Raw genomic sequence first — 56375 nt, 5'->3', positions numbered from 1 at the left:
GCGGACTTGACCCGCATATTTCACCGGCGGCGGCAGAGTATCAGGTATCCCGGCTTGCCAGAACAACGGGCAAGAGTGAAGAAGAAATCCGGGCCGTTATAAAAAAATATACGGAAAGCCGGTTTCTGGGATTGTTTGGAGAACCGCGCGTTAATGTCTTGAAGGTGAATCTGGCGCTGGATGGAATTCTGGATTAAATATTAAGCCCTGTTGTATTAGGCAGGGTTTTTGGTTTGTCTACGCTTTCGACAGTCAGCCCGGACTGTCTATTTGCAAACCGGCAGAAAGCGCTATGATACAAGTAGGATCCGATGAAAGCGATCCGAGAAGGAGTGGGATTGTATGAAAAATTCAATGACGCGTGTGTTATGGTTTATTGCCGGAATCCTGCTGATCATCTCCGGCTGTACCTTATTGTTTAGGCCGGACGCCTCGCTGATCTCCATGGCGGGAATGATCGGGTTTGTGATTTTGATCAACGGTATTTTCAGTCTGACGATCTACTTTGTGTTTCACAATGTAATGCTGGGAGCTTTGTGGCAGCTGCTGGACGGTATTCTGGGAATCCTGGTCGGCTTTATGTTTCTGGCCAACAGTGTTCTGGTCGCCTCTGTTCTGCCTTATGTTTTCGGCATGTGGATCATGTTTTCCGGATTGTCCAAGCTGGTCGGCGGATTTGATTTGCGGAAGCTTAATTTTGACGGGTGGGGCTGGCTGGTGCTGCTGGGAGCGGCGATGACGGTGCTGGGCCTGCTGACCTTCTTTAAACCGGTAATCGGTACGGTGGCGCTGTCAACTTTGTTTGCTATGGCTTTGATTGTAGAAGGCGCCCACGCACTGATCCGCGGAATCTATTATCAACGCTTTTGGCTGTAATGAAGGGTTGATTCTTGGTTTGTAAATTACGGGGATTGCCAGCTGAAATTTGAATTCAAAGGATTTCTTGGCTGCGATCCCTTTTTTTGTTTCCGGAATATTTTTCATGTTCGCGAATCAGTTTGACAGTCCTGTCACCGTCCCTTACAATCCCGTCTTTAACACTTGGTAAAATAAAAAATGGCTATAAACCGCTTAACGAAGGGGTAAAATGCCATTTTTTGCTTTGTAAAAGTTTATAGTAATTTTTTCTTGGTTTTGCTTTTATTGATCATTTCTCTCATTTTTGATTTGCGTATGATCTCTGTGTCTGTACGAAATCCGAATCTCTCATGTAAATCATCTGTTAGGTCTGTCCGCTTATATGTAGGGATATAGCCGTATCCTTGGATTTCACATACATTCATATTTCTGATGGTATCCAGTGTTTCTTCCACTGTATATCTGTTTCCCAGCTTTGTTTCCAGTATCCGGTATACCAGCAGGGACAGGAAACAGATCAGAAAATGCGCTTTGATTCTGTCGTCCAGTTGTAAATAGACAGGTCTGGCTTCAAATTCCGTTTTCATGATGCGAAAACATTCTTCAATCTGCCATCTTCTCTTGTTGATGGCTATAATTTCTGATACATCACTTTCCATATCAGTAGTTACCGCATAGAATCCGTCGTACATCTCTTCTCTGTCTATAACATCCTGATCCATTTCCCAGAATGCACTGTCTGCGATTTCTCCGTTTTCTGTGACGGATGTTTTTCTGATGAATCTTGCAGGATCATTCGGGTTTTTGCGGTTTTTCTTAGGCTTTCCGCCTTCACCGATCATCTTCATCGCCCGGTCGATCTGTGCCTGTCTGATTTTTTTCTGGTATTCTTTGTACTTCGGTGAATAGGTGACAATCAGGGTTTCGGAGATTGATTTTCCTTCCACGGGAACTTCCTTGTAGTATATCGAATTAAATACCTCCTGATCCTCTTCATCCAGATCCTCCAGATTGATCAATTGATCACTGCCCAGCCTGCGGTATTGTCTTGGATCCAGCGCTATATCACGGTCTTCTTTCTTTAACTTTTTCAGTGACTGGGTGATGACATAGGATCGGGTGCCTATATCATTGAAGAGTTTGTTTTTCTGTGAACCCAGTCCGCTGTCGGAACAGAACACAAATTCTGAACAGCCAAAATCACGGATCACTTTTTGTTCCAGCGGTTTCAGTGACAGCTGCTCATTCTGATTTCCGGGATAAAGATCGAAAGCTAACGGATAACCGTCCGCATCCATAAACAGTCCCATCCCAATGATAGGGTTTGGTCTGTGCTCTTTGCTTTTACCATACTTCTTGCTATTCTCTTCCTGTTCAATCTCAAAATAGTAATTGGTGCAGTCATAGTAAAGGATCTTCGTGTTCCGTTTATGGATGAAATTGCTGTTGCGGTATGTTTCGGCCTGGATGTAGTCGGATTCTTGTGCCAGAATGGAAAGGGCACGGTAAATATGATGTAGATTGTATGTAGGCTGCTCCAGCAGTGTCTGTGCGAAATCATAAGAACTTCTTTTACTGGAAGGATGAAGAACTCTGGAACAGATGAGATCGGAAAAAATGGCTTTCAGATCATAATTGTTTTTGTGACGGTTCTTTATATTTCTGAATACATTATCAAAACGGAGCTCACTCAGAATGGACTGGATGAAGAGATAACCGCAGTTGAATGAGCGTTGTGCATCTTTTTCAATGATACGTCCGGGTGCAAAAGGAATAGAAACACTTTCCTTTTCTTTATTGTATTCAAGGGTAGCGATTCTTGCCTGCTCTTTGGCCCAGGCCATGACACCGTCACGGTCAGTGCCGAGTTTTTCGGAAAGCTCTTTGAGAGTGCCAAGTTTCCTGTAAATCCTTGAAGTGCTTTTACCATTTTTATCAACATAAGCGAAGTTGATATAAAAAGATTCAGAGTTTTTAGATTTGGTGGTAGTAACACGCATAAGATCACCGCCCTAGTCATATTATACCATAGAACGCAACAGAATACAATAAAATACGATATAAAATAACGATTAATTTGACAAGGCTTAACATAAAAAAAGACTTTGGTTAAAGCCTTAATGAATGGTCGTGATTTTTGACAAGTGTTAAAGACCCGGGATTGCCAGCTGAAATTTGAATTCAAAGGATTTCTTGGCTGCGATCCCTTTTTTTGTTTCCGGAATATTTTTCATGTTCGCGAATCAGTTTGACAGTCCTGTCACCGTCCCTTACAATGAGATTGAAACAAATAAGATATTGATGATTGTAATTAAAGAAAAATCAGGATGAGAATATGAAATCGCTGCGGATCAGTCTGGAAAATGGTTGTAATTCAGAAGCGTAAAGGTTTGATAGCTCATAAATAAACAACCAATAGAGGGAGCGGCGGCATGGATCTTAATGAACAGTTAAACATGAATTTAAACGGGGTGCCGCAGTTCGTTTCCATTCGCGCGGAAAAAGCTGAAGCGCCACTTTTGGTTTATCTGCATGGCGGTCCCGGGGATGCGGCTCTGCCTCTGGTCAAGAAATATAATAAACAATTGGAGCAGCATTTTACGGTTGTGATCTGGGAACAGCGCGGGGCTGGAAAATCGTATTCTCCATTTGACGGCGCAGTGACAATCGAGATGTTTCTTCAGGATCTCGATGTGCTGGTAACGGATTTGCTGAGGCGGTTTAAGCAGCGTTCACTGTATTTGGTAGGTCATTCGTGGGGGAGTATTTTGGGACTTCGCTTTACACAGTCCCATCCGGAACGCGTGCGGACTTATATTGGCTGCGGACAAGTCGTGAATATGAAAAAATCGAGTAGGATTGCCTATGATTATGCGTTAGCCCATGCCGACCGAAAGAGTCTGGAAAAACTGAAAACAATCGACTGCAGTTACCAGTCGGAGAACTGGCTGAACGATCTGCTTTTTGTCACACAGCAAGTTGTTAAACATAAGGGCTCACTCTATGGAGCGAAAAATTACAATCGTTTGATTCTGCCGTTTCTGTTTTCGAAAGATTACACCATCGGGGATTTGATCCGACGTCAGAAGGGCAGCCTGCAGGCCATACAATCCTTGTAGCAGGAAGTCATGCAGACAAACTTTGAAGCGCAGACACGTTTTGAAGCGCCGGTCATTCTGATAGAAGGGCGCTTTGACAGCCATGTTTCCGCAACTCTGGCGAAGGACTACTTTGATCGGATAGAAACGGAAAAACGGTTTTACTGGTTTGAAAATTCCTGCCACTTTCCTCAATGGAGCGAAAATGAGAAATTTAATCAGCTGATGTGTGATTTGCTTGGATAATCCCGAATCAGAGCAGACGATATGGAAATCATCGGGATCATTCAGCAACAAGACCGATGTGATAATAACGATCAATGGCGTAGGTATAAAATCTAAATAAAAAGCATTTCGAGCATAAATGCTTTTTAGGTGCGGATAGATCGTCATCCGGCGATATCTGCTTTTCAGAATGATCGCTATGGAACATTTTTTTCTTAACTGATAGAGATAAAGTCAAATACAATTTGTGAGAGAACGCTTGGCATAGATTTCGGCATTGATCTGCCACTCACCGTTTTCTTTGATAGTTACATTCTGCCATTGAAATTCATCATCATCAATTTTGACAAAAACCCACTTTCTGTTTTCGTCGTTAGTATCAGTAAGAACAATCATTTCCCCTTGCTTTCTGGCTTCAAGACGAATTATCTTGCCGGTGTAGCCGTAAGCAACGTCCCAGGCGTGAGTGTTGGGATTGAAGATACGAAGGGATGTGCCGTATTCATAATCCGGCAGGATAATCACGTCTTGGATGGCCATTCCTTCAAGAACCCATGCGAAATGCCATTCCCCCTGGATGGCCGCAGAATGGCTGCTTTCAACGTAATCAATTTTCCAACTGCCGATCAGTTTTCCAAAATAATTAAACGTTTCCGGTAATTCTGTATTTTTTTCTTCGCTTACCAGAGCCTTAATAAAATCTTGCATAGATGAATCCTCCTTAGGATAAAAGATGCTGGGACAGACAGCCGTTAAATTTTCATGCTGCGGGGACGTTATTCCGCTGACAGAAGGACCGGCTTTGCGATGCGGTGCAAGGAATGGTTTTATTCTATACATACAGCAAGTTTGATCTTATCCTTCACCGCATTGTATCGGTTCTCAGCTAAGGAGTCAACCGAAAGGAAGTCAGTGCGGTTGCAAAATCAGCACAATAGTAAACAGGCAAAGATCGTATTCCATAATATTTTTTCTCATAAAAAGCCGCCTCATCGGAATTCCCAGATAAGGCGGCTCGAGATTTTTCACAGACGTCAAAATCTGCGCTGTTAATTCTGAAGCAGATCATGCAGAAGCTGATAAAGGTAGTTGACATCCAGCGGTTTAGGCACAAAACCATTCATCCCGGCTGCTATCGCAGCCTCTACATCTTCTTTAAAGGTATTTGCTGTCATGGCTACAATCGGGATAACAGAGGCATCCGGACGGGTCAAGGAACGAATAGCCCGTGCGGCTTCCAGACCATTCATGTTCGGCATTTGAATGTCCATCAAAATCATCTGAAAAGTTCCTGGTTTGTTGGCTATAAATTGTTCCACAGCCTGTTTGCCATCCAGACAGCGTTGGACAACAGCTCCTTGAATTTCCAGAAGCTGAATGGCAATTTCGGCATTCAAATCGTTATCCTCTGCCAGCAGAATTGAAATGTCTTTTAACAATGTATGGTCCTGAGGTTTAATAAATCGGTTTGGGATTTCTTTCGGATCGGGATTCAGCTGCAATGTAACGGTGAAAAAGAATTCACTGCCTTCGTCCGGCTGACTTTGAACCTGAAGGACACCGCCCATACTGTGAACGATACTGCTGCTGATGGGAAGGCCTAAACCGGTTCCTTGGCTTTTTGCCTGACTGGTTCCGACCTGCTCAAAGCTTTCAAAAATTCGCTGCTGATCTTCTTTGGGAATCCCAAAGCCATTGTCGATCACTTGAAAAAAGAAGGAAGCCTCTTTCTCCGTGTTTGATTGTTCTGTAACCCGAAGCTGAATCCTGCCGTCTTTAGGGGTGAATTTAAACGCATTGGAAAGCAGATTGGTCAAAACCTGACGAAGCCGAATACTGTCGCCTAAGAGCTGGCCGTGCGTCACTGCTTTTTCAACTGTGCAGGTCAGTCCGCGCTGAGTCGCTTCGATTTCCATCATTGCCTGAATTTCGTCCAGCATGCAATTTAAGGAAAACGGTTCATGAGCCAGAGTCAGTTTTCCGTTATCAATCCGGCTCATATCGAGGATATCGTTGATGAGATCCAGCATGTAATGCGATGAATTCCGCAGCTTGGATAAGTTTTCCTGAACTTCGGCAGGTACGCCGTCCAGCATGCTGGTAAGGTCGGTCAGACCGATGACCGCATTCATCGGCGTGCGCAGTTCATGGCTCATACGGGAAAGAAATTCGCCTTTTGCCCGGCTCTCAGCCTTGGCTTTTTCCAGATTGCTCTGCATCAGGACCGCCTGCATCCGCGCCCGGTATATGCCTAAGACTGCAATGACCACGACGATCAAAAACGCCGTAAGAACCAGAATAAAGGTCACGGGATTGGCATAAATAAGTTCGGTTAGGGTCATGCTGGAAGTGCCGATGGAAATCATATTGCGGTCTAATATTTCTGAACGTTCCTTCTCGGAAAGACTGTTGATCGATTTGTTGAGAATGGTCAGCAAATCCGGATCAGAGGGCCGTTTTAATGCAAAACTGAGATCGCTGCGGTTGTTTATCGGCGTGACCGGTACAAGATTGGAAAAATGATAACGTTGAATATCCATTTCCAGCCGGCTGCCCAAACCGTAGATAAAGTCTGCTTTGCCGCTGTTTACGGCTTTGAGCGCATCGGTGACGGTAGGATAGGTTTGGATTTCAGCTGCGCTGATTTCGGGAGGCAGGGACTGACCTTCGACAATCGCACAGATCAATCCGGCTGCCGGATAAGAAGACATTTTATTGCGGACAACAATGTTATTAAGATTGACATACGGAGAAGTCAAGGTTAAGCCCTGATCGATGGATTGTTCCTCCGTTCCTGTGTAGAATCCAAGTAGATCTGCTTCTCCCTGCTGAACTAACTGCATCGCTTCCAGATACGTGTCGGTAAAATGATAAGTGAAACTCAGTCCGGTATATTCGGCAATCACATCCAGCACATCGCAGATAACACCGCGGTGCAGTGTGCTTGAAGTATTCAGACAGAACAGCGGATGATAACTTCTTGGAACTGCGACGCTTATCGGATCACGCTGCTGAATATATTCTTTTTCCGCAGAAGAAAGCGGGATATCCACATCCGTTCCATTCTGAAAATTGGCGGCGTAGCGGTCAACACTGAAACTGGGATTGGAATCTGTAATTTTCTTCAGAGCCATATTCAACCCGTCGAGTACCTTTTGATTGCCAACCGTAGTGACAATGTAATAAGGTTGAGAATCGAAGGAGGCGACGATGCGGAATCCAGGAGGATTTTCAAAGTTATTTCCCAGCAATAAATCGACTTCTCCATTCTCTAAATAGAGATAGAGGTTCCCTTCAGCAGAGAGCTCTTCATAACTGTAAGTTCGGATTTCGCAGTCAAGGTTGTGAATGGTCAGATATTCCTGCAGTCTGCTGATATTTTCCAGGGCCCTTTCATAGACTCCGATAGTTTTTCCATTTAAACTGTATAAATTAAAGTTACTGATGCTGCTGTCATCTTTGCGTGCCATTAATACAGCTTTGCTGTAGCCGATATTGTATTTAGGGTAAGCAAAATATTGTTCAAAAGAAGGCGAGTAATAAGTCCCGCCCATCAAATCAAAGCGCCCTTCTATAAATTCATCAATCAAATGATCGCCGTCGGTATCAATATACTCATATTCCCACCCCGTATATTTAGCGATTTCGTTAAGATAATCTACGACGATTCCTTTTCGTCTTCCATCCTCTGTCAGCTCCATAATGCCGGGAATCTGTGAAAACGCGACTTTAAGTACGGTTGGCTGCTCTTCCTCGGCATGGGTGATGACGGGAGCAATCATAGATAAGAGGGTTAAGAGCATGATCGCGCTCCATTTTATTTGCTTCAGGATTCGTTTTCTCATGGATTATCCCGCTCCTTTATCGTAATTAAAACAGACGCAAGCTTTTAATTCTTTGTTCATCCGATAATTTCTTGACTTTTGTTTGCTGAACAATATAAGGCTTGTTTGTTTTATTATAAACCTAATTGAAAAGTAAATATAGAACAAATTTAAAGCTCATGCTGGCAAAGTCATGTAAAATGGTTGTTAAACGAAAGCCTCCGGTTTCAAAGTTGAAAGCGACGCAGGGGAAAACGGGAACAGAAAACTTTTCGTCCGGTTCTTTTATCTGTAAGCGTTGCCGATAAACTTGCGGCGGCAGAAGAAAATATCCGGCTTGGTTTTCAGCGGAATTCCCGCAGACTATCCTGATCCGATGAGATGTAAGAAAAGCGCTTAACTAAGGCGAAAAATAAGAAATTTAGGATTGCTTTTAACAGGGGGCTATGCTAAGATATATAAGCACTTACTTTGGACACGCAAAGAGGTCCAAGGCGGAAGGAGAGTAATTATGAAAAAAGGAATTCATCCAAACTACCATAAGGTCACAGTCACCTGCACAACTTGCGGCAACACATTTGAAACCGGATCAGTAAAAGACGATATCCGCGTCGATACCTGCTCTAACTGCCATCCGTTCTACACTGGAAGACAGCGCTTCGCAGCGGCTCAGGGTCGGATCGAAAAGTTCAATCAGAAGTACGGATTGAAGAAATAACAACGCGAAAAAGGATAAGGGAGCGCAAGCCCCTTATTTTTTTGTTGACTGGGAAAGTTCTATGAGAAAATGAAAATGACGAGGTGAACTCAATTGCGCTACTTTCGCTTTGGCGTATGTTGTAAACAGACCACCAGGAAGAAACCTTCGAGAATGACTTGAACAATGCAAGCTGAGCAAGCGTAGGAAGGAATCTAAAATAAGGATAAAAAATATTGTTTCTTTCAGCTTTTAGTCCGTGTCCAAGGGTGGAAAGTCAGCGGCAATTCCTGTACAATAGGTACGGATAAATGAAACATAAACGATAAGAGAAGAAGAGGAGCGGAATTATGATGTATCATCAATACCGCCCGGGATATGTCGAAGTGATTTCCGGGTGTATGTTTGCGGGAAAAACAGAAGAATTGATCCGGCGGATTAAGGTGTTGGAATTTGCAAAGAAAAAAGTGCTTGTGTTTAAGCCTGCGATTGATAACCGTTACAGCGAAACCAAGGTGGTTTCCCATGCCGGCAGTGAAGTCGACAGCATTGTGATTCGGGAAGCGAAGGAAATTTTGAACTATGTCGATGATACAATTGATGTCGTTGCGATTGACGAGGTTCAGTTCTTTGATGAAGATATTATAGAAATCTGCGATTATTACGCGAAGAAAGGCAAACGGGTCATGGCTGCGGGACTGGATATGGACTTTAAAGGCGAGCCGTTCGGCGTGATGCCGATTTTGATCACCAAGGCCGAATTTGTCACGAAGCTGACTGCGGTTTGTACGATTTGCGGGGCTCCGGCGACCCGCACCCAGCGCTTAGTCAACGGCAAACCGGCCAGTTTTGATGATCCGATCATCTTAGTCGGGGCTTCTGAAAGTTATGAAGCCCGCTGCCGGCATTGCCACCAGATAAAAAATAAGCCGTCCCATTTGGGGCTGGATTATGACTGAAACCTTCAAAAGGTGGATCGCGCCGAAAGATTTCTATAAGAAAGTATTTCTGATTTCTGTTCCCTTAGCCTTGCAGCAGCTGCTCAACAGCGCTATGGGGATTGCCGACAGCATGATGGTGTCGTGGATCGGACAGGTCACGGCGGTCGGTACGGCCGCGCAGGTGGAAAACCTGATGATGACCGTCGGCTTCGGCGTTGCCAGCGGAGCGGGAATCTTTATGTCGCAGTTCTTCGGCAAGCAGGACTTAAAGAGTGAGAAGAAAGCCTTTGGTCTGGGCATGATCTTAAGCCTGATCAATGCTCTGGTTTGGATGGGCGCTTCGGTTTTCTTCGGCCGGCAGCTGATGGGCTTTTACATTCAGGATCCAACCGTGATCGAATCAGCGCTGCAGTATTTGATGATCGCGATGATATCTTATCTGCCGGGGGCTTTGATTACTATGTTTTCCTTCGCCTACCGCTGTATTCAAAAAACGCATGTTCCGATGCTGATCGGGCTTGTCAGCATGTCTGTCAATATCGTGCTGAATTATTGTCTGATCTTCGGCCATTTTGGATTTCCGACGCTGGGCGTGCAGGGGGCGGCACTGGGAACGCTGATTGCGCAGACAACAGGCCTGGTGATACATATCATCTACGCATATAAGTCCAACCAGTCGTTCATCGGTACACCGCGGGAAATGTTTGCGCTCAACGCTGATTTTGTCCAGCCGATTCTTCGGCGGGCTTATCCGTTAGTGCTGAATGAATTATTTTTCGGATTCGGCAATACTTTATATATCCGGGCGTTCGGCCGCTTGGGAACGGAAGCGATGGACGCCTACTATGTCGGCAATCAGATTTCCAATATGTTCTTCTTTATCGTCCAGGGCTTAAACAGCGCTAACGGCGCGATTCTGGGCGCCTCTTTGGGACAAGGGGATCTGGCGCTGGCGAAGCGGCAGGGAAATTGGTTTGTCGCCTTGGCCGTCGTGCTGTCGGCGGTTTCATCGCTTTTAATCTTAACCTTTGCCCATCCGATGGTCGATCTGTTTGGCCTGCAGAATGCCAATGTCATTCGTGAAGCCGTACTGATCGTTCGGATTTTCTCAATCCGCATTTCACTGCGGATGTTCAACGTGCTGGTATTCTCGGCATTAAGAGCGGGCGGCGATTCCAAATTCCTGGCGTTTCTGGATGCCGGAATCATGTGGATTGTCGGTCTGCCGCTGGCCTTCCTGTTAGTGGAAGGTCTGCATTTCACCAGCATCGCCTTAGTCTTTTTGATCATTCAGATGGAACAGCTCGTCCGCATGGTCATCGGTCTGAAACGTTATTTTAAAGGGGCTTGGCTGATTGATCTCACACAGGAAGTAAAAACTGCATAAGGAGGAATAAGCATGGATGCAATGATGAAACGGCTTCAGTCGATTGAAGCTCGATACGATGAAATCAACGAAGAAATGATGTCGCCGGCGATCGTTTCCGATCCCAAACGGCTGGCTCAGCTGGGCAAGGAACAGGCTTCGCTGAAACAGTCGGTCGAAGCGTATGAGGAATTAAAGAGTCTGAACTCACATATTGAACAGGCGGAGGAAATGCTGAAGGAGCATGATCCGGAACTCAAGGAAATGGCGCAGATGGAGTTGGATGAACTGCTGCCGAAGAAAGAAGCGCTGATTGAAAAGATCGAAGTGCTGCTGATCCCGAAGGATCCGAATGATGATCACGACTGCATTGTGGAAATCCGCGGGGCTGCCGGCGGTGATGAAGGCAATATTTTCGCCGGCGATCTATATCGGATGTATGTTCGGTATGCTGAAACACAAGGATGGAAGATTCAGGTGCTGGAAATGAGCGAATCGGAAGCCGGCGGCTTTTCCGAAATATCATTTTTAGTCAAAGGCAATGAGGTTTATCGTCAGCTGAAATTTGAATCCGGGGCGCATCGTGTGCAGCGCGTGCCGAAGACGGAAACTCAAGGCCGTATTCATACGTCAACCGCAACGGTGCTGGTGCTGCCGGATGCCGAGGAAGCCGATATCGAAATCGATCCGGCCGATTTGACGATTGAAACACACCGCGCTTCCGGCGCCGGCGGACAGCACATCAACAAAACAGATTCCGCGGTGCGGATTGTGCATGTGCCGACCGGGATTACCGTCAACTGCCAGGAGGGCCGTTCTCAGCACGAAAACCGGGAAACCGCAATGCGTTTAATCCGCGCCCGCGTCTATGAAGAGCTGAGCCGGCAGAAGGAAGAAGCGGAAGGGGCAATCCGCCGGGCAAAGATCGGGACCGGCGACCGTTCTGAAAAAATCCGAACCTACAATTATCCGCAGAACCGTGTTACTGACCATCGAATTGGCTTCACGGTCAATCAGCTGGATCGGATTATGGAAGGGAAGCTGGACGATGTCATCGCCGCTCTGTTAGCGGAGGAACAGCGTCAGAAACTGGCTGGAGAACAGAATCATGCCTAGTTTCCGCGAACTGATTCATGCGTCGCTGCCGCTTTTGCAGCAGGCGCAGATTCCGCAGGAAACCGCTCAGGTATTTCTTTTGGAGCTGAGCCAGAAGGAAAGCTACGATCTGTATCTGCATTATGAGGAGGAAGTCCCGGCCGAGCTGGCCAAACAGTATCAGGAAGGGATGACACGGATCCTGAAACAGGAGCCGATGCAGTATGTATTGGGATATTCCTGGTTTTACGGCTATCGTTTTCAGGTCAATGAAAACGTGCTGATACCGCGTCCGGAAACAGAAGAGCTGGTGGCGAACATTCTGGCGGATGTGGACGCTTATTTCGCTGACGCGGAAACGGTGGAAGCGGTGGATATCGGGACCGGCAGCGGGGCGATCGCCCTCGCATTAGCCAAAGAAGAACCGAAAATCCGCATGAGCGCGACGGATATCAGCGCCCAAGCCGTAGAAGTTGCCAAAGCCAATGCTGCCAATTTAGGCGTCGATGTGAAATTTATGGTCGGTGACATGGCGCAGCCGGTCATTGAGGCTGGGATGAAGGTGGATCTGTTGATCTGCAATCCGCCTTATATTCCTCAAGAAGAAGAACTGGAAGCTTCGGTCAAGGATTACGAACCGCATGTCGCGCTGTTCGGCGGGGAGGATGGTTTGAAATTCTATCGTCAGGTTTTTGCGGCAGCCCCGCGGGTGTTAAAGGAAAAAGCAATGATGGCCTTTGAAATCGGCTGGAATCAGAAAGAAGCGTTGTTGGCGGAGGTCAGAAAAACCTTTGGCGAGGTGCGGGCGGAAGTCGTGCAGGATATCAACGGCAAAGACCGGATGTTGTTTGTGTACTTTAATCTGTAAGGGTCTTTTGAAGTCATTTTGTATAAACAGCGAAAACCCGTCCATCCTGAAGCTAACAGGAAGGACGGATTTTTTATGAAGAAGCTGATTGTGATGATAAGCCTTGGTTTGTTTTGTTCCCTCTGCACACTGGTTGGAGAAACGGAAGAAGTGCGCTTCCAGATTCAGGCCGATTCTCAAATTCATCAGGAAGCTGAACTGAAAAATCAAATCTATACCGTCTATTCAGAGCTGACCGCCGGCGTGGATGCGGACAGCCGTCCGGTGATCGTCGCGCAGAATATCAGCGCCTTTGAAATTGCGGATGATATTGAAGCCGAATACCGCAGCAATACCGTCATCATCATTCAGGGAGACGGCAAAGGAAGCCTGATCCACGGCAGTTTTGATGCTTTCAGCTGCGGACGTCCAGTAAATCCGAAATCCTGGCTTGCGGAGATTTTAGGATAGAGATAAGAATTAAAACAAAAATTTCGCAAGGGATTCAGATTAGCGGTATTTGATTCACAATGGACAAACGAATAAAATCATATCTATGAGCATACAGAGAAAACTGCGGAGAGTGAAGTTCGGATGCGCTAAGTCAGCTGAGCAGGCGAAGCAAATGATAAAATCACCTGCATTGCGGGTGATTTTGATTTCCGTGGATTAAGAAACAATTCATAAAATAAATTTCTAAGATCGGATAAATATGTCCTTTAATATAATTATATTATTTTTAATATTATTCCTAAAAGTAGAATCATATCATGGCAGAAAAAAATTAAATTAGATTATTCAGGGATTAGAAAAGAGTTAAAGTTATTAGAAGATAATCTAAGTCCATTAACCTTTGAAGAACAAAAACAGATTGTAAGAGACTTAGTCAATGAAATGCTTGAACAAAAAAACAATGATTTGATAGAAAAAACATTTGTATTGTATTTATGTTATGAATTTACAGAATTAATCGCTGAGTACGAGCACATACTATCTCAAAGCTATGATACTCGGGATATTGATCCACTTTATCAGCCGCCTAGTTTTATGACGGGCTATTATTTTTATACAACGAATGTTAAAAATACGTATAATCTAGAGGAAATAAAAATCCTGTCGGATACGTTAATCAAACGGCATCGTAAACTTAAAACAGAAATTCAAAAATATTTAATAAGTACAGATTGGTATGTAAAGAATCTTCTAGATAGCGAATTTCATGGCTTTTCCAAATTGAAAATCCAATCCGCAAATTTTGACTTCCGCGTAAATCATGAGATTACTACTTCTAATAAAATGTTAAATAGTTTAAGTTACTTTATTCCAGCCTATTTGGAAGAATTATTAAAAGATTCATAGTAATGCCAAGCTTCTTATCTAACTCTCTTTGTGATCTCTTGGATCCAATGACTTTATTAGCATCATCCATTCCGATGGAGAAACTGCAACAGGAAAAAACTGGTTATCTCGTTGATGGGGAAGGTCAATTCACGTTGGAATATAGTATGTGATAAGCAGGCTTGAAGTTGATGATTACTCCATTTTCCAATCATCCGGAACATTCTGACTGCCCCAGCGGCACAGTTCACTTAAGATGGGCATCATTGATTTTCCTTTTTGGGAAAGACGGTATTCCACTTTAGGCGGAACCTGCGGATATTCCAGACGCAGGATCAGACCATCAGCTTCCAGTTCTTTCAGTTGGCTTGACAACATTTTATGGGTCACCTTGCCCAAGGATCGTTTCAGTTCGCTGTATCGCAGTGTGTCTTGTTTCCAAAGCCAAAATAAAATGTGCATCTTCCATTTTCCCTCGACGCAGGTCATAGCATAAGCAAAGGGGCGGACGTTGACTTCTTTTAATTCTTTCTGATTTTGCATCATGCTCTCCTTTTGGATAGTACCTTACTTATTCGTGCGTACTCGTTTGTTCGATAGAATTATGGTATAAATAAGATATTAAGTCAACAGGAGGAATAAATCATGTCTTTACTTTCATCGTCACTGGTTCTTCATTCACTGCAGTTAAAAAATCGGATCGTCATGCCGCCGATGGCAACCTCTAAAGCTGAAGAAGGAAAGATTACAGCCGACTTAATTCAATATTATGAAGAGAAATCCGCAGATGAAGCGATCGGCCTCATCATTGCGGAGCACAGCTATGTTTCGATGGCAGGCAAGGCCAGCATGAATCAGGTGTCCCTAGCTGCAGATGCCGACATGCAAGGCTTGAAGGCACTGACGGATGCGATTCATGCCCATCATACGCCGGTCTTTGCGCAGATCAATCATGCCGGAAGCGCCGCGAAAGCGGAAATTACAGGTTTCCCTCCGCTGGCGCCCAGCGCGGTGAAACATCCAAGAGCCAAAGAAGAGGAATTGCCGCAGATGATGAATGCGGAAGATCTGGAAAAAGTCATTTCCGATTTTGCCCTGGCTGCGAACCGGGCGAAAGAAGCAGGATTTGACGGTGTGGAAATTCATTCCGCTCACGGATATCTGTTAAATCAGTTTTATTCCCCGATCACCAATCAAAGAACAGATCAATATGGGGGATCCCTGGTGAATCGTATTCGGCTGCATATCCAGATCATTGAAAGAATCCGTCAGACTGTCGGCGGCGACTATCCGCTGACCCTGCGTTTAGGTGTCTATGATAGATTGGAAAACGGGAGTACAATGGACGAAGCGGTTCAAGCCTGTGTGATGTTTGAAAAAGCAGGCTTGGATTTCATTGATCTGTCCGGCGGATTAAATGGTTATCTGCGTCCGGGCCACAGTGAACAGGGTTATTTTCAGGATTTTTCTGAAGCTGTTAAACAACAAGTCAAAATGCCTGTCCTTTTGACCGGCGGAATTACCGAAGCTCAAGCTGCGGAAGCGCTGCTTCAGGCGCAGAAAGCTGATCTGATCGGCATTGGCCGGGCGATTTTGAAAGATTCAAAATGGGCGGAAAAGGCTTTAAAAACAATAAAGTAGAAATGCGGAAACACTCAATACTTTGAATTAATGAGAAAAAGTCAGAAATAATTGAGAAGCAAGCAGAATCATAAACAAAGCAGAGAGAGTCTTTTATGGCTGGATCTGCTTTTTATGTGCGGACGCTCAGAGCCAGGCTTCAAGATTTCCAGATTGGATCTCGGACAGATGCTGCGCAATCTGCTGCTCAGACCAGTCCCACCATTTTACTTTCAGCAGGCGATCCATTGTATTTGAATCAAATCGTTTTCGTATCAGCTTTGCGGGAACACCGCCAACAATCGTATAGGGCGGAACATCTTTTGTAACAACTGCCCGTGTTCCAATAATCGCGCCGTCGCCAATCGTAACACCGGATAAAATAACCGCTTCATAACCAATCCAAACGTCATTGCCGATGACAATATTCCCCTTGTTGTCCCAAGCCTTTGTGATCTCATTGACCGCTAATCCCCATTCCTCAAAAAAGATGGGGAAGGGATAGGTCGATAACGAAGATAATGTATGGTTTGCGCTGTTGAAGATGAATTTTGCTCCGCAGGCAAGGGAACAGAATTTTCCGATGATCAGTTGATCCTGGTTGACAGGGTAATGATATAAAACATTGTTTCTTTCAAAAGCTTTCGGGTCGTTGACAAAATCGTTATAGATCGTATAATCGCCGACGATTATGTTGGGATTGGTGATCACATTTTTCAGATACACTGTTTCTTTATCATTTGAACGTGGATAGATTTTCTGTGGCATGATGATTCTCCTTTTGTTCTTTTAATGGAAATCCAAACTTTTTAAACTCCTTGAAGTTGTTGTTCTCGGTATAATAGACGGCCTGTTCCTTCACGGAGTAAAGAAATGAAACCCGAGTAGCCCATTTCCCCTCTTGGCAAGTGACCTGAAGCAAATCCTGAGCGTCTGAAATTGAGAAATGTGATTGACAGCGGCTGAGGAATTCCAGCGCTCGTTCAAACCGGTCATCATCCGGGACAATAAATTTTTCAGTGCTTTCCGGCTTGATTAAAGAATAATTTGTAATCAGGGAATAGCGTTTCTGTTCCTGCCGATATCCGATTCCCGGCTCAAGGATCAATACACGCCCCTGAGCATCGGATAACAGGGCCTGCATCGAAGCATCCGGGGCATACGTTATCTTTTTTGTTTTTGCGATTTCAAGAACCTCATCAAAAGACAGCTGGCCCTGGATAAACTGTTCCGTTAAAGCGGCAATGGTAATGCAGTTTTCACCCGCTTGATAAACTCCGTCAGGGTTTTCCTGCACATACAATAACGTTCCAACATTTCCGTTTCTGTTGACTCCATGATAAGAATGATATATTCCGTCAGGTCTTAAAATCCCGATATAGAATCGATCTTTTTCTATCCGTACCTTGTGTTTCCATACTGAAAGGTCAATATCAAAATTAAACCCTGTAATCACATCCTGGCCATGATAAACAAATCGCGTACACATTGTTGTTTCCTCTTATATTTTCTTTCTATGTTGATTATTTTACAGTCAGAATACAAAACAGGCTATACACAGTCTGATACAGAATTAAACGGGATAAAGGAAAAGGCTGCTTCAGCAGCCCTGACCGTTATTTTTGATAAATGATTTTTCTGATGGCATAGATGGATAAGCCATATTCTTCTGACAGACATTTCATAGAAACTCCGCCGCGATATTCTTTTCTTATCTGTCTGTTGCGCTGTTCTAGTTCTTTCCGATAGCCGGAAACTTCTCCCCAGCGCTTTTGCTTTTTCTGTTCAATCGGAACATAAATATATTCACCCTGAACATACTTCTGCAGCTCTTTTACCAGAGCATCGGGAAGAATCACTTTTGCATTGCCATATTTCATGCGGGCTTCCTCCTTGATTGCATCTCAAGCAGCAAAGCCAGTATTTTTACACTGCGGCGCTATTCCTCCATGCAACGGCCGCAGTCTGCCGGCTTTGCATGGAGGAAATCATCGTTTTGCCTTTTCTTGTTTTCACACATTTGAATCACTTCCTTCTTTTCCTTAAAATTGATCTTGATTGTTCTCAGTGTAGCATGTTCATCCTTTTCGATCAAGGATCCATAGCTTTTTTGTCCGAGTCTTGGAAATGGAAGAAGGTGGCCGCAATTTGAAGCTTAATATTCAACCGATGACAAACCGCTGTTGTGTCCTTCGCCGCCGCGGTTTTTATTTTGCTTGATTCAGCGATCTCACAGCGTGTCCGCTGAAAGTTTTTTGTCAGGAATAGAAGAACTTCACCCGGGCTTCTGCTTTTATTATATAATGGGGAAGAAAATGACGCTGAGTGATGGAGCGTCAGGAGGAAGCTTTATGATCGTTGAAATCCATGAAATTCTGATACAGAAAGAAAAACTGAGCTATCCCTGCGATCAGTTAACCGTCGGTTTTATCAGCGAAGCTGAATTCCAGGCTTTCGTGAAACAGGCGGATTTGTCTTTGCCGATGCCCAAGCAAACAGAAACGCTGATGCGCAATGCAGTCAGCGTGAATGAAGAGGCGTTCTGGTGCGTTCTGCATCTCATCAATCCCGGACAGATTCTGGGCGAACGCGATCAGATCGGTTTGCTGATCCTGAAAAACTGCTTTTTAGTGGTGGATCTGGCGGATGCGGATGACAGTACCGGAGAAGCGGTAAACCGCATGCTTCAGACACTGCGGCCGCAGAAGGCGACGCTGCCGCGGCTGATTTGCGGTTTTTTTCGGGAAATATTAATTCAGGATCCGGATATTCATGAAGAATTGGAACTCAGGATCGATACGCTGGAAAAGGAAGTATTTGATTGGAAAGCGCCTCATTTCCGCCGTCAGGTGATGCAGCTGGGAAAAGAACTGTTGACCTTGAACCGCTATTATGAACAGCTGATCAATATGAGCGATCATTTAGAGGAGAATCTCAATGATCTGTTTGAAGAAAATGAACTGCGCAGCTTTCATCTGCTGAATGACCGGCTGCTTCGTTATCGCGATAATGTGCAGCTGCTGCGCGACCGCCTGACGCAGACGCAGCAGTCTTATCAAGCCCAGCTGGATTATCAGTTGAATAAATCAATGAAAACTTTGTCGCTGGTAACGACAATCTGTCTTCCGCTGTCGCTGATTGCCGGGTGGTACGGAATGAACTTTACAACGATGCCGGAACTGCAGTGGACGTATGGCTATCTCTATGTCATTGTTCTGAGCACTGCGGTTGTGAGCTTGGTCGTCGGTTTGTTAAAACATAAAAAAGGATAAAAATGGTGTTTTCTTAACCTTGGCTTAACCTCCGGTTCGGTATAATCAAGACTGTCCGGGAATGGAAAGGAGCAGCGCATGAAACTGTTAATTGTGGAAGATGAGGAAGATCTGGCGATGGGCTTAAAACGCGGCTTACGCAAAAATGGCTATGATATCGAGTGGTGCAGTGAAGGCCGCGAGGGATTGGAGCTGGCGTTGATCGAGGATTACGAATGTATTTTGCTGGATTTGAATCTGCCGGGAATCGATGGGCTGGATCTGCTTCGTCAGCTGCGTCAAAAGAAACCGCAGCAGAAGGTTCTGATCTTATCAGCCCGGGGAACTGTGCACGATAAGGTGGAAGGGCTTGACCTGGGAGCCGATGATTATCTGGTCAAACCGTTTCACTTTGAAGAGCTGCTGGCGCGAATCCGCAATCTGACCGGACGCCGCTTTGTGCGTCAGGAAGCGGTTGTCTGCCGTGGGAAGCTTCGGATTGACGTTGAAAGACATCAGGTTTTTGTGCAGGATCAACGGCTGAGGCTGACCGCCAAAGAAATTCAGATCCTGGAAACACTGGCGCTGAATGAAGGCCGACTGCTGAGCGCGGAAGCGATTATCGCGCAGGTATGGAGTGAAGATGAAGACTTGTTTTCCAACGCGTTTAAAGTCCATTTGTCTTCCCTGCGGCGCAAACTGACGCTTGCAACGGGAAAGGACTGGATTGAATGTCAGCGCGGATTGGGATATCGCCTGAAGGAGAACGATTATGAAAAAGCTTAGTCTTCAGGTTAAAATAACCCTGTTGTGCGCGATGATTTTGACCGCGGCCTGTCTGCTTCTGACCGTGACTTCGATGATTTTCAGTTCCCGAAGTCTGACTGGTGTGGCGCAGCAGGCAACGACGGTGATCACGGATTTCGCCGTTACGTTTGAAGACTATGCCGCGGCGGTTTCGGCTGCCCGGGCGGTCGATGTGAAGGAAAAAACAGATGCCGCTGAACTGGAAAAGGCTCCTGAATCAACCTGGCTGGACGATCAGGTTGTGTTTACATCGAATCTGGAGTCTTTTCTCAGCGGCGAGGTGCCGGTAGAGCTGCAGCAGGATATGATTCAGATTACAACGGCGGTCAATGACCGGCTGCAGGTTCAGGTTCTGGCACTGATGGTGGCAATTATTATCCTAGGTATTTTGGGGATCTATTTGACGGTTTCCCGGCTGACACGGCCGCTGCGGGACTTATCCACTTCTATTGGAACGCTGGATGAAGAGAAGCTGTCCACGCGCTTAGAAGAAAATGGCATCCGCGAGGTTGCGGAACTCAGCCGAGCCTTCAATCAGATGATCACGCGGCTGGATGACGCTTTTGAGAGGCAAAAACGCTTTACCGCGGACGCCGCCCATGAGTTGAAAACACCACTGGCGTCGATTCAGGTCAATCTGGATTCGCTGCGGCAGGATGAGGAATACACCGCCGAGGAAGCCGCGGAAGTTCTGGAAGTGACGCAGCGCAATATCCGCCGCTTGAATCAGCTGGCAGAAAATCTGCTTCAGCTCAACAGCGCTCAAATGATCGAACAGCGGCAGCGCTGTTCCGTTCATGACTGTCTGTGTACGATCTTGGAAGAACTAAAACCGCGGATCAAACAGAAACAGCTGACGATTCAGCTGGCGGAGGTCTATCCTTGTCTGGATTCGGAACCGACGCTGCTGCTGCGCTGCTTGTATAACTGTGTGGAAAACGCGGTGAAGTATTCGCCGGAGAACAGTACGATCCGAATTGAACTGGAAAAAACCGAACAGGAGGTTCGGATTGGGATTATCAATCCGTCGGAGCCGATCAGTGAAAGTCAATGCGCTCAGCTGTTTCAGCCGTTTTACCGGCTGGATGCCTCGCGCAGCCGTAAGCTGGGAGGTAGCGGTTTAGGCTTGGCGATCACGCAGGAAATTGTTCAGCGTTTAGGCGGATCCGTCCGGGCTTTATGGCAGGACGGCGAGTTCAAAATGGAGATTCGCCTGCAGGTCATGCCGGATTCATAAGGCGCTTGTCGTTTCTATCATCACCCTAAAGGCAGTTTGTTTTTGGCCGCAGGGAAACCGAATTGAATCAGCCATTATCTAAAAATAAGCTTTCAATGAAAAGTTGTTTTCATTGCACCCTGAGAAAGGAGATTCACTATGAATTTTATGCAGCGTGCCCTACGGCACTTAACTCGCAGTAAGACCAAATCCCTGCTTCTGACCCTGACTTTCTTTTTGATCGCAAACTTTGTCGTCGTCGGATTTTCAATCAGTTCCGCCGCCGCTCAGGCCAAAACTGAAACCCGGCGCAAAATGAATCCGGTCATCGCCTTTCAGGTTGATTTTGACGCCTGGTACGAAAAATACATGCAGCTAGAGGGGGACGAACGGAAGAACTTCACCTCCCCGAAGCCCGATCCGGAGCGGGTGCGCAAGATGCTTGCGGATTCCCGCGTGAAAGCGGCGGATTGGATGCGCTCCACTGTCGGGTATGCCGACGGCTTTGAGCCGGTGCCGATTCAGCGGCCAGCTTCCAATGAAGACGATGAGGATGCACTCTTCGGTACTTCGGTTGTCATGTCGGAAACGATATCCGGCAGCGGTCAGCAGAACAGCCAGACTCCGGACATGACGATGTTGGGCGTTATGGCGCCGCAGTTGACCAAGCTGGCAGACGGCACCTGGAAGCTGGCTTCCGGACGGATGCTTACACAGGAAGAAATTGACAACGGCAGCGCCGTCGCCGTGATCGACAAGCGGCTGGCGGAAGCAAACAATCTGAACGTCGGGGATTTTCTGAAGCTGAAATTGTATTCCGATGATGAAATGAAAGCGATTGCCGATCCGCAGAACAACAATGTTCTCGATTTGGAAATCGTCGGAATTTTGGAAAGCGGTGAGGAGCTGAGCAATGATGAACTGCAGTGGGCCAGCACTTATTCGAATCCCGCCAATCAAGTGATAATTCCGCAGCCGCTCTATATGCAGCGGGATCTGGAACTGATGGCGCAGTTTCATCAAGCCAATCCCAAGGCACAGGAAACTACGCCGGAAGATTACAATCCAAGCAGCGCGATCTTCGTGCTGAACGATCCGCTGGAGGTTGACGCTTTCCGAGAACAATATGGTCAGAGTATGGACGAATTTCTGGTCATGGACGCCAATGATGAAATGTATCAGCGTTTATCAAAACCTCTGGACACTTTAACGGTTTTCTCTGATCTGATCGTTGCGGTCGTTTTGATCAATGCCGTCGTTATCATTTCCCTCGTCAGTGCGCTGACGTTAAAAACCCGGGAAACAGAAATCGGCGTCCTGCTTTCCATCGGCGTTTCTAAAGTGAAGATCGTCGCTCAGCTGTTTAGCGAGGTTCTAATCACAGCCATGCTGGGCTTTATCCTGGCCTGTGCGACGGGTTCGATGATCGCCGGTCGGGTGGGCGAGCAGGCTCTGGCGATGCAGGTTCAGGAAAATCAGAACAACAGTGCCCAAAGCGGTTTCATCTACTCTTCCGCTTCCTCCGATTCGCTGTTTAACGAGGTTTCTCAGGAAGAAGTCACGGCCAGTTATCATGCCGGCGTCAATGCCGTCATTCTGATCCAGATCTTCCTGCTCGGCATCGGCGTCGTCTTTGTCAGCACGCTGATTCCATCCTTGATGGTGCTGCGCTTCAATCCGAAAAAGATTCTGATGAGTCAGAATTAGAAAGGTCAACCGCATGTTAAAATTAATCAATCTGAATTATGGCTATACCGACGGAGCATCCCGGCGCAGTATCCTGCAGGATTGTTCCTATACCTTTGAAGATGGACGATTCTATACGATCCTGGGACCGTCGGGCAGCGGCAAGACGACGCTGTTATCGATTTTGGCAGGATTAGACAGCGCGGAAAGCGGCGAACTGTGGTATAACGACACTCCGATTACATCCGCTCAGCTGTATCATTACCGCCGCAATCAGATCGGCATCGTATTTCAGCAGTATAATCTGATCAACTATCTGACCGGGATTGAGAACGTCGAATTAGCAATGACCGAAACCGACAACGCCGTACCGAAAAACCGCAGGGAAATTGCCTATGCGCTGCTGGAAAAGGTCGGAATTGTTCAGTCAAAAGCCAATCGTCCGATTTCCAAACTGTCCGGCGGCGAGCAGCAGCGCATTGCGATTGCCCGGGCTTTGGCAGCCAATGTCGATCTGATTTTTGCGGACGAACCCACCGGAAATCTCGATACCGCAACCGAACAGGAAATCATCCGGATCTTCAAGCAGCTGGCAGAAGAATTCGGCAAGACCGTTATCGTCGTGACGCACTCAGAAACAGTTTCGCAGTTCAGCGATGAGCGGGTGCTTCTGGCCGAAGGACAGCTGCACCGAATGAATCCTAAGAAGGAGGAAGCGAAAGTCTGAATTCCTTCTTTAACCGCGGATTATTCGTCTTTGCGGTGAATAAAGCGCCGCCGAATGATAATGTGAAAAAAGTAACAAAACCGTGGCCTTTTAAAATCGATCGAGGTATAATAGAGATAGTGAACAGGAGGAACAATTCATGATCATTCAAGATCGATTTGCCGGTAAGGTTATGGTCGTTACCGGCGGGACTTCGGGTATCGGCAAAGCCGTCTGCTTAAGAGCAGGCGCGGAAGGCGCCAAGGTCGTCATCGCAGGCCGCAGTCAGGCGCGCGGAGAAGCCATTGAAAAGGAAATACGCGAGGCGGGCGGCGAAGCGGTCTTCATTCAGTGCGATGTCACGAAAAAAGAAGACATTCTGAATCTCTATGCGAAAGCGGTCGAACGTTACGGCCGTTTGGACATTGCGATCAACAACGCGGGAATCGTCGGGGATTCCAAGAAGATCGAAGATCTGACGGATGACGATTGGTTCAGTGTTGTCAACGCGAATCTGAATGCGATGTTCTACTGCATCCGCGAAGAAATTAAATATATGCTGAAGAATGAAAACGGCGGAGCGATTGTCAACACCGCATCGGTTGCCGGTGTTCGCGCAACGCCGGCGGGTCCGGCTTATGTCGCTAGCAAGCACGGCGTGGTCGGCCTGACCAAATCCACGGCGATGGATTATGCAAAAAACAACATTATCTGCAATGCCGTCTGTCCGGCCGGAACGGACACACCGCTGACCGAAGCGGCAAAAGAAAAGATCTATGCCAAGATCGCTGAACTGAAAGCGCAGGGCATTGATCCTTCCGAATTCATGAAAAACTCCATGATCGCCGGCAAAACACAGACCTTGCAGGGACGCAATGCGACTTCGGAAGAACAGGCGGCTACGATTCTGTACTTCGCCTCGGATGAAGCGCGTCACATCACCGGTTCGATCGTCGTCGCCGACGGCGGTTTCACCGTCTATTAAGCCTTGAAAATCTGATAACCAACCAGGAAAGCGGAAATCATTTCCGTTTTCTTTTTGTCTTCAGGAAACCTAGCTGAATCCGTTCAAGGCGTGAACTGTCTGGATCAAGTCACTGATTTTGAGAATCGGAGTTAACAATCCCGCAGATTGTCCTGACGTAAAACAGAAAAGTGTTGTCTTAAGAAAGTCTTTAGGAAGTTCACGCAACCTTCACGTGCTTTTGATACTTATCCCATAATGTTTGCCTATAATACAAGCATACAAGAAAGGAGGCATCCAAGTTCAAGCTCGACTGAAGAAGCATAAAAAATAAGTTCCCTTTTTTATAAAATATTTTCCCCTCTTAACAATAAAAATAATCGGAAAAGGCAGGCTTCCCCTCCTGTCTATCCCAGAAAAGCCTGCCGCTCCCCTCGGCAGGTTTTTTTGAATTTCATTACTCCCCGCTTTAAGTCTTTTCTGAAAATTGATTTCCGGTCTGACTCAAAAGATAGGCAAGCTTGAAGAAAGACTTGAAATTTCCAAACTTTTGATTGAAACTAAAGTTAAACAAGATTAGTGGGAACTGAAAGCTTCCCAGGAGGAAACCCATGATGGAAATGAAGCGTGTTCGAGATCATCTCTGCAGTATCGAAGAAGGCTATGTCCGCTGTTTCTTCATTGAAGGTGAACGTGCGGCTCTGGTTGTCGACGGCGGTGTCGAAGCGGGTTTAAGAGAAAGGGTGACCCAACAGACTGACAAGCCGGTGACGTTCTTATTAACGCACAGCGATCCGGACCACATGGCAGCCTGTGATGAATTTGATAAAATTCTGCTTCATCCCTCGGAGATGGCGCGGTTTATGCAGAAACATCCGTATTCCGGAGAACTCATTGCGGTGCTGGAAGGCGATCAGCTGGATTTTGAGCCGTATCACTTTGAGATTGTCCTGATTCCCGGGCATACCCCAGGCAGTATTGCCCTGTGGGAAAAGTCCAGACGATTTTTAATCAGCGGCGACAGTGTAACCAATGCCACGACCTTTATGTTTGGTGAAGGCCGCAACTTACAGGCGTATCTGTCCAGCCTGCGGAAGCTGGCGGCGATTGCCGATCAGCTTGATGTAATTTATGGCTCGCATGGACCGGTAGAGGTTTCTGTAGCGCGCATCGGTGAGCTGATTGAATTGTGTGAGCAGGTGCAGCGGGGGCAGCTTCAAGGCGTGCCTGCGGAGCGCTTCGCGGGCAATATCCAAGAAATTTGCTGGAAATCAGCGGCCATTTATTATCCTGCATTATCCAAATAAAAAGAAAAACCGGAATCCTGTTTATCCGCAGCGGTCATTGCTGCAGGAAGGCTGGAACCGGCTTTTTCTTTTTGTCTGAAAGGATTTAATCCAGGCGGCTTTCACCGTTGGTTAACTGATAGCGTATCTGCGAACGGTCAAAATCCGGAATCTCATCGCTGAGGATGACGGCCTGATCCAAACGGGAAAATTTGACGGGGTAGAGCTTATTGAATTTGGAACCGTCAGCGAGGATGAAGGTGGAACTGGAATGCGCGATCACTTTCGCTTTGACGTCGGCTTCCTGTTCGTTGGTCGTCGTAAAACCGACTTTTTCGTGAATGCCGTTGACGCCGATGAACGCCACATCGAAGAACAGGTCGTCCAGCTGCTTCAGCGTCATATTGCCGGTAACGGCTTCGGTTGTCCAGCGGATGGTCCCGCCGAGCAGAATCGTGTGCGTGGAATTGTGCTTCAATTTGGCAATGTGCGGTATGCCGATCGTGACAACCGTAATGTTCTTCGCCCGCACATAATTCAGCATTTCATAGGTAGAACTGCCGGCGTCGATATAGACCATCTGATTGTTTTTGATCATTCCGGCAGCCAGGCGCGCAACCTGATTTTTGCTGGAAACATTGGTTTCCGATTTGATCAGCATCGGCGGTTCGGCGGACTGATCATCGTTCAGACGGGCGCCCCCATGGAGCCGGCTGACCATGTTGAGATCTTCCATTTGCTGCAGATCACGGCGGATTGTCGCTTCAGAAACGTTTAGGAGCTGAACCAGCTCCGCGACGCTGACCGAGGTGTGTTGGCGGCACTGATCAATGATGGCCGCCCAGCGTTGTTGTTTTATCATCGTATTTCCCTCCGAAGCCATTATAGCACACTTTCATGGGCATGATTGAAGATGATCATCAAAATTAATAAATCAATCATTTTGATTGATTAAACCAAGAAACAATCATGATTATTTTTTAAAACGATCAAATTATGCTTGAAATTGCAAATGATATCGCTTACATTGAAACTGCAAGGAGGTATTGCTTCATGATTATAACAATCACGCTGAATCCTTCGATTGACTATACGATGACGGTGGACGAACCGTTAGTGGATATCGAGGTCAACCGGACCGTTGATGAACGGATGAAGGTCGGCGGCAAGGGATTAAACGTTTCGATGATGCTGGATAAGCTGCGGATTCCATCTCAAGCCATCGCGCTGCTGGGCGGTTTTACCGGTGATTATATTCAAAGCCGCCTGCGGTCAGTTCCCTTAATCGATTTAGTGACTGTGCCGATAGCGGGGACGAACCGGATCAATGTGAAATTGTATCACGGGCAGGGGACGCTGTGCGTGAATGCCCGCGGTCCGCAGGCTGAGCCGAAGAGTGAGCAGGCTGTTTTAAAGTTGTTGGATTCGATCGGACCCGGGGATTGGGTTGCGGTCTGCGGCAATATGATGCGGGGGCTGAGCGGAGATTTTCTGATTCGTCTGTCGGATTGCATTCATGCGCATAGCGCGAAGCTGGTAATCGACATGGAAACGCTGACTCCAGCACTCATTCAGCGCTGTCATCCGGCATTGATCAAACCGAATTTCTATGAGTTTAAGCTCTTGATCCATCAACCGGAGCTAACGCTCAGCGAGCTGCCGGAAGCGGCTGCCCAACTTTTGGAAAACGGTGTGGAAAACATCTTGATTTCGCTGGGGGCGGATGGCGCCTATCTGGCAGGATCTGACGGAGGCTACCGGCTATTTCAGCAGCCGATCGAAGCGGTCAATCAGGTCGGATCCGGTGATGCGATGCTGGCGGCGTTTGTCGGCAAGCTGAGTGAAGGCTGTTCAAAAGCCGAAGCGCTGGCTTGGGCCGGGGCGGCCGGAAGCAGTGTCGCGATGACTCAGGAAGATGTCAGGCTGGAACAAATTGAACGCGGTCTGAGCCGGGTTCATGTTGAAAAGCTGGAATCAAGTCGTTAACCATCAAGCAATGGCGAACTGAATATTAGAAAGAGGGAGAAAAATCATGGCAAAAAAACTGAATTACGCCGACATGGCCGCTGCGATTGTCACACAGCTGGGCGGCAAGGAAAATCTCACCAACGTCAATCACTGCGCGACACGTCTGCGCGTGGTGATCCGCGACGAAGCCAAAGTGAATCCGGACGCCTTAAAAAAGATTCCAGGAGTGCTGGGCGTAGAAGCGCATGCCAATCAAGTCCAGGTCATCGTCGGACAAATCATTGAGGATCTGTTTCTGGAGGTTGAAAAACGCGTGGGGAAAACTGACGGGGTAACTCAGAAGCCGCAGGAAAAAAAGCTTGTCACGATCTTCTCGAATTTCCTGCAGCTGATGGCTGGAATCATGAGTCCGGTCATTCCTTCGCTGATCGCCGCCGGCTTTCTGACCTGCCTGCTTTTGCTGCTGAACCTGGTCTTTGGGCTGGATTCAACCAATTCTACGTATATCATTCTGAACAATCTGGCGCAGTCGGTCTTCTATTTCCTGCCGGTTTTCGTTGCCTACACCTCGGCGAAGAAGTTTGATATCGAACCGGTTCTGGCGATGCTTTTAGCCTGTTGGCTGCTTTATCCGGATTGGGTAACGATGGCCGGAGCCGGCGGCTATACGTCATACTTCGGGATTCCGACGCTGTTAACGACTTATAACGGTGCAGTGCTGCAGATCATCCTGTCCGTCTGGGTTATGTCCAAGCTTGATCAGATGCTGAAAAAGGCCCTGCCGCTTTCCGTCCGGCATTTCCTGAAACCATTTCTTTTGATTCTGATCACGTCCGTCATCACGCTGACGCTGACCGGTCCGTTGGGCGGTTTAGTCACCAATTATATTGCGATGTTCATTGCCTGGATCCGCAATTATGCCAGCTGGGCGGCCGTGCCGGCGATCATCATCTTTGCCTGTACGCTCGGTTTGTTATGCCCGGGCTTCCATCTGGCTTTGATTCCGATTGCCACAACCAGTCTGGCCACCGTCGGCTATGACGACTTCATCAATATCTGGTTCTTCTGCTGCACGATCACACCGGGCTTCATCGCTTTGGCCGTGGCGTTAAAAAGCAAGCAGCGCCGGTTAAAGGAAATCGCCTTCCCGGCTTCAATATCCGCGCTGTTCGGCGGGATTTCCGAACCGACAACCTACGGTATTTCCTACAAAATGCCGAAGGTGTACTTCTGCAGTATTGCGACTTCGCTGATCACCGGACTGTATGCCGGCTTCGTTCACTTGAAATGCTACGGCTTCGGCGGTTATTCGCTGACAAACATCTTATTATATCTAGGCGAAAACGGCGATACCGCAAACTTCATCAAGGCGTTAATCGGTGTGGGAATCATGGCAGTCTGCTCGTTTGTCTTCGTCTTCTTAACCAAGTGGGATGACAGTGTCTATAATGAAGACGATGAAAGTGAAGCTGTACCCGCTTTAGCCTCGATCGAACTGTCCGCCCCGGCGGAGGGCGTCTATATTGCCCAGGAAAAAATTGCGGATCCGGTCTTTGCGGCGGGAACGCTGGGCGCTTGTTTCGGGATCCGCCCGCAGACGGATGAAGTGAAGGCTCCGATCAGCGGCGTCATCAATTCCATTGCCCCGACTAAACATGCGGTTACGATTCAGGGTGAAGGCGGCGCCGAGGTGATGGTGCATATCGGCATTGACTCGATGAAGCTGACCGAGCATGAAATTACACCGCTGGTTGAGGTGGGACAGACCGTATCCCGCGGTCAGCTGCTGGCTAAAGTTGATTTGGAAGCCTTCAAGGCAAAGCAGCTCGACGATACGATCATTGTGATCTTATTAAACAGTGCGGCGTATGCCGAGGTCAGAGCCGACGATCAGCGCCAACAGCTGATTGCGGCAGCGTAGAGAAAGGGGAATTCTATGCGGAAATATGATAAGCAGCTGCTGGAGCAAATTCGGGCAAAGGAACATGTTGAAATGATCGGCGGAGTACCTGTTCTGATGAAGCCGGTGCCGGATGATGAACGCAAGCATGTGCTGGATCCGCGGCTGCTGGAAGTCATTCGGATGAAACAGAAAATGTTCGCGCAGCGCTCTCAAAACGGATATCGGCTTTCGCAGGAACGTTATCGGCCGGACAAGGTGACCGAAGATTTATGCGAAGTTCAAATCGAGGTCGAAGAACAGCTGATCGACATCCAGCATGATCATAAGATCGATGTTTATCTTTACCGCCGTCAGGATGATCAGGGACCTTTGCCGGTGCTGATCTACTTTCATGGCGGCGGCATGACGGCCGGGGATATGCGGTTGTTTGCCAACCAGATGCGGCTTATCGCTGAACTGGCACATGCCGCGGTTGTTTTCCCGGAATACCGGCTGGCTCCGGAATGTCCGTATCCGGCTTCCATTGAAGATGCCTGGGGAACCGTTCAATGGGTTGTTGAGCATGCGGAGTTGCTGAATGTTGACTTAGAGCGGCTGATGGTTGCGGGTGACAGCGCCGGCGGAGCGCTGACGAACGCTTGTCTGTTAAAGGATGAAACCGGCGTGATCAAAAAAGCGTTTGAAATTTATCCGGCTGTGGACAGCACGGATTATCACAAGCAGCTTCGCTACACCTGGTCGTATGATGCCTATCCGATTGTGGAGGATCAGCGTAAGGAAGCGTACAGCCGGATTGACCGAATTAAAAACAGCATCGGCGTCAGTGAAGCGGAAAGTCTGTATCTGCAGGGAAAGACCTGCTATGAAAATCCGCTGGTTTCGGTGATTTATGCACCGGCAGAACGATTGGCCAAATTTCCGCCGTTGGTCATTGTGAGTGCGGAATATGATTATCTGCGCGTTGGCAGCGACTACTTTGTCTCCGTTTTGCAGGAGGTTGGCGTAAACGTGAAGTCGGTGCGCTACTGCGGCTGCGATCATGGCTTTCTCGACATGCTCGGCACGATCGTTCAATCCGAGGATCTCTGTCATTTGATCGCCGGCGAAATTCAGGCGATGGACAAGTAATTTTCAGTCAGGGGCGAGCAAGTCGTCCCTTTTTCCATCATTTCCTTTTAAGGATAAAATGTTCCCCTTTCAAGCTTTCCATAATGCAGAGGAAAGCGGGGTGTGCGATAATGGAAGCAGAGCAGCACGGCAAAACTTTTGAAAAGACCATCCGATGCGGATGGAGAAGGAGGGATTATCATGCTTGTAACGATGAAGGACATTCTCGACAAAGCCAGCGCCGGCAATTATGCGGTGGCGGCTCCCAATCTGTGGACGGAACTGGACGTTCGGGCGGTGATTGACGCCGCGGAAGAACTGCGGGCTCCGCTCATCCTGGATATCGCGTATCCGGCGAATCCGGATCTGTTTCTGCTGGGACAGATCGCCTGTTATTTTGCGAAGCGGGCCACGGTTCCGGTCGCGGTCAATCTGGATCATGGCGGTGAGAAAAAACAGATATTGGAAGCCTTCCGCGCGGGTTTTACTTCGGTCATGATCGACCGCTCGGCCTGTCCGTTTGAACAGAATGTACGGGAAGTCCGGGAAATCGTGGAACTGGCGCACGCGCTGGGGATTTCCGTGGAAGCTGAGCTGGGTCATGTCGGCATGGCGGATCAGTATGAAACCGATGGGGAAGCGGCGCTGACCGAACCGGAAATGGCTGCTGAGTTTATCCGGCAGACGGGCGTTGACTGTCTGGCGGTTGCGGTCGGTACCGCTCATGGTGCCTATCCGAAAGGCATGAAACCCAAACTGGATTTCAAACGGCTGGCGGCGATCAAGGCAAAAACCGGAAATTTCCCATTAGTCATGCACGGTTCTTCCGGCACTGACAATGAATTGCTGCGCCAAGCCTGCCGTCAGGGAATCAATAAAGTCAACATTGCCAACGACCTGTGCCAGGCTGCCGCAAAGGCTGCGAAGACCGCTGATCTGGAAGGCAATCATGCTTACGATTTCAGCGCTGTGATCTATGAAGCGGTGAAAGCCAAGATGAAAGAGATGATCGTGATCTATGGATCGCAGGGCAAAGCGGAATAGAAAATATCCAGCGCAGACAGATCCATTTTTAAAAGTCTGTCCCGTACAGAAAGACAGATAAGAATAGAAAAAGATCCACAGGATAAGAATCGGAAATTCCTGACCCATGGATCTTTTTTATGCTTGGAAAGGGAGAAAATCAGTTTGGGACGTTTATAACGTTTCCCGGAACGCTTTGACAATGTCCATGAACTCTTTTACGCGTTTTTCATCGACCGCATTTTCAAAAATACCGCCAATTTTAAAGGTTGTGGCACAGACAGCGCCGTCAGCTGCGGATAATTGTCTTGTAATGTTATCTTTATTGCAGCCGGTATTGCAGAGGATCGGCGTATGTTTAACAGCTTTTTTAACCTGGGTGAGAACCTGCGTGTCAGTTTCGCTGCCAGCCGTTAATCCTGAAACGCATAACGCGTCAGGCCGATTATTGAATTCCGTTGATTTTGCGATCTCAGCGATATTTCGGTCCGCAAGATATTTAGCCGCTTCCGGAACGATATTAAACAACATTTTTACGTTCTCCGCGCCGATCGCCATTTTATGACGCACAGTTTTTCCAACGTTGGTATTCCACAGTCCAAAATCTGAAGCATAAACGCCGGAGATAATTTCACGAATAAACTTGGCATCGACAGCGACGGCCAGATCCAGTGAAGCAATCGGATCCCAGAGACAGTTTACGCCGTAAGGAATTGTGATTTCCTTTTTTAACTCACCGATCACGTTAGCCATGGCGGCAACGGTCACCGGCTCTACTTTGGTTAAATAAGGCAGCGAAAATTCGTTAGAGAACATGACGCCGTCAACGCCGCCGTTCTGTAAAGCATGAAGATCTCTTCTTGCACAGTCAAGGACCTTGGCCATGCCGCCTTCCTTGTCATAGTATGGATCTCCTGGGAGCGGCTGCAGATGACACATTGCGATGATCGGCTTTTTTACGCCAAATAATTCTTCCAACCAATTGTTCATAATCATTTCCTCCTTGAACAACCCCATTATAGTTCAAGGAATTATATGATTCTAGTGATTGAAAGTGAGTAATCATATAACGGATTAAATGTTCTTAAATCATAAAAATACATGTATATGATAAAAATTAATGATTTAATCAAAAATAATTCATAAAAATAAATCATAAGTGCTATAATGAGGACGGAGGTATCGAGAACATGAAAAAATATTCAATCAAACAACAGATCACCACAATCATCAACGCTGCCATCTTTTTGGGATTTCTTGGCTTGACCTTCAGTATGTTTATGAATTCAGAAAAAACTATTCTGGACTGGGCCATGCTTATCTTTTGCTTAGCGATTTTCGCCTGTGCTGTTTATTATGAATATTTGAAGTATTTATATCAGGATGCACTGTATACCCTGAATTTTCTGCTGGATCCGGAAGCTGCAGAGATGAAATACCAGCGTGTATGCAGAATGGATATCACGAAGAATTATGAAAAGAATTCAGGTATTTTTGAAGTGATGCTTGCGATGGAAAAAAAAGAACCCGATAAAGTCCTCAAACTCATTGCAAAAAACGAAAAGAAATTCAGAAGCAGCGTTGAATTGTTAATTGTTATGTATTATTATCAAATCAGAGCTTATCTGATGCTGGGAAATGTCAAGAAAGTCAATCAGGTTTACAGCGAGGCTCAGGCTGTTGAAAAAATGAAAAAAAGACCGAATCTGATTCATTATGATGAACTGGACGGACTGCATGAACTGGCGTTGGGAAATAATAAGAAAGCCTACGAATGCTTTAAGTCCGTAAAGGTTTCTAAAATGAATCCGAAGGAAATCATCTTTATTTACAGTCAGCTCGCTAATTTATCCAGCGGCGAAGAAAAGGCCGAGTATCAGCAGCGGATTCAGGCATTAAGGGAGGGGCGCGTTTCATGAAAGTAAGCAAAGCAATCGTGAATGACCGCAGGATTAAGATCATGCGCCAAATTGAAGAAAAGCGGTCTGTCAGCGTAGATGAATTAGTTGAAAAATATCATGTATCACCGATTACAATTCGTCGGGATCTGCAGTATTGGGAGGATAAAGGCGCGATTATCCGAAACTACGGCGGGGCATCGCTAATTCAGGAATTTGTTGAAGATGCTGAATATGAACGAACCACATTTCAGAAAGCGATTGCCAAACGCGCGGCGCTTTATATCGAGGAAGACGATGTGATTTTTATAAACTCCAGTACGACAGCCTTGATGATTGTCGACTATATTAAAGATAAGCACGTAACGATCATCACCAACAATGCGCGGGCAATTAACTATACACCTGATCCCAAGGTGCTGATTATTTTCACCGGCGGTGAGGTGCGGTTCCCAAAAAATTCTATGACAGGTGATTTTGCGGTTGCAGCGCTGAACAATATCACGGCGACCAAGTGCTTCGTCGGCTGCAGCGGATTAACTGAAAATGGCATATCAACGGGATTGATGAAGGAAATGCTGATCAATCAGACAATGATCAAACGTACCAGCGGCCAGCGTTTTGTTTTGTGCGACAGCACCAAGATCGGCGTCAGTTATTCATTTTTCTATTCCAGTCTGAAAGGTTTCGATTATCTGATTACCGATGTGAAAGCCGATGATGAAGTGATTGAGAAGGTAAAAGAAAGTACCGGCATCAATGTAATCAAGGTGGAAGCGATGAAAGGCGGATGGAAAATCTAGCCTCAAAGAACAAACGTGAAAAAAGCATTGAAATCTGAGGAAATCAATGCTTTTTTAATGCTTTTGAGCGGCTTGTTTGCGGCTGTATTCATCAGCGGAAAAGCATGCCGATAGGGATCGAAGATCGGGATGTAAGGATTCGTCTGCCCAATGGGGGTTATCTGACATCACAATTTTTTTCTGCAGCGCTTGTCAGCGGCTTCCTGATAAAAAGATTATGACCAGATTTCTTTGATTTTTTCCTTTAAACGGCGGGCTTCAGCGGCCGGATCTTGAGCGCCGCGAATCGCCCGACCAAAAATAAAGCAGGAAACTGGGATGCTGCGGAATTTTTCCAAGTCATCATAGCCGATGCTGCCGGTTGCGGCAACGTCAATTCCATACTCGCATAATTTTTTCAGCGTGGCAATTTCCTCTTCATCCCATCCGCCGGGTTTGTCGCCGGAATGCTGTAAGGTTAATTGGGAAATTCCCAACTCTTTCCACAGCGGAACATCATCAAAAGACCAGTGGCCATAGAGCTCGATCTGCAATTGAGTCGACAGGCCGCGTTTTCTTGCTTCTTCTTGGACGGAAGTAATGGTGCCTGGTTCACAGGCGCACAGGATCGTTGTATAATCCGGTCTTCCGTCCAGCAGCATGCCGCCGATTTTGCTTCCGGCATCGACGATTTTCAGATCAGCCAATAGCGGTTTTTTCGGATACATCTCCCGGAATAATTTAACGACGCGCACGCCTTCGGCGGCAATCAAAGAGTAACCACATTCTAAAATGTCAATTTCATCAACAACGCCGGTCTGGCAGTCACGAATGGCTTCTTCGGTGCTGGAGCAGTCTAAGGCTAACTGTAAAGCAGGGATTTTCATTTTCTGTTTTCCTCCATAATTTTTGCTGCTAAAAAACGATGAATACTGGAAAGCTGTGGAATAAAACTCATGTCTTCCTCGCACCAGACTTCCGCAGTAAAGGTCCCTTCGTAGGGAATGTGTTTAAAATAATGCAGACAGCGGTTAAAATCGACCAACCCTGAACCAAAGGGAACGTTATGTTCATTGTGGAAAACGGCGTCTTTTAAATGACAGGCGATAATTTCACCGTGTGCATAGGTCAGCTCTTCTGCCGCATCATAGCCGTTATATACAAGATTGCCCGTATCTGCATACAGCTTCAGCTGCGGATGGCGAAGTTCGCGGATATAATCCGTACATTGGCCGATTCGGCAGAAATGCGGTACATCTTCCAGGACTTCCATGGCGAGAAGGATCGAATATTTTCTGGCAAAATCCAATACCGACAGTAAGGCGTTGGTAAACCGCGCACGAGTTGCCGGAGTGCTTGGCTTTTGATATACATCGTAAGGAGCTAGCTGAATCACAGGAATATCCAGGCGGGCTGCCAACTGCACCGCTTTTTTGATGATGTCGATTCCCTGATCAGACAACAGAGGATCACCCAGCGGAAAGAATCGGTTGGCGCTTAACGCCATCGTTCTAAAGGGCATTTGAAACTGTTGGGCCAGAGCTTTCAATTCAGTACAGTCTTGATCAGTCCAATCCAGCCGCTGCAAACGGCAAGACTGGCCGTCGACGCTCAGTTCTATATAATCAAAACCCGTCTTTTTTGCGATCTGAAACTTTTCTTTCCATGGCAAAGCAAGGGGAATCCCTTTTTCATAAATACCAAGAGGAATGGCTTCTAAATTGGTCATTGAAAAAGAAGGAACAACCCGAAAGCTGTTCCTGAAAGGATTAAAGGAAACTAGGGAACGGTAAATTTATATCGTGAGTAAAGATATCATCGAACCCTCTTGGATAGTTATATGAAATCTTATCTTTGTCATCCGGATAAACAAACTTACCGCCAACTTCCCAAATAAACGGCTTGAATTGATACTGCAGACGATTTTTCCGCATGTACCACAATACAAGAATCTCGTTGGTATCGGCTTTAAAATTTGTCCACAAATCATGATGATAGGGAATCATGACCTTCGTCTTCAGGTCTTCGCCCATTCGCAGAATATCGCTGGCCGTCATTTTATCGGTGATGCCGCGCGGATTTTCCCCAAAGGATCCAAACGCAACGTCGATATCAAATTGATTGCCGTGCTTGGCATACATGTTGCCGAAATGGGAGTCACCGCTGTGGTAAATCGTACCGCCCGGAGTTTTGACAACATAACTGACTGCACGCTCATCCATATCGTCGCAGGCCATGCCCTTGACCTCACCATGCGGCGGTGCAGTGATCAGGATTGTCCGGTCCACCGATTCGACGGCGGTGACCTCGATATCTCTGATTTTAATCACATTTCCAGGACGAACTGTAATCAGGCGATCCTCCGGAACACCCCAGCTGCGCCATAAATCGGTGGCAAATTTAGAGCCGATAAACGGAACATCGCGTTCGACATCATTGATCACCGTTTTCTTTTTGACGTTGTTTAAGACCGCCGCGGCCAAATTGACATCGATATGATCGGTGTGCGTATGAGACGCAAAGACCGCGTCAATTTCGCTGACCGCAAAGGGATCCAGTACTGCCGGCACAGCGCGCAGATTAGGCTGCAGCTGACGGGCGCCGGACATTCTTGCCATCTGGTGATCCGGATCCATCATCTTGCGGCTGCCGGCATCGTCATAATGCGAACGTTTTCCGGAACCACACCAGTAATCCATTGCGATATTGGTGTTATTTTCAGTTTTAATCCATAAGCCGGTGCATCCTAACCACCACATCGCGAAAGTTCCTTTTTCGACGACCGTTTCAGCAATTTCTTCATTCAGCCAGGTTCCCCATTCCGGGAAGGTACTGAGGACCCAGCTTTCGCGGGTTACATCCTTGACATTAGGCATTTTATGACCTCCTTTATTTATGTTTCCATTATACATGGGCGATTTTATGCTGGATAGCCTTTTATATGAACGATTTGAACGTTTTAGGAAATGATATAAGAGTGATATAGCTAAATATCCTTAAAATTACTAGAATGAAAACATCCATAAAGGAGGGATATTATGAAGGTCTATCCATCAATCGCATCCGCGAACCCGTTAAATATCAGCGGGGAGCTCGAAAAAATCAGAGGCCATCCCCATGTTCATGTCGATATCGAAGACGGTCATTTTCTGCCCAATATCACATTTGGCCAAAAGACGGTTCGTCAGCTGGTGCAGCAGACCGATTTTGAATTCGACCTGCATTTGTTGACTGATCAGCCTTATCTGTTTTTACAAACTCTCAGCGGCTGTCATTTTTCTCATATCTGCTTCCATGGGGAAGCTTCCGCCTATCCGCTGCGGGAAATCAATCTAATTAAAAAGATGGGAGCCAAGGCCGGCATCGCTGTGAATTTTAAAACGCAAGTTCGGGAATTCAGACCCTTTTTCCCCAGTCTGGACTATATCCTGATCATGACTGCCGAACCGGATGAAGCAGGAGAAAATTTCTGCCCGGCCATGATCGAGAAGATTCAAGAAGCCCGAGCGATTTTGCCGAAAAACATTGAGATCTGGGCGGACGGCGGAATTCAGGCGGAAAACATCCGATCTTTATCAGAAGCGGGGGTCACCGCTGTGGTTATGGGCCGTGCTGTCTGGAACAGCGCAGATCCGCTCCAAAGCCTAAAAGAATATGAAAAATTATAGGAGGAAATTATGTACGAGAAAGAAAAACAGGAAATGCTGGATGCCTGCTTGAAAATGAAGGAATATCGGCTGATTTCATTGACAGGCGGCAATGTTTCGCTGCGTGTGGATCAAGAACGGTATCTGGTTACGCCTTCCGGAATGCTGTATGAGGAAATGACGCCGGAGGATATCGTTGTGATTGATCATGAATGCCGCGTGATCGAAGGCCGGCTTAAACCATCTTCAGATTCTTCCGCGTTGATCTATGTCTTTGATCATCTTCCGATCAACGCTATTATTCATACGCATCAGCCGTATGCAACAGCGATTGGTTTCAACAATGATTCGCTGCCAGCCTGCATGGTGACTTTGATCGACGCCGCGCATGCCCGGATTCAGGTTGCACCGTTTACGCCGTCCCAGGATGTCGGAATGGGACAACTGGCGGTTGAATATGCCAAAGAAGCCGCCGCGGTGATTATGAAGCATCATGGCGTGATCACCTTTGGAAAGGATTTAAAGGAAGCCTTGTATTCAGCGGTTTATCTTGAGGAAGCCGCGAAGACCTATTGTATGGCCCGGATTATGGGGCCGGTGCCGGAGCTTTCCGAAGCGGAGATCGCGAAAGAAGCGGCGGGATGGACGCATTATGGCCAATCTGGAAGATGACAAACAAACTTATAAATAATCGTTAAATGAATAAAATAATCGTAAAATGGAAATAAAATCCAGAGATATCCTTGGAATAAATGCTTAAAAATCATAAATCTATTTAATGGTTCATATAATTCGTTGAAAGCGGTTTCTTCGCGTGCTAAACTTTAGATAGCTTAAGCTAGAGAGGAGGCCTTGACAATTTTAAAGGACATCGTTGTTTCAAATCACTACATTTTTTGCGAAGGATTTGCGGACTGGACAGACGCCATTCAAGCAGCCGCTGAACCTCTGCGGGCCGACGGGATTATAGAAGACAGTTATATTCGTTCAATTATTGAAAATGTGAAGGAATATGGACCGTACATTATCATTGCTCCGGAAGTCGCCATGCCGCATTCTACCCTTGGGGGAGAAGGGGTGCATGATACCTGCCTCAGCTTCATGAAAACGGAAAAGCCGGTTGTTTTTGATCCTGAGGATCCATCCAAGAATGCTCGCTTGTTTTTCACCTTGGCGGCGACCGATAATGAGAAACATTTGAGCAATATGGTGGCCCTGGCTGAATTTCTGCTCAAGGACGGAGCGATAGAAGACCTGTTGAAAGCACAAAATGCAGATGATTTGATGAAAGTACACTGGAAATATTCCGAACAATAATTATTAAAAGGAGGGCATCATGGGATTTCTTGAATTGATTTGGGCGTATTTTGTCAACAATTTCTTAACTCAGCCGGCCTATTTTATCGGTTTGCTCGTTATCATCGGGTACATGCTGATGAAAAAGCCGTTTCATGAATCATGCGCAGGTTTTATCAAAGCCGTCGTCGGCTATAAAATTCTGACGGTCGGTTCCGGCGGATTAAGCAGCACCTTCAAGCCGATCATTGCGGCCTTGCAGGACAAGTTTAATTTAAGCGCTATCGTTTTGGATACGTACATGGGACAGGCTGCAGCCCAGTCAGCCCTGGAAGCAGCTGGTAAATCTTTCTCACAGGCAATGCTTCTGCTGTTGTTTGCCTTTGTATTTAACTTACTGCTTGTCAAATTCCAGAAATATACAAAGATGAGAGCTGTCTTTACGACAGGGCACATTCAGACACAGCAGGCTACGATCGCATTCTGGTTCATCTTTACCTGCTTCCCGCAGCTGGGTGACTGGCCATTAATGCTGATCATGTCGATTCTCTTAGGTCTGTATTGGGCGGTCGGCTCGAATCTTACGGTTGAGGTAGCGCAAAATCTGACGGATGGCGCAGGATTCTGCGTTGCGCATCAACAAATGTTCGGAATTGCGATCTGGTCCGCGATCGGCTATAAATTCTTTAAGGGAAAAGACGGCAAAGTCAAACGTCTTGAAGATTATGATCTGCCGGGCTGGCTGTCTATTTTTAATGAAGATATGGTTTCCACAGCCTTGTTAATGACGTTGTTCTTCGCGGTCATTCTGCTTGTTCTAGGCAAAGATTATCTGGTCAGCGCAGGGATGCTGGGCGAAGGCAAAAGCTTCCTGTTCTATATCCTGGATACCTCATTAGCCTTTGCGGTTTATCTGTCGATTCTGAAATTGGGCGTCCGGACCTTCGTCGGCGAATTAACCGCATCGTTCCAGGGCATCCAAAGCAAACTGCTCCCAGGCGCGATTGTCGGTGTCGATTGTGCCGCCGGCTATGGCTTCGGTTCAGAAAATGCCGTAACCTTTGGCTTTATGTTCGGCGCTTTGGGCCAATTCTTGGCGATTATCGGTTTGATTCTCTTTAAATCACCGGTCCTGGCGATTGCGGGCTTCGTTCCTGTTTTCTTTGACAATGCGACGATTGCGATTTATGTCAATGCCAAAGCCGGTGCTAAAGCGGCGATGGTCACGACTTTCTTCTCAGGCATCTTGCAGGTTGTCTGCTCAGTGATTGCTGCGATGGCCTTTACCTACAATGGTATCGGTGTGGTCGAATTCGGCGGCTACATGGCGATGTTTGACTGGGCGGTCATTTGGCCGATCTTCACCTTCATCATGAAATATCTGTCTTACATCGGCGTAGCGATTGTCATTCTCGTATTGGTGATGATTCCTCAGCTGCAGTACAAGAAGGATCCGGAAGGCTACTTCCTGTGCGTCAGTGATTATGAAGCTTATAAAGAGCATATGAAACGGAAAGAGGCGGCTGCGTTATGATTAAAATTCTGATCTGCTGTGCCAGCGGCTCCGGGACCAGTCAGTTAATGGCAATTACGGCCCAGAAAGCCTGCAAAAGCGTCGGGGTGGAAGCGAACGTCAAGCACTGTCCGATTGCGGAAGGAAAGTCCTCAGCCAGAAACTATGATCTGGTGCTGACTTCCCCAGCCTTTATCAAAATGTTTGATTCTGCCAAAGCGGCCGGAGTGAATGTTTATCCGTTAAAAAATCCACTTTCGCAGGATGAAATTATCGCGGCTTTAAAAGCGGCGGGGTATGTATCTTAAATTGAATGAATGAGAGCTATCCTGACCGATAGCTCTTCTTTCTAAAGCGGCGTCAGGAGGATGAAAATGAAATTTGAAAAAATCCATTTGGATGATATTGTTCGTTGTTACTGTGCGAGTTCATTGACCATTCAGAATCAGACTTATGCTTTATTTGCCAGTGAAAATCCGCAGAGTGAGTGTTATTCCTATACCGGAAAAGATTTCAGTGAAAGAGAAGTGGTCTGGAAGGATCGGGGCGGGTGTATGTCGATCATTCCCCTCCCTTTTAAGTCCGGTGAATTCTTAGCCGTGAATGAATTCTATTTAAAAGTGACGCCGAGTCGGGCTAAGCTTGTCCATGGCAGAAAAACGGAACACGGCTGGGAAATCCAGGATGTTCTGAGTCTGCCCTATCTGCATCGTTTTGACATCTATTCGGTGGGGGGAATTCAGTATCTGATCTGTGCGACGATTGCCCGGAATAAACAAAGTAAAGAAGATTGGAGTGAACCGGGACAGATTTATGTCGGCGTCCTCCCCGATGATTTATCGCAGGGTATTGAATTAAAACTGCTTGTGGACGGCTGTTACCGCAATCATGGCTATTGCCGGGGATTTTATCGGAATCAGCTGTGCGGCTATTTTGCCAGCGATCAGGGAATTCTGCGGGTCATTCCACCCCAGGATCAAAGCGGCGAGTGGGAAGTGGAAAGAATTTTCGAGGGTCAGGTCGGCGAGGTAGCGTTTGCGGATATCGACGGCGATGGCATAGAAGAAATGATGACGATTGAGCCATTCCACGGCAACCATATGAAAATTTATAAATGGCGGGATCATCGGTATGTTTGCGATTATGTCTATCCGCATGAAATTGATTTTGCCCATGCTTTGATCGGAACAAATTTGAATGGAAAGCCTTGTTTTGTCGGCGGTGTCCGGCGGGTTCAGGCTGAACTATTTGTCGTCCAGTTTGCTGAAGGAACTTATCAGGTGACAACGGTCGAAACGGGGGCCGGTCCGGCCAACATCGCGGTTCTTCACTGTGTCGACGGAGATTATATCTTGTCAGCCAATCACACAAAAAATGAGGCGGCAGTTTACAAAGTTGTTGAATAGGAGAGAATGATGCTTGAAAAATTAAAAGAAGAAGTATGGAAGGCGAATCTGCTTCTCCCGCAGTATCAGCTGATTACGTTTACGTGGGGAAATGTCAGTGGGATTGACCGAAGCGCAGGCTTAGTCGTCATTAAGCCTAGTGGTGTGGAATATGAAACAATGGGTGTTGAAGACATGGTTGTCTGTGATCTGGAAGGCAATCTTGTTGAAGGCCATTATAAACCCAGCAGCGATTTAAAAACGCATTTGGAACTGTATAAAAGTTTTGCGAACATTGGGGGTGTTGTCCATACCCATTCGCAGAATGCGACGGCCTGGTGCCAGGCTGGAAAAGCGATTCCAGCTTTAGGAACGACCCACGGTGATTATTTCTACGGTGCGATTCCCTGTACCCGGCCGATGAATGAGGCTGAGATCCTTTCAGAGTATGAACTGAATACCGGAAAGGTCATTGCAGAAACCTTTAGAACTCATCATTTAGACCCGGATCAGATCCCCGGCGTTCTGGTGCAGAGCCATGGCCCTTTTACGTGGGGAACCACGCCTTTTGAAGCGGTTCACAATGCGGTAGTTTTGGAAGAATTGGCGGAAATGGCTTTCAAGACGCAGCTGATCAATCATGAGGTCCATGCGATGCAGCAGGACTTGCTGGATAAACACTATCTAAGAAAGCATGGCACAGGAGCCTATTATGGACAAAAGTAAGCAATACTTGTTAGGCATGTACGAAAAAAGCCTGCCGGCGGATTTGTCCTGGCAGGACAAACTGGAACAATGCCGAAACGCTGGTTTTGATTGGCTGGAAATCAGTATTGATGAAACCGAGGAAAAGCTGAAGCGATTGGATTGGAATAAAGAGGAGCGAAGAAAGCTCAAAGAACTGACAATTTTAAACGATGTTCCGCTTTTAACGATGTGTCTGTCGGGACACCGCCGCTATCCTTTAGGCGCATCCGATCCGCAGATGCAGCAGAAATCGCTGCAGATCCTGGAAAAAGCGATTGATCTGGCAGTTGACTTAGGCATTCGGATCATTCAGCTTGCCGGTTATGACGTCTATTATCAGACAAGTACGGAAACGACCCGCAGAAACTTTGTTCAAAATCTGAATACAGCTGTTCAGATGGCAGCCAGAAAGGGAGTGGTTCTGGGCTTTGAAACAATGGAAACACCGTTTATGGACACGGTGGAAAAAGCCATGGAATATGTCCGTCTGATCAACAGTCCCTATCTGGGAGTTTATCCTGATCTGGGGAATCTGACCAATGCTTCCCTGCTTTATCAGACAGAGGTCAAAGCGGATCTTGAGAAAGGCAAAGGTCATATTTGGGCGGTGCATCTTAAGGAAACGCGGCCGGGAATTTACCGTGAGGTTCCCTTTGGAACGGGGCATACTGAATATGTTCAGAATCTGTGGCAGCTTAAACGACTGGGCATCCGCATGTTTACCGGTGAATTCTGGTATACGCCGCAGTTTCCTGATTATCCGCAGGTTTGTCGTGAAGCCTGTTCTTTCTTAAGAAGCAGGCTGGATACCGTATTTTATGATTAAGCTGATCGTCTGCGATGTTGATGGAACGCTTTTGGATGAAGCCAAACACTTAGACCGAAAGATCATCTCAACGATTGCGGGCTTACACCGCAAAGGGATTCGTTTTACCGTGGCGACCGGACGCAACGAGGCCATTGTCGGGTCTTATATTGATCAGTTCGGGATTGACGTTCCTTACGCGACGGACAACGGTGCGAATATCTGGTGCCGCCATCAGCTGCTGAAAAGTAATTCTGTGGAAAAAGCCTATACCGGTCAGATTATTCAGACTCTGATCAAGGCGCAGATTCCGTTTACTTTTTTTGATTCGTCCGGCGGGTATTCCTTTGGCACTTCAAAAAAGCTGCAGGAAATTCGCAAACTGTTCCGCAGCCAACTTGTAATGCACCGACTCAGTTCCACCGCGGATTATACGAATGTTGTTTTCTATAAGCTGACGCTGGATTCCGCAGGCTTTCCTGAAATGGAAAACCTAGTTCAGAAGGTAACGGCGCTTTGTCCTCAAATTGCCTTTAACCGATCAGAGGATACGCTGTATACGATAACGGCAGAGGGAACCAGCAAAGGCCAGGCGTTAAGCCTGATTGCCCGGCAGCTGAATGTTCAGCGTCATGAAGTGATGAGTATCGGGGATAATTTCAATGATCTTTCCATGTTCAGGCAAAGCGGGATTGGCGTCGCAATGGAACACAGTGATGAATTGATAAAACAACAGGCAGATGAAATTGCCCCAACCCATCAGGCAGGCGGCGTCAACGCCTATTTAATCGGAAAGTTTTTAAGTTCCAGGATAAAGGAGTAACTATGGAAGAGTTAATCAAACATGCCCGGCATATTCGCCAGAATATTCTGCGGCAGGTCTATGCCGCACAGAGCGGACATCCAGGCGGCAGTCTGAGCGCTGTTGAACTTCTGACAGTTTTGTACTTTCAGGTCATGGATATAAATGAGCGAAATGTTGATACACTGGACCGTGATCGCTTTGTATTAAGCAAAGGCCATGCCTCACCGCTACTTTATGCCGTTTTGGCAGAAAAAGGTCTGTTGGAAGAAAACGAGCTGACAGGTTTCCGCAGTCTTGATTCCAGGCTGCAGGGGCATCCGAATATGCGCTATGTATCCGGTGTCGATATGTCCACCGGTTCATTAGGACAGGGGATTTCCTGTGCAGTGGGAATGGCTTTAGCAAACAAGCTGGATCAGAATCCTCATCGGGTTTATGTTTTGATCGGTGATGGAGAATGTGAGGAAGGTCAAGTATGGGAAGCCTGCATGGCTGCCGCGCATTACCAGCTGGATCAGCTGTGCGTGATTCTCGACTATAACCATCTTCAAATTGACGGAGATATACAGACGGTCATTGGGCCGGAACCCTTCCGCGCCAAATTTGAAGCTTTCGGTCTCCACACGATAGAAATTGATGGCCACCAGCTGCCGCAGATTCAGTCTGCCTTTGAAGAGGCAAAACAGGTGAAAGGCCGACCGACGGTCATTGTGGCGCACACGGTGAAGGGAAAGGGCGTTTCGTTTATGGAAAACGAAGCCGGCTGGCACGGTGCTGCACCGAATCGCGCGCAGTACGATCAGGCGATGAAGGAATTAGGAGGAGAAAGCGAATGACAACCGCGACACGGGAAGCTTATGGAAAAGCCTTGGCGGAGCTGATGCTGGAAAAAGAAGACATTGTCGTTCTGGATGCGGATCTGTCCAAGTCGACGAAGACGATTGAAGCAAAAAAGGTTTGCCCAGACCGACATTTTAATCTTGGAATTGCCGAAGGCAACATGATGTCGGTTGCCGCAGGACTGGCAGCGAGCGGCAAGATTGTTTATGCTTCCAGTTTCGCGGTGTTTGCGTCAGGAAGAGCTTTTGAACAAATCCGCAACAGCATCTGTTATCCGAATCTGAATGTAAAAATCTGTGCTACTCATGCCGGCATCAGCGTTGGGGAAGACGGCGCATCTCACCAGGCGATTGAAGATCTGGCGCTGATGCGTTCCCTGCCGAATATGAAGGTGTTTCAGCCGTGCGACGCCAAAGAAACGAAAGCGGTCATTGAGGCGGTTTATGCGATGGAAGGACCTTGTTATGTGCGGTTGGGAAGACTGGGTGTGGATGAGGTCTACCCAGGCGAATGTCATTTTGAATGCGGAAAAGGCGTGATTCTGCAGGAAGGTGAAAAGGCCGCCATTCTCTGTTCAGGACTCATGGTTCAGGAAACACTGAAGGCCGCAGCACAGATGAAAACACTGAAGCCGACGATCGTCAACATGCCGACGATCAAGCCGATTGACAGAGAACTGATCGAGAAGCTTGCCCGCACGCATAAGGTGATGATTACGATTGAAGAACATAGTATCTATGGTGGACTGGGCAGTGCCGTCGCAGAGGTGCTGGCGGAATCGGGTCTGTCGTGCCGGCTTGAGCGGATGGGAATGCAGGACACCTTTGGCAGAAGCGGCAAGCCGATGGAGCTGCTTGCCTATTATGGACTGGACGCCAAGCATATTCAGGAATATGTCGAAAGCAGAGTAAAATAAACAGTCTGCATTTTAGCATAACAAAAAATCCCATGAACGCAGCGGGCAATTCCGGCTAATTTCATGGGACTTTTCTTCAATATCGAATTTCTATTGCGATGCTTTATTCATCCACAGTCGGAGTCAGTGTTTCATTCCAGAGAAACTGACTGGATACCGTATAAACATTGGTTCCCGGAACGTGATATTTTGCGTCCGGATAATCCTTATAAGCGATGATATTACCCATTCCATTGGAGAAAGTGCCGGCATTATACAGCTTCGATCCGTCATACCCCAGTTGGATCAAAAGGCTGATGATATAGGCAGCCTCGACGCCGGCTGTGGAAATGAAGACGATCGGCTGATCCTGCGGAAACAGATCGCGGATTAGACTCTCAGATTCCTCATAATTGGCAGAAAAGCTTCCGACGTCGCCCATCTGAGCGATCACTTTTCCCGCATCATCCCGTACCTTCGTCATGCGGTACAGCACATTATCCTTCCGCTCGTAGTCGACCAGCACGCCGTAAAATGGGATGTTGACAAATCCTGCGACAGAGCCTTCCTCAGCCAGCTGGGCCGGGGAACGCAGATCAAAGTAAAGTACATCCTTTAAAAACAGATAGTCATCCAGATTGGTCGGACTGATCGGCGAATCGCTCATTAACGCGCTTTGCGGAACGGATTTCTCCGGCAGCGCCGTCGGCGCTGAAACAGGATCGGGTAAAGGGGTGGATTGAGGCTGAGCGCTGCACCCGCCCAAAATCAGGACACAGAGTCCGATAAGCAATAATTTCTTTTTCATTTCATTCACCTCGCTGTATTTCAACTTCTAAAGAATCCGGCCAGGCAGCTGAGGTCAGACGGCGCTGTTCCATCCCTTCGCTGAGCGTTAGTTTCAGCCCGGACTCTGCAGGTTCACACCAGGCATAGTCGATCTTCAGCTGAGCCATTTCTTCAAAGCGATGGATCATGGCCTGCCGTTGTGCCGGATCTTCTATATTATAAAGGACTGTGCTTAAAACATCCAGAATTCCAGCTTGATCTGAAGCGCATAACGTCACGCTGCGCAGCCAATTCTCACTGTAGCCGGTATGCGGATTCAGAATGTGATGACGTCGAAGCTGTTGATCACCCTCCGAAAGCAGAAAATAATGCTGATCATCGGCGGAAGTCGAAACCGCTCCCGCAGTCAGGGAAAAAGCATACAGCATCGCCGAACTGCCGGAAGGATCACGCACGCCGATATTCCAGGCCTTGGGTGAAGCCGAGGGTGACCAGGCGATCAAGGAGCTGCTTCCGGCATCGAGCAGAAATGGGGTGTTGAATTGTTTCAGCATATCGGCCAGCTGATCAAGAATGTAGCCCTTGGCCATCGCTCCCAGACTGATCTGCAGAGAACCCTCGCATTCACCAGGATCAAAGCGAATGGTTTGGCTTTTTTGATCCAGCTGAACAACCGCATTCAAATCTGCAGCCGCAGGCAGACAGCCGACCAGACCTTGGATCACAGCTGGATCCGGATCGGTGTTTTCCGTTGGAAAGGGAGCGAATTTCGATTCCCACAGTGAACTCAATGATCCCAGCAGAGGATGGAAAAGACCTTCACTCTGCTGCGATAAATTCAGCGCTGTACTGAGCATGGCAAACAATCGAGGATCCAGAGGAATCGTTTCTTTCGGATGCTGATTGATATAAGCCACGTTGTGCAGTTCATTACCCTGAGCATCCAGGTACTGATGATGAGAGTCAGCCAGTTTATGCCACTCGAACAGCTCGGCTTCTGCCAGAACAGTCGCTTCATCCAGTATCTTTTCATCGGTCATCGTCAGCTGAACCGTTGTGTTGAGCGGAAGAACCAAATTTCCCTCGCTGTCGGTTAAAACGTCAAAATAATTTGTGAAAGTTTTTTCTTGATCAGTTTCATGACTCTCCTGAAGCGTACAGCCTGAAATCAGGCTTAAACAAAGGATTATTAAGATAGAAGAAAACGCTTTCAGAAAATTGCTCATTCAATCAGACTCCTTGTTAAGTTAGTTATGAAAAATGTAAATAACGTCTCCGGTTGTTTTTCGCAGGCAAGCTTGTTATAATGATAACATATTAGAGTGTTTTACGCACAGCAAAGTTTGAAACAGATAAGACAGGGAATCATCCAGCTCTGTTTTTGCCTGCGTGCAGCGCTGGGAACGCTGCAGGGACGCTCTGATAAGTTTCAGGGAGTAAAGAATACTAAGGAGGGAATTCATGAAAAAAGTATGGGCAATTCTACTGTCCTCACTGCTGGTACTGACGTTGACAGCCTGCGGAAGCAACGGCGGAACGCCTGCACCAACACAGGGAACAGACGGCGGTTCATCGACGCCATGTACGGCCAGCGGTGAAATCACACTCGACAGCATCAACGAATATCTGAACACGAGTGCAGATATGGGCGAGGGCTCAATGGCCAATGTTGTCGCTGTCGTACCGATCAGCCACATCAACGGACCGCGGGAAGAAAGTGATTTCTATGCTTTTGTCAACTTCAAGTACAAGGCCAGAAATTATGTCAAGTATCAGATTACGTATTTGTCCTGCACCTGCCGTTCGGCGGATGTCAATTACTGGATGACAGCCTATGTTGAACTGACATTGCCGGAAAGCAAGAAGCTGGACGACGCTCAGGTTCGATTCCTGTCGTTTGACCGCGACAACGGCGATAAGTATACAGCCGGCTTCTGGGGCGACAGCAATCCGACTCCGGCAGGCGCTACTTATGACATGTTCAAGGCTGAGTACATTCCGTTCTTCATCGATAAGGACTATGCCTACATTAAGACGCTGAGCACTGTCGATGATATCGCGGCGGAAGACTACACCGCTGGTGAAGGACGCGAAAGCCTGACGCTGGATACGTTTACCGGTTCATCCGTTTCATCCAACAACATCATCAGAATGCTGAACGCACTGATGGAATATCACGGCACTGACGAATATTTCAGCGCTGAATAAAAAGGGAAAAGAGGAAAAATCCAATGAAAAAATTATTTGCGATCGCTCTGTCTGTTCTGCTTCTGGCCGGCTGTTCTTCTGCACCGCAGGAATGCCCGCCATGCGCTACACCGGAGGCCAGCACGCCTACCGCAGCTGCACCTGCACCGCTGCCGGAACCACGCGATACGACAAAGACCTACAAGCCTTCCAAAGATGCGGCTGATGAAGCCTGCACGGCTGAAGTCTGGGCTACAGGCTGCTCTGGCGTTAACGTAGACAACCTGACTGAATACCTGGGCCGCGACGACGTTCTGTATATCGACCTGCGCGATTACAACGACTATGCGAAGAAGCATCTGAGAAACTTTGAAGTCATTCCTTACTTTGCCTTGATTTTTGATGAAGCTGCCGGAACCGAAGGCAAGCCACAGCTGTATGGCGGAACATTGGAAGAACCAGTTGCTACTTATGAAGAATCCGCAGCGCTGTTGGAAGCGATGTTCCCGAAGGATAAGACGATCTTCTTAATGTGCCAGTCCGGCGGACGTGTAGCGCAGATGATGAAGCTGATGAGCTCCTTAGGCTATGACATGAGCAAGATCTACAATGTCGGCGGCATGGGTCAGTTTACCGATTCTAAGTTTGCTCCATACACGACGGACAATGCGGAAATCGTTCTGGAAGCGACCTATTCCTTTGAAGGTCTGACACCGGCGACTAAATAAGCATAAAATCAGAAACACAAGAAAGCAGCGTTTTCGATGATGCTGCTTTTTCTTTGTTTTTACCGCTTCTTAAAGTTCGCTTCAGTTGCTTTCAGCACTTTAACAATGGTATAATATTTATGTTTTTATAACCATCGATTCTGGATGAAAAGAATCGGGAACTCAACAAAATTTCAGATGGAACTTCAAAGCTCTGATGGTTGGAATACCTTCTCTCAAGGGCCGATTTTTGGAAAACAGGCTTAACGGCAGGGGTGGGCATCGATCCCGTACAGCCATGAAGTCAAGCCGATCTGGAAACGAGATCCAAGGCAGCAACGCTGCCTTGTCATGATGAGCGGTATAGGACTCATCATGCGGATTGAAATAAAATAAGAAGGAGGGAATAATCCATGCTCTCTGTCGAACAATGTTACGCTCAGCTTCAGGGTGATTATGCAGATATTATCCGGCGCATGCGAACGGATGAACGAGTCGAAAAGTTTTTAGCCATGCTGGTGCGGGATAATTCGTTTGATCAGCTGAAGACAGCGTTGCAGCAGGAAGATTATGAAACCGCGTTTCGGGCAGCCCATACACTGAAAGGTGTGCTGCTGAATTTAAGTCTGACCGCTCAGGCCGAAGTGATCAGTGAATTGACGGAAGTGCTGCGTAAGCAGCAGGCCGATGAGAAAATTGGTCCGCTGTTTGAGCAGGCAAGCGCCGCTTATGCCGAATTGATGGCAGGGATCCGCGAATTGCTGGAAAAGAATGAGTAAATTATGAAAGCCCGCGATAAAGTATTGATCGTTGATGATTCGGATATCAATCGATCGCTGCTGGCAGATATGCTGGCGCAGGATTACGATCTGGTGGAAGCGGCGAATGGATTGGAAGCCGTTGCCCTGCTGAGTCAGCAATACAGTGAAATTTCATTAGTGCTGCTGGACATTGTCATGCCGATGATGGATGGTTTTGAGGTGCTGGCTTCGATGAATAAATCGGGATATATTGATCATATTCCCGTTATTATGATTTCTGCGGAAACCTCATCAGTCTATATTGACCATGCGTATGATTTGGGTGCGGCGGAATATATCAGCCGGCCTTTTGATGAGAAAACAGTCAAGCGGCGTGTAAAGAATACGATTATGCTGTATGCCAAACAGAAATATCTGGAGAACATGGTTACGGAGCAGCTGCTTGAGAAAGAAAAAAACAACCTTGTGATGGTTGAAATCTTAAGTCACATCGTCGAATTTCGTAATGGTGAAAGCGGTCTGCATGTTATGCATATCCGCGTAATCACAGAAGCGCTTTTAAAACAGCTGTGCCGGATGACGGATCGCTACAATCTCACACCGGAACAGATTGCGATGATTTCCAATGCTTCGGCGCTGCATGATATAGGAAAGATTTCGATTCCGGAGTCAATTTTGAACAAACCGGGGAAATTAACACCGCAAGAGTATGATATCATCAAAACGCACAGTGCTATCGGCGCAGAGATGCTGGAAAAAATTCATTATTTTGAAACCGAACCGCTTGTTCAGGTCGCGCGGAATATCTGCCGGTGGCATCATGAACGATATGACGGACGCGGCTATCCGGATGGATTAAAAGGGGAGGAAATCCCGATTTCCGCTCAGGTGGTTTCTCTGGCGGACGTTTATGACGCCTTAGTCAGCGTGCGGGTATACAAAGCCGCTTATACGCATGAAGAAGCCATGCGGATGATTTTGAACGGAGAATGCGGAACATTTAATCCTTTGCTTTTGGAATGCCTGAAAGAAGCAGGGCCGACGCTGAAAAAGGAATTGAAGGTTCGCTCGCTGTCCGGCGCGTCCCGGATTGAACTGCAGGACATGGCGCGGAATCTGATCCAAAGCGGCAATGCCTCCAACCGCACGCTGGCGCTGCTGGAACAGGAGCGGACAAAATATCAGTTCTTTGCCTCGATGTCCAAAGAAATTCAGTTTGAATATAACTATCACTCCGATCTGCTGAGTATTTCAGAATGGGGCGCCGCTCAGCTGGGCGTGAATGAAGTCATCATGCATCCGCTGCAGAATTCACAAATTCAGAAACTGTTTTCCAGCGCGGACTTTGAAGATTTTTTAGCGAAAATCCGCACCGCTCAGCCGGAGGATCCGATTCTCAGCGGAACCTATCCGCTGCAGGTGAAGGGCAGTTCCCGCTGGTTTAAGGTGGTTGCCCGGCCGCTGTGGGTGATGGAAGAATCCTCGGAACTGACCGGCGTAATCGGCAAGTTTATTGATGTGCATGACGAACAGGTGGAACTGGATCAGCTTAAGCAGATGGCCAAAATTGATTCGTTAACCGGACTGTTTAATCGTGCCTACGCCAAACGGGCTATGGATACAATTTTAAACAATGAAGCCGATGCCAGCCAGAATTATGCGCTGTTGGTATTTGACATTGATTTTTTCAAGAGTGCTAATGATGAATACGGACATCTGTTTGGCGATCAGGTGCTGGCCAACGTCGCCCATCGGATTCAGTCCAATGTCCGTCAGTCGGATATTTCAGCCCGGATCGGCGGCGATGAATTCCTGATTTTCATGGAATATAAGGATCATCTGGAACAGATGATCGAACGGATCTTCCGATCATTAAACGGCAGCTATGAGGGATATGATATTACCGTAAGCATGGGGATTGCGTGTTTTCCGAATGATGGATCTGATTATCTGACGCTGTTCCATCATGCCGATCAGGCACTCTACGCTGCCAAACGCCGCGGACGCCGGCAATATTGTCTTTACGATGATTCTATGCAGGATTTGTTAACAGGAGTTTCAACGAAATAAGCGAGGATTCCCCTGTTGACATGAAGTCAAGCTGATCTGGAAACGAGATCAAAGGCAGCAATACTGCCTTGATCCTCACTTCCGTTTTTCTTTTGAGTTAATTATACTTCTCTAGAAAAGCAACGCAATTGAGTATACTTCATTATTTTCATTTTGAATAGAACTTTCTCATTAAATAAAGAAAACAAGGATTCAGTCTGGGCGGAATCCTTGTTTTTTGGGTACACCCGACAAGGGTGATAACTAGACGGTGAAAGTCCGTTGCGCGGATGTGGCAACAAGCAAGCGCTAGCCGAAGGCAAGGCCAATACCGTGAGGTAATGATTGAAGGAAGCTGGATGTTGAGGGAAGACTCAACGGGCAGAATTTTGGGCCAACGAACAGAAATCGAATATAAGGCTGTAAGTCTGGACGACCTTGCCTAACAAAGAGAAGTCCGAGTTGCCGAACAGCCTTTAATCTTGGATATTCAGCAGCTTGTGGTAAACCCCGTTGATTATGCCGGCTGTAATGAAGTTTCCGACACCAACAGCTGTACAGAGAAACAGGGTGATGACATGCCATTCCTCCTCGCCGAAAAGACCGTTGAGAATTAACATCAAACCGACGCCCAGAATAATCAAGCCGACGCCGGTTACGATGCGGGCGGTAAAGACTTTTTGGAACCGTTCATATTCATCCTGCAAGTCGCAGATCAGCTCGCCGCTGAGATGGAAGCCTTGTTTTTCAATCTTTTCCACGTCCTGATAGTCCATCCCGGCTTTGATCAGCAAGCCAACGCCGATCGCAACAAAAAACATCAGGATGGCAGCGCCTAAATCATTGTCGAACAGGATCGCCGGGATAACCCCGCAGAGAATAAGACTGACGCCGCCGCTGATTTTCCGGGCAAAGATCTGATTGAGATGCAGATATTTTTCTACCGATTCCCGATCAGAGGTGTAAGCGAAACGTCCGATTAACGATTCCTCCGGCTGCGGAGCCGGAGATGGAAAATCATCAAAAGCATCGTCATTCCATGTATTTTCCTGAATCCGTTCTTCGGCAGATTCAGAAAGCGGAGCCTCAGAGGTTTCTTTCATTAATTCATCCAGCGAAACACCCAGCAGTTCACTGAGCTGGATTAGTTTTTCGACTTCCGGATAGCCCTGACCAGTTTCCCTTAGTTAAAGATATTGTTGGGTATCTCAAGATGTGTCATTCGATTTTGCCGATAAAGCGGTAGAAGATTTCTACCTCCTGTTCCCGGCTTCCGTCCTCACTTTTGACCGCTTCATGGATAAGGATTTTTTCAATCAGCGTATTCAGAAGTTCAGCCGTCAATTCTGTGGGATTGACATACTGTTTCATCAGACCTATCCACTTTTCAGCGTCAACCGCTGTCTGGGCGGCGGCCTCCATCGCTTCGTGAAGCCGTTCAATTTTTGTGTCCAATTCTCGCTGTTCGCCCTGATACTTTTCGGACAGCATATTGAAATTGTATTCTGTAATGCGTCCGGCAGACCAGTCCTCATACATTTTTGCAAACAGGGTGTCTACTTCTGCTTTGCGTTTTTCCGCCTTTTTCAGTTCGGCTGTCTGCCGCTTCCTTGCAGTATTGCGTTCCTTGTCGCTGGCGTTAAGTAGCCGTTTCAGAAGTTTGTCCCCGTCCTGCTGTGCCAGCACAGACCAGTATTGCAGACGGGAAAGGACATAGGCGTAAAGCACATCATAACGGATATAGTGCATGGAACACTGGTGCAATCCTTGCCCGTACTTGCTACAATGGTAGTGGGCATAGGGATTTTTGTTCTGACTGTTCACACCATAGGCCAGCGACCAACCGCAGTCCGCACATTTTACCAGCCCGGAAAATATCTGCGTTGTGCCGTTCTTCTGCCGTCTGCGCCTGTTGCAAATCTGCTCCTGTACTTGACGGAACACATCTTCGGAAATAATCGCTTCGTGGGTGTTCTCCACACGATACCATTCCTCTTTTGGCTTGCGTACTTTCTTCTTGTTTTTGAATGAAATGTTGGTCTGCTTATTGTGGACGCTGTGTCCGATATAGGTTTCCTCTTTCAGAATACTTTTTACCTGCGCTATCGTCCACGCATAGGCTTTTTCCTCCGGCGCTCCGGCATAGATATTTGCGAAAGTGCCGTATCTCTGGAAATTCAGCCAGCCGGGAGTAGGTACTTTTTCTTCGACCAAAATCCGTGTAATGCTGGCGGCTCCCCGGCCATGAACGGCAAGGTCAAAAATCTTTTCGATAATCCACCTTGTTTCCGGGTCAACCAAAAGATGACCTTTCTTATCCGGGTCTTTGACATAGCCCAGCGGGGCATAGGCTCCATAGTGTGCGCCATTTGCAAACCGTGTCCGCATGGCCGCTTTTACCTTTTTGCTGGTCTGGCGGGCGTGCATTTCATTCAGAATGTTGAGGAATGGGGCAAGCTCATTCTCTCCGTTGATGGTGTCCACATTGTCATTGACAGCGATATAGCGGACGCCTTTGCTGGGAAAGTAGATTTCCGTGTATTGGCCGGTCAGAATGTAGTTTCTGCCTAAGCGGGATAAATCCTTCGTAACAACGCAGTTGATTTTCCCGTCCTCAATGTCATCAATCATTCTCTGAAAATCCGGCCTGTCAAAGTTCGTTCCAGACCATCCATCGTCGATATATTCATCTATGACATTCAGGCCATGCTCGGCGGCATATTGCCGGAGCATCATGCGTTGTGTCTGAATACTCCCGCTTTCTCCTTGCAGTTCATCGTCCCGGCTCAATCTCATATAAAGCGCCGTGTTGTAAATCGTAGTATTGTAAGGTTGTTTCACCGTTAAAAATCCTCCTTCTAAAGAAACAACCCACGCTTACAATACTTTTGCTCTATGGCAATTATATCATAAGCGTGGGCGTGTTATCAATGATGGGCTATCAGGTTGAAGCGGCTTTTTCTGCGGTATGCCGCACCACATCTACAATCAGATCACCGAGGGGCTTCCCGCCTGCGGCGAAGTGTTCGGAGATTTTTATACGGTTGTTCCCACATACAAAATACTGCGTGCCGTTCTCTGCTTGTATGACCTGCCCTGTCCGGGGTGTAAAAATATCGCTTTCGCTTTTTGCCATCCAGTGTCCTCCATATTCAGTTTTCAAGGTACAATGCCGCACAAAGGCGGCGAAAATTTCTGCTTATATCTATCACCTTTCCTTTACCGTGTGCCGCTGCTGACGTTTCAGTTCCGCCAGTATATCCGGCGGGATACGGTCAACCAGCCGCTGTAAATTGTCCAGTTCGCTTTTCAGCTTTGCCCGTTCCATCGTATCTTTCATCTTTCCTTTTTCGCTGGCCTTTGCCCTTGCTTCCAACTTCTCATTCTCCGCCAGCAGGTCATTGATTGTGACCTTGTACTTTTTCAACTGCCCGGAGAAGTTC

At 47.2% G+C, this 56375-nt stretch carries 57 protein-coding genes and 1 pseudogene (1 of these 58 only partly in view); 40 read left to right on the top strand and 18 right to left on the bottom strand.

All coding sequences use genetic code 11. The features are described from left to right. Both kdpC and BN162_RS11155 read left to right on the top strand, forming a co-directional pair. Positions 1-197, top strand: partial view of a potassium-transporting ATPase subunit KdpC gene (gene kdpC / locus BN162_RS11160; RefSeq protein WP_020225190.1) — the final stretch only. Its footprint begins 409 nt before the window's first position; 197 of the gene's 606 nt are visible here — the last part of the coding sequence; its start codon lies off the left edge, out of view; it ends in the stop codon at positions 195-197. 145 nt (positions 198-342) lie between these two features. Then, a complete protein-coding gene (locus BN162_RS11155; RefSeq protein WP_020225189.1) occupies positions 343-876 on the top strand; it encodes an HdeD family acid-resistance protein in 534 nt (177 codons plus the stop codon). Positions 877-1112: 236 nt separating this feature from the next. Here the strand turns inward: BN162_RS11155 and BN162_RS11150 are convergent, their stop codons facing one another. After that, positions 1113-2858, bottom strand: a complete 1746-nt coding sequence (locus tag BN162_RS11150) for an IS1634 family transposase (protein WP_020225188.1) — start codon at positions 2856-2858, stop codon at positions 1113-1115. Between the two features lie 432 nt (positions 2859-3290). On the opposite strand from BN162_RS11150, the gene BN162_RS11145 reads away from it, so the two are divergent. Together BN162_RS11145 and BN162_RS18955 are read left to right on the top strand one after the other, a co-directional pair. Further along, positions 3291-3977, top strand: coding sequence for an alpha/beta fold hydrolase (locus BN162_RS11145; RefSeq protein WP_020225186.1), 687 nt, complete (start codon positions 3291-3293; stop codon positions 3975-3977). 9 nt (positions 3978-3986) lie between these two features. Further along, positions 3987-4202, top strand: coding sequence for an alpha/beta fold hydrolase (locus BN162_RS18955; RefSeq protein WP_020225185.1), 216 nt, complete (start codon positions 3987-3989; stop codon positions 4200-4202). A 213-nt stretch (positions 4203-4415) separates the two neighbouring features. Here the strand turns inward: BN162_RS18955 and BN162_RS11140 are convergent, their stop codons facing one another. Further along, complete coding sequence (locus tag BN162_RS11140) at positions 4416-4889, bottom strand: hypothetical protein (protein WP_020225184.1); 474 nt, start codon at positions 4887-4889, stop codon at positions 4416-4418. Between the two features lie 341 nt (positions 4890-5230). After that, on the bottom strand, positions 5231-8026 hold the full coding sequence (locus BN162_RS11135) for an ATP-binding protein (RefSeq protein WP_020225183.1): 2796 nt from the start codon (positions 8024-8026) through the stop codon (positions 5231-5233). A 490-nt stretch (positions 8027-8516) separates the two neighbouring features. Between BN162_RS11135 and rpmE the strand changes: the two genes are divergently transcribed. The 7 genes from rpmE to BN162_RS11100 all read left to right on the top strand — a co-directional run bounded on the left by rpmE (position 8517) and on the right by BN162_RS11100 (position 14310). Beyond that, positions 8517-8723: a 50S ribosomal protein L31 gene (gene rpmE, locus BN162_RS11130; protein WP_006058230.1), complete on the top strand. Its 207-nt coding sequence runs from the start codon at positions 8517-8519 to the stop codon at positions 8721-8723. Positions 8724-9055: 332 nt separating this feature from the next. Next, the gene (locus BN162_RS11125) at positions 9056-9661 is read left to right on the top strand and encodes a thymidine kinase (protein ID WP_040451994.1); all 606 of its coding nucleotides are present in this window, start codon (positions 9056-9058) and stop codon (positions 9659-9661) included. Next, entirely contained in the window at positions 9654-11030 is a 1377-nt protein-coding gene (locus tag BN162_RS11120; RefSeq protein ID WP_020225181.1) for an MATE family efflux transporter, read from the top strand. The genes BN162_RS11125 and BN162_RS11120 overlap by 8 nt, the downstream gene beginning before the upstream one ends. Before the next feature lie 12 nt (positions 11031-11042). After that, the gene (prfA, locus tag BN162_RS11115) at positions 11043-12125 is read left to right on the top strand and encodes a peptide chain release factor 1 (protein WP_020225180.1); all 1083 of its coding nucleotides are present in this window, start codon (positions 11043-11045) and stop codon (positions 12123-12125) included. After that, complete coding sequence (gene prmC, locus BN162_RS11110; RefSeq protein ID WP_020225179.1) at positions 12118-12972, top strand: peptide chain release factor N(5)-glutamine methyltransferase; 855 nt, start codon at positions 12118-12120, stop codon at positions 12970-12972. Before prfA ends, prmC begins: the two co-directional genes overlap by 8 nt. A 75-nt stretch (positions 12973-13047) precedes the next feature. Then, complete coding sequence (locus BN162_RS11105; protein WP_020225178.1) at positions 13048-13422, top strand: hypothetical protein; 375 nt, start codon at positions 13048-13050, stop codon at positions 13420-13422. A 423-nt stretch (positions 13423-13845) separates the two neighbouring features. Continuing rightward, complete coding sequence (locus tag BN162_RS11100) at positions 13846-14310, top strand: hypothetical protein (RefSeq protein ID WP_020225177.1); 465 nt, start codon at positions 13846-13848, stop codon at positions 14308-14310. Positions 14311-14484: 174 nt separating this feature from the next. Here BN162_RS11100 and BN162_RS11095 read toward each other — a convergent pair whose 3' ends face one another. Next, positions 14485-14832, bottom strand: a complete 348-nt coding sequence (locus tag BN162_RS11095; RefSeq protein ID WP_020225176.1) for a winged helix-turn-helix transcriptional regulator — start codon at positions 14830-14832, stop codon at positions 14485-14487. A gap of 102 nt (positions 14833-14934) precedes the next feature. On the opposite strand from BN162_RS11095, the gene BN162_RS11090 reads away from it, so the two are divergent. Then, the gene (locus BN162_RS11090; RefSeq protein ID WP_020225175.1) at positions 14935-15930 is read left to right on the top strand and encodes an NADH:flavin oxidoreductase; all 996 of its coding nucleotides are present in this window, start codon (positions 14935-14937) and stop codon (positions 15928-15930) included. A 126-nt stretch (positions 15931-16056) separates the two neighbouring features. On the opposite strand, the gene BN162_RS11085 is transcribed toward BN162_RS11090, so the two are convergent. From BN162_RS11085 to BN162_RS11075, 3 genes are all read right to left on the bottom strand, one after another. Then, entirely contained in the window at positions 16057-16677 is a 621-nt protein-coding gene (locus BN162_RS11085; RefSeq protein ID WP_020225174.1) for a CatB-related O-acetyltransferase, read from the bottom strand. Beyond that, positions 16646-17398: a C45 family peptidase gene (locus tag BN162_RS11080; RefSeq protein ID WP_020225173.1), complete on the bottom strand. Its 753-nt coding sequence runs from the start codon at positions 17396-17398 to the stop codon at positions 16646-16648. The genes BN162_RS11085 and BN162_RS11080 overlap by 32 nt, the downstream gene beginning before the upstream one ends. Before the next feature lie 127 nt (positions 17399-17525). Then, the gene (locus BN162_RS11075; protein ID WP_020225172.1) at positions 17526-17789 is read right to left on the bottom strand and encodes a CD3324 family protein; all 264 of its coding nucleotides are present in this window, start codon (positions 17787-17789) and stop codon (positions 17526-17528) included. 471 nt (positions 17790-18260) lie between these two features. Between BN162_RS11075 and BN162_RS17985 the strand changes: the two genes are divergently transcribed. From BN162_RS17985 to BN162_RS11040, 7 genes are all read left to right on the top strand, one after another. Further along, entirely contained in the window at positions 18261-19181 is a 921-nt protein-coding gene (locus tag BN162_RS17985; RefSeq protein ID WP_020225170.1) for a magnesium transporter CorA family protein, read from the top strand. A 78-nt stretch (positions 19182-19259) separates the two neighbouring features. Next, a complete protein-coding gene (locus tag BN162_RS11065; protein WP_020225169.1) occupies positions 19260-19946 on the top strand; it encodes a response regulator transcription factor in 687 nt (228 codons plus the stop codon). Next, the gene (locus tag BN162_RS11060) at positions 19933-21204 is read left to right on the top strand and encodes a sensor histidine kinase (RefSeq protein ID WP_020225168.1); all 1272 of its coding nucleotides are present in this window, start codon (positions 19933-19935) and stop codon (positions 21202-21204) included. Before BN162_RS11065 ends, BN162_RS11060 begins: the two co-directional genes overlap by 14 nt. A 138-nt stretch (positions 21205-21342) precedes the next feature. Beyond that, on the top strand, positions 21343-22890 hold the full coding sequence (locus BN162_RS11055) for an ABC transporter permease (protein ID WP_020225167.1): 1548 nt from the start codon (positions 21343-21345) through the stop codon (positions 22888-22890). Positions 22891-22903: 13 nt separating this feature from the next. Then, on the top strand, positions 22904-23596 hold the full coding sequence (locus tag BN162_RS11050; RefSeq protein ID WP_020225166.1) for an ABC transporter ATP-binding protein: 693 nt from the start codon (positions 22904-22906) through the stop codon (positions 23594-23596). Positions 23597-23735: 139 nt separating this feature from the next. Further along, the gene (locus tag BN162_RS11045) at positions 23736-24560 is read left to right on the top strand and encodes an SDR family NAD(P)-dependent oxidoreductase (RefSeq protein ID WP_020225165.1); all 825 of its coding nucleotides are present in this window, start codon (positions 23736-23738) and stop codon (positions 24558-24560) included. A gap of 590 nt (positions 24561-25150) precedes the next feature. After that, entirely contained in the window at positions 25151-25846 is a 696-nt protein-coding gene (locus tag BN162_RS11040) for an MBL fold metallo-hydrolase (RefSeq protein ID WP_020225164.1), read from the top strand. An 85-nt stretch (positions 25847-25931) separates the two neighbouring features. Here BN162_RS11040 and BN162_RS11035 read toward each other — a convergent pair whose 3' ends face one another. Next, positions 25932-26687, bottom strand: a complete 756-nt coding sequence (locus tag BN162_RS11035) for a DeoR/GlpR family DNA-binding transcription regulator (protein WP_020225163.1) — start codon at positions 26685-26687, stop codon at positions 25932-25934. Positions 26688-26878: 191 nt separating this feature from the next. Between BN162_RS11035 and BN162_RS11030 the strand changes: the two genes are divergently transcribed. The 4 genes from BN162_RS11030 (at position 26879) to BN162_RS11015 (ending at position 31847) form a co-directional block, all read left to right on the top strand. Continuing rightward, positions 26879-27811: a 1-phosphofructokinase family hexose kinase gene (locus BN162_RS11030; RefSeq protein ID WP_020225162.1), complete on the top strand. Its 933-nt coding sequence runs from the start codon at positions 26879-26881 to the stop codon at positions 27809-27811. Positions 27812-27857: 46 nt separating this feature from the next. Then, on the top strand, positions 27858-29714 hold the full coding sequence (locus tag BN162_RS11025; RefSeq protein ID WP_020225161.1) for a glucose PTS transporter subunit IIA: 1857 nt from the start codon (positions 27858-27860) through the stop codon (positions 29712-29714). A 15-nt stretch (positions 29715-29729) separates the two neighbouring features. After that, positions 29730-30824, top strand: coding sequence for an alpha/beta hydrolase (locus tag BN162_RS11020; protein WP_020225160.1), 1095 nt, complete (start codon positions 29730-29732; stop codon positions 30822-30824). Positions 30825-31004: 180 nt separating this feature from the next. Beyond that, a complete protein-coding gene (locus BN162_RS11015; RefSeq protein ID WP_020225159.1) occupies positions 31005-31847 on the top strand; it encodes a class II fructose-bisphosphate aldolase in 843 nt (280 codons plus the stop codon). A 153-nt stretch (positions 31848-32000) separates the two neighbouring features. On the opposite strand, the gene BN162_RS11010 is transcribed toward BN162_RS11015, so the two are convergent. Further along, positions 32001-32816 (bottom strand): BtpA/SgcQ family protein, encoded by an 816-nt coding sequence (locus BN162_RS11010; protein WP_020225158.1) that lies wholly within the window; start codon positions 32814-32816, stop codon positions 32001-32003. 200 nt (positions 32817-33016) lie between these two features. Here BN162_RS11010 and BN162_RS11005 point away from each other — a divergent pair, with 200 nt between their 5' ends. Next, entirely contained in the window at positions 33017-33745 is a 729-nt protein-coding gene (locus BN162_RS11005; protein WP_020225157.1) for a calponin homology domain-containing protein, read from the top strand. Continuing rightward, positions 33742-34527, top strand: a complete 786-nt coding sequence (locus BN162_RS11000) for a DeoR/GlpR family DNA-binding transcription regulator (protein ID WP_020225156.1) — start codon at positions 33742-33744, stop codon at positions 34525-34527. The genes BN162_RS11005 and BN162_RS11000 overlap by 4 nt, the downstream gene beginning before the upstream one ends. A 215-nt stretch (positions 34528-34742) precedes the next feature. Here the strand turns inward: BN162_RS11000 and BN162_RS10995 are convergent, their stop codons facing one another. Genes BN162_RS10995 through ulaG form a run of 3 tightly spaced genes read right to left on the bottom strand, consistent with a single transcriptional unit; the run spans position 34743 to position 37382 of the window. After that, the gene (locus BN162_RS10995; RefSeq protein ID WP_020225155.1) at positions 34743-35393 is read right to left on the bottom strand and encodes an orotidine 5'-phosphate decarboxylase / HUMPS family protein; all 651 of its coding nucleotides are present in this window, start codon (positions 35391-35393) and stop codon (positions 34743-34745) included. Further along, on the bottom strand, positions 35390-36235 hold the full coding sequence (locus tag BN162_RS10990; protein ID WP_020225154.1) for an L-ribulose-5-phosphate 3-epimerase: 846 nt from the start codon (positions 36233-36235) through the stop codon (positions 35390-35392). The genes BN162_RS10995 and BN162_RS10990 overlap by 4 nt, the downstream gene beginning before the upstream one ends. Positions 36236-36275: 40 nt before the next feature. Beyond that, positions 36276-37382, bottom strand: coding sequence for an L-ascorbate 6-phosphate lactonase (gene ulaG, locus BN162_RS10985; RefSeq protein WP_020225153.1), 1107 nt, complete (start codon positions 37380-37382; stop codon positions 36276-36278). A 162-nt stretch (positions 37383-37544) separates the two neighbouring features. Between ulaG and BN162_RS10980 the strand changes: the two genes are divergently transcribed. The 11 genes from BN162_RS10980 to BN162_RS10930 all read left to right on the top strand — a co-directional run bounded on the left by BN162_RS10980 (position 37545) and on the right by BN162_RS10930 (position 46460). Beyond that, the gene (locus BN162_RS10980) at positions 37545-38174 is read left to right on the top strand and encodes a ribulose-phosphate 3-epimerase (protein ID WP_020225152.1); all 630 of its coding nucleotides are present in this window, start codon (positions 37545-37547) and stop codon (positions 38172-38174) included. Between the two features lie 9 nt (positions 38175-38183). Next, positions 38184-38825, top strand: coding sequence for a class II aldolase/adducin family protein (locus BN162_RS10975; protein ID WP_020225151.1), 642 nt, complete (start codon positions 38184-38186; stop codon positions 38823-38825). A 180-nt stretch (positions 38826-39005) separates the two neighbouring features. Then, positions 39006-39470, top strand: coding sequence for a PTS sugar transporter subunit IIA (locus BN162_RS10970; RefSeq protein WP_020225150.1), 465 nt, complete (start codon positions 39006-39008; stop codon positions 39468-39470). A 19-nt stretch (positions 39471-39489) separates the two neighbouring features. Next, on the top strand, positions 39490-40983 hold the full coding sequence (locus BN162_RS10965) for a PTS ascorbate transporter subunit IIC (RefSeq protein WP_020225149.1): 1494 nt from the start codon (positions 39490-39492) through the stop codon (positions 40981-40983). Then, positions 40980-41270, top strand: a complete 291-nt coding sequence (locus tag BN162_RS10960) for a PTS sugar transporter subunit IIB (RefSeq protein WP_020225148.1) — start codon at positions 40980-40982, stop codon at positions 41268-41270. Before BN162_RS10965 ends, BN162_RS10960 begins: the two co-directional genes overlap by 4 nt. Before the next feature lie 66 nt (positions 41271-41336). Beyond that, positions 41337-42368, top strand: a complete 1032-nt coding sequence (locus BN162_RS10955) for a hypothetical protein (protein ID WP_020225147.1) — start codon at positions 41337-41339, stop codon at positions 42366-42368. A 9-nt stretch (positions 42369-42377) separates the two neighbouring features. Further along, on the top strand, positions 42378-43073 hold the full coding sequence (araD, locus tag BN162_RS10950) for an L-ribulose-5-phosphate 4-epimerase (protein WP_020225146.1): 696 nt from the start codon (positions 42378-42380) through the stop codon (positions 43071-43073). After that, positions 43060-43920 carry an L-ribulose-5-phosphate 3-epimerase gene (locus tag BN162_RS10945; RefSeq protein WP_020225145.1) on the top strand — a complete coding sequence of 287 codons (861 nt, stop codon included), beginning with the start codon at positions 43060-43062 and terminating at the stop codon, positions 43918-43920. Before araD ends, BN162_RS10945 begins: the two co-directional genes overlap by 14 nt. Next, complete coding sequence (locus BN162_RS10940; protein ID WP_020225144.1) at positions 43913-44722, top strand: HAD family hydrolase; 810 nt, start codon at positions 43913-43915, stop codon at positions 44720-44722. Before BN162_RS10945 ends, BN162_RS10940 begins: the two co-directional genes overlap by 8 nt. Before the next feature lie 2 nt (positions 44723-44724). Continuing rightward, positions 44725-45540 (top strand): transketolase, encoded by an 816-nt coding sequence (locus BN162_RS10935; RefSeq protein ID WP_020225143.1) that lies wholly within the window; start codon positions 44725-44727, stop codon positions 45538-45540. After that, the gene (locus BN162_RS10930) at positions 45537-46460 is read left to right on the top strand and encodes a transketolase family protein (protein ID WP_020225142.1); all 924 of its coding nucleotides are present in this window, start codon (positions 45537-45539) and stop codon (positions 46458-46460) included. Before BN162_RS10935 ends, BN162_RS10930 begins: the two co-directional genes overlap by 4 nt. A gap of 103 nt (positions 46461-46563) precedes the next feature. Here BN162_RS10930 and BN162_RS10925 read toward each other — a convergent pair whose 3' ends face one another. Both BN162_RS10925 and BN162_RS10920 read right to left on the bottom strand, forming a co-directional pair. Further along, positions 46564-47247, bottom strand: a complete 684-nt coding sequence (locus BN162_RS10925; protein WP_020225141.1) for a hypothetical protein — start codon at positions 47245-47247, stop codon at positions 46564-46566. A 1-nt stretch (position 47248) separates the two neighbouring features. Then, on the bottom strand, positions 47249-48454 hold the full coding sequence (locus BN162_RS10920; RefSeq protein WP_020225140.1) for an FAD:protein FMN transferase: 1206 nt from the start codon (positions 48452-48454) through the stop codon (positions 47249-47251). 235 nt (positions 48455-48689) lie between these two features. Here BN162_RS10920 and BN162_RS10915 point away from each other — a divergent pair, with 235 nt between their 5' ends. From BN162_RS10915 to BN162_RS10900, 4 genes are all read left to right on the top strand, one after another. Beyond that, the gene (locus tag BN162_RS10915) at positions 48690-49436 is read left to right on the top strand and encodes a hypothetical protein (RefSeq protein ID WP_020225139.1); all 747 of its coding nucleotides are present in this window, start codon (positions 48690-48692) and stop codon (positions 49434-49436) included. Positions 49437-49459: 23 nt separating this feature from the next. Beyond that, positions 49460-50143, top strand: a complete 684-nt coding sequence (locus BN162_RS10910) for a rhodanese-like domain-containing protein (RefSeq protein WP_020225138.1) — start codon at positions 49460-49462, stop codon at positions 50141-50143. 392 nt (positions 50144-50535) lie between these two features. Continuing rightward, positions 50536-50901: an Hpt domain-containing protein gene (locus BN162_RS10905; protein ID WP_020225137.1), complete on the top strand. Its 366-nt coding sequence runs from the start codon at positions 50536-50538 to the stop codon at positions 50899-50901. A gap of 3 nt (positions 50902-50904) precedes the next feature. Further along, complete coding sequence (locus tag BN162_RS10900) at positions 50905-52953, top strand: bifunctional diguanylate cyclase/phosphohydrolase (protein ID WP_020225136.1); 2049 nt, start codon at positions 50905-50907, stop codon at positions 52951-52953. A 455-nt stretch (positions 52954-53408) separates the two neighbouring features. Here BN162_RS10900 and BN162_RS10895 read toward each other — a convergent pair whose 3' ends face one another. The 4 genes and pseudogenes from BN162_RS10895 to BN162_RS10880 all read right to left on the bottom strand — a co-directional run. After that, on the bottom strand, positions 53409-54035 hold the full coding sequence (locus BN162_RS10895; protein ID WP_020225135.1) for a hypothetical protein: 627 nt from the start codon (positions 54033-54035) through the stop codon (positions 53409-53411). 115 nt (positions 54036-54150) lie between these two features. Continuing rightward, positions 54151-55773, bottom strand: a complete 1623-nt coding sequence (locus tag BN162_RS10890) for a recombinase family protein (RefSeq protein ID WP_020225134.1) — start codon at positions 55771-55773, stop codon at positions 54151-54153. A 100-nt stretch (positions 55774-55873) separates the two neighbouring features. Continuing rightward, a complete protein-coding gene (locus tag BN162_RS10885) occupies positions 55874-56068 on the bottom strand; it encodes a hypothetical protein (protein WP_002334813.1) in 195 nt (64 codons plus the stop codon). Between the two features lie 72 nt (positions 56069-56140). Further along, positions 56141-56375 (bottom strand): annotated as a pseudogene (locus BN162_RS10880) (MobV family relaxase); the annotation flags it as partial.

The sequence above is a fragment of the Holdemania massiliensis AP2 genome (assembly GCF_000327285.1).
In the GTDB taxonomy this organism is placed as follows: domain Bacteria; phylum Bacillota_I; class Bacilli_A; order Erysipelotrichales; family Erysipelotrichaceae; genus Holdemania; species Holdemania massiliensis.
This window is presented reverse-complemented; position numbering and strand designations above follow the sequence as displayed.

What these genes read in the sequence shown, in the direction of transcription:
- BN162_RS11050 (WP_020225166.1), top strand. Translation starts at nt 22,904, where the DNA reads ATGTTAAAATTAATCAATCTGAATTATGGCTATACCGACGGAGCATCC.
- BN162_RS11045 (WP_020225165.1), top strand. Translation starts at nt 23,736, where the DNA reads ATGATCATTCAAGATCGATTTGCCGGTAAGGTTATGGTCGTTACCGGC.
- BN162_RS11135 (WP_020225183.1), bottom strand. Translation starts at nt 8,026, where the DNA reads ATGAGAAAACGAATCCTGAAGCAAATAAAATGGAGCGCGATCATGCTC.
- BN162_RS10980 (WP_020225152.1), top strand. Translation starts at nt 37,545, where the DNA reads ATGAAGGTCTATCCATCAATCGCATCCGCGAACCCGTTAAATATCAGC.
- BN162_RS11065 (WP_020225169.1), top strand. Translation starts at nt 19,260, where the DNA reads ATGAAACTGTTAATTGTGGAAGATGAGGAAGATCTGGCGATGGGCTTA.
- BN162_RS10945 (WP_020225145.1), top strand. Translation starts at nt 43,060, where the DNA reads ATGGACAAAAGTAAGCAATACTTGTTAGGCATGTACGAAAAAAGCCTG.
- rpmE (WP_006058230.1), top strand. Translation starts at nt 8,517, where the DNA reads ATGAAAAAAGGAATTCATCCAAACTACCATAAGGTCACAGTCACCTGC.
- BN162_RS10905 (WP_020225137.1), top strand. Translation starts at nt 50,536, where the DNA reads ATGCTCTCTGTCGAACAATGTTACGCTCAGCTTCAGGGTGATTATGCA.
- ulaG (WP_020225153.1), bottom strand. Translation starts at nt 37,382, where the DNA reads ATGCCTAATGTCAAGGATGTAACCCGCGAAAGCTGGGTCCTCAGTACC.
- BN162_RS11005 (WP_020225157.1), top strand. Translation starts at nt 33,017, where the DNA reads ATGAAAAAATATTCAATCAAACAACAGATCACCACAATCATCAACGCT.
- BN162_RS11025 (WP_020225161.1), top strand. Translation starts at nt 27,858, where the DNA reads ATGGCAAAAAAACTGAATTACGCCGACATGGCCGCTGCGATTGTCACA.
- BN162_RS11010 (WP_020225158.1), bottom strand. Translation starts at nt 32,816, where the DNA reads ATGAACAATTGGTTGGAAGAATTATTTGGCGTAAAAAAGCCGATCATC.
- BN162_RS11055 (WP_020225167.1), top strand. Translation starts at nt 21,343, where the DNA reads ATGAATTTTATGCAGCGTGCCCTACGGCACTTAACTCGCAGTAAGACC.
- BN162_RS10960 (WP_020225148.1), top strand. Translation starts at nt 40,980, where the DNA reads ATGATTAAAATTCTGATCTGCTGTGCCAGCGGCTCCGGGACCAGTCAG.
- prmC (WP_020225179.1), top strand. Translation starts at nt 12,118, where the DNA reads ATGCCTAGTTTCCGCGAACTGATTCATGCGTCGCTGCCGCTTTTGCAG.
- BN162_RS10885 (WP_002334813.1), bottom strand. Translation starts at nt 56,068, where the DNA reads ATGGCAAAAAGCGAAAGCGATATTTTTACACCCCGGACAGGGCAGGTC.
- BN162_RS11030 (WP_020225162.1), top strand. Translation starts at nt 26,879, where the DNA reads ATGATTATAACAATCACGCTGAATCCTTCGATTGACTATACGATGACG.
- BN162_RS10915 (WP_020225139.1), top strand. Translation starts at nt 48,690, where the DNA reads ATGAAAAAAGTATGGGCAATTCTACTGTCCTCACTGCTGGTACTGACG.
- BN162_RS11155 (WP_020225189.1), top strand. Translation starts at nt 343, where the DNA reads ATGAAAAATTCAATGACGCGTGTGTTATGGTTTATTGCCGGAATCCTG.
- BN162_RS10910 (WP_020225138.1), top strand. Translation starts at nt 49,460, where the DNA reads ATGAAAAAATTATTTGCGATCGCTCTGTCTGTTCTGCTTCTGGCCGGC.
- BN162_RS17985 (WP_020225170.1), top strand. Translation starts at nt 18,261, where the DNA reads ATGATCGTTGAAATCCATGAAATTCTGATACAGAAAGAAAAACTGAGC.
- BN162_RS11095 (WP_020225176.1), bottom strand. Translation starts at nt 14,832, where the DNA reads ATGCAAAATCAGAAAGAATTAAAAGAAGTCAACGTCCGCCCCTTTGCT.
- BN162_RS10900 (WP_020225136.1), top strand. Translation starts at nt 50,905, where the DNA reads ATGAAAGCCCGCGATAAAGTATTGATCGTTGATGATTCGGATATCAAT.
- BN162_RS11125 (WP_040451994.1), top strand. Translation starts at nt 9,056, where the DNA reads ATGTATCATCAATACCGCCCGGGATATGTCGAAGTGATTTCCGGGTGT.
- BN162_RS10965 (WP_020225149.1), top strand. Translation starts at nt 39,490, where the DNA reads ATGGGATTTCTTGAATTGATTTGGGCGTATTTTGTCAACAATTTCTTA.
- BN162_RS10920 (WP_020225140.1), bottom strand. Translation starts at nt 48,454, where the DNA reads ATGAGCAATTTTCTGAAAGCGTTTTCTTCTATCTTAATAATCCTTTGT.
- BN162_RS10895 (WP_020225135.1), bottom strand. Translation starts at nt 54,035, where the DNA reads ATGAAAGAAACCTCTGAGGCTCCGCTTTCTGAATCTGCCGAAGAACGG.
- BN162_RS11040 (WP_020225164.1), top strand. Translation starts at nt 25,151, where the DNA reads ATGATGGAAATGAAGCGTGTTCGAGATCATCTCTGCAGTATCGAAGAA.
- BN162_RS11090 (WP_020225175.1), top strand. Translation starts at nt 14,935, where the DNA reads ATGTCTTTACTTTCATCGTCACTGGTTCTTCATTCACTGCAGTTAAAA.
- BN162_RS10995 (WP_020225155.1), bottom strand. Translation starts at nt 35,393, where the DNA reads ATGAAAATCCCTGCTTTACAGTTAGCCTTAGACTGCTCCAGCACCGAA.
- BN162_RS11000 (WP_020225156.1), top strand. Translation starts at nt 33,742, where the DNA reads ATGAAAGTAAGCAAAGCAATCGTGAATGACCGCAGGATTAAGATCATG.
- BN162_RS11020 (WP_020225160.1), top strand. Translation starts at nt 29,730, where the DNA reads ATGCGGAAATATGATAAGCAGCTGCTGGAGCAAATTCGGGCAAAGGAA.
- BN162_RS10925 (WP_020225141.1), bottom strand. Translation starts at nt 47,247, where the DNA reads ATGAAAAAGAAATTATTGCTTATCGGACTCTGTGTCCTGATTTTGGGC.
- BN162_RS11120 (WP_020225181.1), top strand. Translation starts at nt 9,654, where the DNA reads ATGACTGAAACCTTCAAAAGGTGGATCGCGCCGAAAGATTTCTATAAG.
- BN162_RS10955 (WP_020225147.1), top strand. Translation starts at nt 41,337, where the DNA reads ATGAAATTTGAAAAAATCCATTTGGATGATATTGTTCGTTGTTACTGT.
- BN162_RS11015 (WP_020225159.1), top strand. Translation starts at nt 31,005, where the DNA reads ATGCTTGTAACGATGAAGGACATTCTCGACAAAGCCAGCGCCGGCAAT.
- BN162_RS10975 (WP_020225151.1), top strand. Translation starts at nt 38,184, where the DNA reads ATGTACGAGAAAGAAAAACAGGAAATGCTGGATGCCTGCTTGAAAATG.
- BN162_RS10940 (WP_020225144.1), top strand. Translation starts at nt 43,913, where the DNA reads ATGATTAAGCTGATCGTCTGCGATGTTGATGGAACGCTTTTGGATGAA.
- BN162_RS11105 (WP_020225178.1), top strand. Translation starts at nt 13,048, where the DNA reads ATGAAGAAGCTGATTGTGATGATAAGCCTTGGTTTGTTTTGTTCCCTC.
- araD (WP_020225146.1), top strand. Translation starts at nt 42,378, where the DNA reads ATGCTTGAAAAATTAAAAGAAGAAGTATGGAAGGCGAATCTGCTTCTC.
- BN162_RS11140 (WP_020225184.1), bottom strand. Translation starts at nt 4,889, where the DNA reads ATGCAAGATTTTATTAAGGCTCTGGTAAGCGAAGAAAAAAATACAGAA.
- BN162_RS11100 (WP_020225177.1), top strand. Translation starts at nt 13,846, where the DNA reads ATGCTTGAACAAAAAAACAATGATTTGATAGAAAAAACATTTGTATTG.
- prfA (WP_020225180.1), top strand. Translation starts at nt 11,043, where the DNA reads ATGGATGCAATGATGAAACGGCTTCAGTCGATTGAAGCTCGATACGAT.
- BN162_RS10935 (WP_020225143.1), top strand. Translation starts at nt 44,725, where the DNA reads ATGGAAGAGTTAATCAAACATGCCCGGCATATTCGCCAGAATATTCTG.
- BN162_RS11060 (WP_020225168.1), top strand. Translation starts at nt 19,933, where the DNA reads ATGAAAAAGCTTAGTCTTCAGGTTAAAATAACCCTGTTGTGCGCGATG.
- BN162_RS10930 (WP_020225142.1), top strand. Translation starts at nt 45,537, where the DNA reads ATGACAACCGCGACACGGGAAGCTTATGGAAAAGCCTTGGCGGAGCTG.
- BN162_RS11085 (WP_020225174.1), bottom strand. Translation starts at nt 16,677, where the DNA reads ATGCCACAGAAAATCTATCCACGTTCAAATGATAAAGAAACAGTGTAT.
- BN162_RS10990 (WP_020225154.1), bottom strand. Translation starts at nt 36,235, where the DNA reads ATGACCAATTTAGAAGCCATTCCTCTTGGTATTTATGAAAAAGGGATT.
- BN162_RS11150 (WP_020225188.1), bottom strand. Translation starts at nt 2,858, where the DNA reads ATGCGTGTTACTACCACCAAATCTAAAAACTCTGAATCTTTTTATATC.
- BN162_RS11145 (WP_020225186.1), top strand. Translation starts at nt 3,291, where the DNA reads ATGGATCTTAATGAACAGTTAAACATGAATTTAAACGGGGTGCCGCAG.
- BN162_RS11035 (WP_020225163.1), bottom strand. Translation starts at nt 26,687, where the DNA reads ATGATAAAACAACAACGCTGGGCGGCCATCATTGATCAGTGCCGCCAA.
- BN162_RS18955 (WP_020225185.1), top strand. Translation starts at nt 3,987, where the DNA reads ATGCAGACAAACTTTGAAGCGCAGACACGTTTTGAAGCGCCGGTCATT.
- BN162_RS11080 (WP_020225173.1), bottom strand. Translation starts at nt 17,398, where the DNA reads ATGTGTACGCGATTTGTTTATCATGGCCAGGATGTGATTACAGGGTTT.
- BN162_RS11075 (WP_020225172.1), bottom strand. Translation starts at nt 17,789, where the DNA reads ATGAAATATGGCAATGCAAAAGTGATTCTTCCCGATGCTCTGGTAAAA.